This window comes from Neobacillus muris, assembly GCF_943193175.1.
GTDB lineage: Bacteria > Bacillota > Bacilli > Bacillales > Cytobacillaceae > Neobacillus > Neobacillus muris.
This window is the reverse complement of the sequence record NZ_CALPDF010000006.1, coordinates 115,344-171,728: the sequence shown is the minus strand read 5'-3', so window position 1 is coordinate 171,728 and position 56,385 is coordinate 115,344. Positions and strand designations below refer to the sequence as shown.

The window sequence follows — 56,385 nt, the reverse complement described above, 5'->3', positions numbered from 1 at the left end:
TCGAAGCAGTCCCTCCTGGGCAGCAGCCTACTAAAATAACCCCTACGGCAATTTCTGGTGACAAATGAAATCCTTTTGCAAGTAAATATGCCAAGCCAGGCATAATAATAAATTGGCCGAGGACTCCAATAATGACATCCTTAGGCCGTCTAAATACCTCCTTAAAATCCGCTCCAGATAATGTTAACCCCATCCCGAACATAATAATTCCCAATAAAAGAGAAATATGCGGGGCAATCCAAGTAAAGGCAGATGGTGAAAAAAATGCGAGCAGGGCAAAAACTAGTACCCAGATGGCAAAGGTATTGCCGACAAATTGACTGACTTTTTCTAAGGTCTTCATTAAGCTACACCCTCTAAAATAAATTTTTAATTGCTGAGGAGTATTATAGATTATTATTTCAATAAACACAATAGTTTGAAAATTAATTATTTTAAAAAATGAAAGAAATCTCGTTTTTAATATAAAATAATAGAAAAGAGTGTGGGGCAGAATGAAAAAACATCTGATCTTTGTCTATGGAACACTTAGAAAAAATCAGCCAGACCACTACTTGCTGGATGATGCACTTCTTGTGGCAGAGTATGCATGGACGTCTGGCAGGCTATTTGATACCGGTCTTGGATATCCCGCTGTTGGAGAGTAAATGAAGGATACTGTATTTGGGGGAATTTATCAGGTAGACGAAGAGGAATTATCTCAACTAGATGATTATGTAGAAGGCCGAGAGACCAACTTATATGACAGGAAAAGCCAGATCATTATTCATGAACAGGGAAAAACAAAAGCATATATCTATGTCATGGCAAAACAAAATAAGAGTATGCTAAAAACGGCCATACCATCAGGAGACTGGGTGTGTTTTCAAAACGATAAAACGTAAAACATGAAATGGAAAAGGCATTGTCTCTATAGGACGGCTAAATTGGGACGGCTATCCTTGCCTTTTTCGTCAATATGTAGATCACATCTGCTTAAAAATTCAGACGTTGCTTCATCTCCTGTCAATGGAACTTTAGAGTAGTGTTCTTGCAAGGCTCTCACGATGCGTTTGCCTAATCCTTGATTTCGGTGGGAAGGATTCACACATATATGGGTAACCTGTATTTGATTTTCTCCGATCCTCACCCCAATCAGTCCTATGAAGCCCTCCTGTTCCTTCCAAAGGAATAACTGCCGATTTGATTCTGTTATATATTCCTTCATTGTCACAAGGAGCCTTTCTAAATCTCTGTGTTCTGGAAAGAAAGATAACAGTCCCATGGCAATTTTCTGATAGGCAGATTTATACTTCATTAACATATATTGACCTCACTTGTTTTGAACTATTTATAAGAGCTATCATCTTCTCTTCAAAAATAAGGTGATGATTAAATGCGGACAACAGTCCCGGAAAATTTATTTTTCCAATACCCAGCCGTCATATCGGCAATCGCCACCCCTGTTGAACTTTGCGAACCGATAAATTTTCCATCTCCCAAATAGATTCCAACATGGCCATCTTTTTTATAGGTATCAAAGAAAACAAGATCTCCCGGTTTCATCTCGCTTGCGGAAATTTTTTGGCCGGCATTTTTTATATCTGAAGTGCTGTTTCCTACATCAATGCCCGCCTGGGAAAATGCCCATCGGACAAAACCAGAGCAATCAAATCTCCCGTTGGCGATGTCTTCTGTTGTTCTGCCGCCGCCAAAGGCATACCTGGACTGGCCAATATATTTTTGTCCCACAGTAGTTACGATATGTATATAGTCCTGAGTTTCAATTTTCTCCTGTTTCTTCGTTTCCTGTTTTTCCACTTCTTTTTCCAAATGCTGAGTTAAAGATACGTAATGGTTTTGCTGATCGGTCAATTGAATCTGTAAGTTTTGCCATTCAGCCGCTTTTGCAGCCGCTTCGCCTTGTTTGAATGCCAAGACAGCTTTTTTATTCTCCAAATCCTTCAGGTCAGCATCCTGTTGGGACAAAAGGTCTTGATCGGCCTTAATGATCTTTGCAACCGCATCGACACGGTTAACGAGGTCGCTGATGCTGTCAGCTAAAAGCAAAGCATTTAAATAAGAAACATTTGCGCCGCTTTGTTGATAGGTTAGTGCCCGTTCTTTTACTAGAGACTTTCTTTTATCAATCTTCGCCTGCAAACCAGCAATTTCATTTTGCAGCTGCAGCATTTCCGAATGAAGTGTTTCAACCTCAAGGCTTGCGGCCGCAATTTTTTTATTTTGTTCTTCAATTGCCTGATTTAACAAAGCCAATTGGCTGTTAATTGCATCAAGGGTGTTTACGGTTTGGTTCTTATGTATATCAGCTGGTGAGTTTAAATACTTCTGTTCCTGACTCGTTTCAATTTCTTCTGCGTGTGCAAGCGATGATAAAAATGGCAATTCACTGGTGACTAGGATGAAAGCGCACAGCAAAACTACTAGTTTCCTGATCACATTTATCACTACTTTCTCAATATATTAAAACGTATTTACTAAATTTTCTAACTTTTTAATATAAGAGCTAGTATAACATGCTAATTTAACAGGAATGTAATAGCTGGTTTACAGTTTGATATCAGAGTATGAAAATATTGAAAATATGAATGTAAGAAAATTTGGTTTTTTGAAAAAATAGAAGGAAAACAAGGTTCCCAACTCGTATAAGGTAAATGTACAAATTCGTCAAATCCGCTGTGGCTAGAACAATCATGAACATTGGGGGAATGGGAATGAAAGTTGAAAACAGTGAAGGAAAGCTGTTATGGGAGCCTTCCAAAGAGCAGCAGGACAAATCAAGGCTAAAGCAATTTATGAAGTGGCTGGAGGAAACAAGGGGACTGTCTTTCGCCACATACGATGAACTTTGGAATTGGTCCGTTACGAGTATTGAAGGATTTTGGTCGGCTATCTGGCATTTCTTTGAAGTTCAGGCAAAAACTCCTTATGATGAAGTTTTGCCAGTGCGAACCATGCCGGGAGCCAAATGGTTTCCGGGAGCCACCTTAAATTACGCCGAGCATATTTTTCGTAATGAGGTTTCTGAAAAAACAGCAATCATCTACCAGTCTGAAATTCGGCCACAAGGGGAAGTGACGTGGTCCCAATTAAAAAAGAATACCGCTTCCGTTGCCGCTTATTTAAAAGCCTTAGGGGTAAAACCGGGAGACCGTGTGGCCGCTTATGTTTCTAACATACACGAAACAATTACCGCTTTCTTGGCCTGCGCCAGCATTGGGGCGGTTTGGTCGAGCTGTGCCCCGGAATTTGGCATTATGAGTGTCATAGACCGGTTTAAACAAATCGAGCCAAAGGTGTTATTTACAGTGGATGGGTATCGGTATGGGGGAAAGGATTTTAACAGGCTTGATGTAGTCAAAAAGATTCAAGCAGAATTGCCGACACTCCAACAAACGGTGGTCATCCCGCATTTGTCTAAAGAGCCTGAAATCGGACAGTTGACCAATGCCGTAATGTGGGAGGATGTTTTGGCTAAAAATCAGGAGGCACCGTTCATATTTGAACCAATGCCATTTGATCATCCGCTATGGATTTTATATTCATCTGGCACAACTGGAAAACCAAAAGCCATTGTCCAAAGTCAAGGAGGCATCCTGCTGGAGCACTTAAAACTCAGCTGTCTGCAAAAAGGATTGACAAGCGAGGACAGGTTCTTTTGGTATACCACGACTGGATGGATGATGTGGAATGTTGTTGTAAGCGGTTTATTGGCTGGGGCTGCGATTCTGTTATTTGACGGGAACCCTGGCTATCCTAATTACGAGACGATTTGGAAATTCGCTGAAACAACAAATATGACGGTTTTCGGTACTAGTGCCAGCTTCATCACCGCCTGTATGAAGGATGGAGTGAAGCCGAAAGAGAATTTTGATCTGTCCCATTTAAAAAGCATTGGTTCGACCGGTTCGCCGCTTCCAGTGAGTGGGTTTGAGTGGATCTATGAGCATGTGAAACCAGATATTTGGCTGTTTTCCACCAGCGGGGGTACGGACCTATGTACAGCATTTGTCGGCGGCGTTCCGCTTTTGCCGGTTCACGCTGGGGAACTGCAGGCACGGGCGCTTGGGGCAGCAGTAAGGTCCTTTAATGAACAGGGCGAGGAACTAATTGACGAGATTGGCGAGCTTGTCATCACAGAACCGATGCCGTCGATGCCGATTTATTTTTGGAATGACAAGGATGGTGAACGGTACAGGAACAGCTATTTTAATGTTTATCCTGGCATTTGGCGCCACGGTGATTTTATTAAAATTACATCGAGGGGAAGCAGTATCATATATGGCCGATCAGATGCGACGATTAACAGGGGGGGCATTCGGATGGGAACGAGCGAGATATACAGCGCCCTGGAAAGCATCCCGGAGGTCGTCGAAAGCCTGGTAGTGGACATACCGGTTACGAGTGAACGATCCTATATGCCTTTATTCGTGGTGGTCAAGCGAGAGGAACAGTTAACTGAAGAGGTCAAACATCAGATTAACCAAGTGATCCGCCAAAGCTGTTCGCCGCGGCATGTTCCTGATGAAATAATTCCTGTTAAGGAGCTGCCGAAGACATTAAACGGCAAAAAGCTCGAGGTGCCCATAAAAAAAATATTGATGGGCACACCTATAGAAAAAGCTGCTAATCCTGGCTCCTTATCGAATCCACATATATTGAAATTTTTCAAGGAATTTAAAACACAATTAGATGCAAAATTTCAGAATTAAATCCAAATCCTTGATTATCAAATGCGTGCACTGAGTCACGCTTTTTTTTATTTTTTGTATGCTTGGCAAACGTTGATTTGGCAATGCTAAAAAGGAAGTTAGCCATTGCTGACTGCATCCGATTGAACACTAAACCTAAAAGGACGGTGAAACATGGAAAGGGAACAAAAGAGTTTGCCGCAAGAGCTTGGCCAACAAGTGAAAGGGAAAATGAGATATACAAATAATAATCATGGTAAGGCCGACACAGAAGATAATGATATTCAGACAGACAGTGCAGTTATTATCGGGCAGGGGGATCCCAATTTATCCCCTGATGCAGGAAAGCCCATGATATAAACCTTTAGGAGGGTAAAATAAATGTACTTTTACCGTGAGGATTTAATTAACATGATTGTTCCGGATAAACCGGATCCTGAAGCAGCCAAAGTCCTTCAAGAAACTTTAGGCGGACGCTTTGGCGAAATGAGGACCATGATGCAATTTTTCTTTCAGAGTTCTAATTTTCGTGGTAGTGCTAAACCCTACCGCGACTTGATTCGAGGCGTGTTCTTGGAAGAAATCAGTCATGTTGAATTAGTGCAGACCACCATCAATCAGCTTCTGAACGGTTCAGGGGAAGAAGCAGTCGGGGCAAGGGGACCAGAAGGAGCACCCTTGGCGGATGCTATTAAACATGCCAACCCGCATCATTATATTATGGGCGCCCAAGCGTCTCTTCCAGTGGATGCGTATGGAAATCCTTGGAACGGAAACTATGTTTACAGCCATGGGAATCTTATCAGTGATTTACTAGATAATGTTGTCCTAGAATCAACAGGGGTACTGCAGAAATCACGCATTTATGAAATGAGTACAAATAAAACCTTTAGAGAAACGCTGGCATTTCTTATTGTCCGGGATAATGCACATCAAAACGCCTTTGCCAAAGCGCTGGAGACTCTTGGTGTAAATTGGGGGGGAATTTTTCCTGTTCCAAACTATGACATTAATAAATATCCAGAATGCCGAAAATATGTTGAATTGGGCTTTCACAATGCTCAATTTAATTTCCGTTTGGATGATACACTTATCGGGCAAATTTTTCAAGGAGAGTCGCCAAGCAGAAATAGCGGAACTCTACAAGTCGTACCTCCGCCGCAAGGCTACCCAGTGCCTGAACTTCCAGAAATGCCAAATGAACATAGCCCAGGAATACATGATCTAAATGCTTAAATTTATCTGACTGCCATATTTAGAAAGGGCTGGCCAAAAGCAAAGGGGTCAGACACCACACTGCAATATAGAGGGATTTAAAAATACGTTCTATATATTGATCTTGGCGTGGAGTCAGACCCCTTAATGGACAGCCCCCAAATTTTTAACGCAATGTTTTTAAAGCTCCGCTCCATGCGATGACTTCATCAAGCATGGCGTTTATATTTGCTTTATGCAATTCAGCTGGTTTGAACACAGAGAAGTTTTCAAAATCTGTAAACAAGGATAAAGTTGGATGTGTACGTACATCGGCAATTTTTAGTTCGCCGCAAATGCCTCGCAAGTGTTCAGCAGCACGTGCACCTCCAGTTGAACCATAGCTTACGATCCCAGCAGCTTTGTTGTTCCAAGCCTCACGGGCAAAATCAATAGCATTCTTTAATGCGCCAGTGATGCTGTGATTGTATTCCTGTACGATAAATACAAAGCCATCCAAGCTGGCAAGCTTTTCATTCCACTTCGCAATTCCTGGTTCTGTACCGTCTGTTGTACCTAAGAGTGGAAGATTGTAATCAGCGATATCCACGATTTCATATTCCGCATCGTTTCTGCTATCCGCGATTCCTTTAACCCATCCGCCTACTTGGGGACTTAGCCGGCCTTGGCGTGTGCTTCCTAAGATAATACCGATTTTTAATTTTGGATTTGTCATTATTTCTTCCTCCTTTGTTGTTTGGGTAAATAATTTAGTGAATAAACCCATTTGAAGTACCCCCTGATGGACCTATAAAGATATTTGCTTTTAGGATTTATTGAAATAAGATATTCTCAATTCAAGATTAATAATCAACATATCTCGAAGAGAAATATTTTTAATTCGAGATAAATAGTAATATAATGAAAGCAGGATGTCAAGTGACTGAAATGTGATTTCATGAGCCATAAAAAAATATCGTCTTAAAGAAGGGATGAGAAATATGGAGAATTTCCATCAAAGTCCCAATATATTTATTGGGGAAGTAAATATCAAGGTGAAAGATATCGACTACTCTACGTCGTTTTATCAGAATGTTATTGGTTTAAAAGTATTAAAAAAAACAGATCGGAAAACGGTATTAACAACTGATGGCAAATCGGCTCTGTTAACCCTAGAACAGCCTGATGATGTCATCAGCAAGCCCCAGCGGACAGCTGGATTGTACCATTTTGCGATATTACTGCCCTCCCGTGACGATTTATCCGTCTTTTTACGGCATATTGTAGAAATGGGATATCCACTGGGCGCAGGTGATCATTATGTAAGTGAAGCATTGTATTTAAATGACCCAGATGGAAATGGAATAGAGGTATATAGGGACCGCCCATCATCTGAATGGACTTGGAAAAGCGGTTTAGTGGAAATGGCTACCTTGCAAATAGATGCTAAAGGGATTCTGGCAGAAAGCAATGCGGAATGGAATGGATTGCCGAAAGGAACAGTAATGGGACATATTCATCTTCATGTCTCTGATTTAGCAAAATCTCAAGAATTTTATACAAAAGGACTGGGCTTTCAAATTGTCAGCTACTATCCACAAGCCGTATTTTTATCAACGGGTGGATACCATCACCATATTGCCATTAACACCTGGCAGGGGGAAGGTGCAACGGCTCCTCCTAAAAACAGTGTGGGTCTCAACTGGTATACAGTTGTTTTTCCGGATGAAGCCAAAAGAGAGAAGGTCTTGCAGCAGTTAAGCAGATTGAATTGGCCGGTTGAAAAAGCGGACGATTATTTTTTAACAAATGATCCAGCTGGGAATCAAATCCGTTTGGTTGTATAAACCAAACATAATAAAAATAACGCAGGCCGCTGATTTATCAAGGTCTGCGTTATTTTCATAGAATTTAGGAAAAAAAAATCCGGAAGCTTGTCCGGATTCAAAAAAATTAAGGGGGGTGTTCGGTAACAGTACCTATAGTAAATGATAAGTATGAACAAACTATGACGAAAATTTTAAACATCTTGGTATAAAGGGATATTTTTTAATCATCGTATTATTTTAGGGAAGCTGGTTTTCGATAATAGCCTTTATCCCGATGGTACAAAAGGACAGCAATACCCAAAATTCCAGAAGCAATCCAAATGGATGTGTTTCCTATGTAGGTGGTGGAAAAAGTACCGGACAAAGCGCCGAATATAAAGGCAAGGATAATAATGAAAAAGTCTTTAAATTGTTTCTTCGCATCAGGGTTTTGCTCTTTTAAGGCTAAATAGGCAGCTTGTGTTGCAGTTCGCAGGTTCCCTGTGGTCATTGTGGAATTGTAGCCCCATTTATCTATTTTATTAAAGGTCGAAATTTGTAAAGAGGAAACAAAGGCTATACAGACTGTGATCACTATATTGGGGACACTGCTTGGCAAAAAACCCACCACAATAGAAACAAGGCATTCCAAAATCAAAATCGAACGCCGGTAACTATAGACAATTTCCCTTACATGAGGAATCTTAACAATTTCTGATACCAATACACCTAAAACAAATGCCACAATGGGTGGAATGTACTGCAATGAACCCTTCCATTCCCCATTTGCTGCCCTAACGGCAAACAGGACCATATTGCCGGTTTGGGCATTGGCAAAGACTCCGTCCCGGCTGATAAAAGTATAGGCATCTAGAAAGCCTCCAACGATGGCCAATAAGCCGCCCAAATAAATCGAATTGGAATGTAAAGAGGGAATGGCAATCCGTTTTTCTTTCATTGTAATTTCTCCTTAAAGCCCATAGGTACAATTAATATTTGATAAAATGGGAATTTTATGTCAATTATGCTGGTTTTTTAATATAAGCTTTTTAAGGATAAAATGAAATGATATTTTTTTCAAGAGGGAGAATAAAGGTCTCAACCATTCCCGAGAATATGATTATTAGATTGGTTGAATTGCTGCCTTTTTACCAACATGGACAAAAATGAAAGGAAGGTGAGGTGCACCTTCCTTTGCGAATTAGGAGCGTTGGATTGTAGAGGTATTGAAGTTTTTGATCATTTTTTGCAGGTTCCGATGTCCCTCTCTTAATTTGATTGTCTCATCGATGATTTTTTGAAATCCTTCAAGATCACGGTCCGAGGCATTTAACAAGGTTTTAGGAAGACCTTCTACAATTTGTTGGAGGGATAATTCCATGCTTATTGCATACCGCCTTTCACATTTAGTTTAGACATCTGTAAGCGTCTACCTTACTATTTTTCGAAATATCGGAAATTTCCTGCTGAATTGCTGCAAATATTTATCTTCAATTCTCAACAGCTTTTTTCATTTCGTCAAACAATTTGTCAAGATACTACTAAATATGTAGGAGAAACTAGAATCTGGCACTCATACATGCGATTGAGTAAAAATGTAAAGGGGAACATACAAAGTGCACGCAGAAATTGCGTGCACTTTGTTTATAGGATAAAAGCAGTTACAATGACCCCAGCTGTGACAAGGACTATTCCCATTTTAGCCCAGAGGGGAAGTGAGTCCTTCCCCTTTTGGTTGATTCTTTCTTCTTCTTCTTTTACAACCTTTCGATATTCAGGACTGCAGCAGCCCATTATGCCACCCGATTCCAGCCGGTAATGTCTTCGTCAAGCGGCAGGTTATTCGCCCTGGCTTTATTGCCAGCCCTAAAGAATAACCAAAGCAGCACAGCAGTTCCGACAAATCCGCCAATCCATGAAGTGTTCATCGATAAACCAAACCCGATTTGTGCATTTAGAATGTAAGTAATAACCATTACTAGCATAAAGGAACCTGGAATCAAGGAAATCCAATAGTTCTTCTTAGCAATATATAAATACATTGCCCCGACAAACAAGGCAATCACAGCAGTTGCTTGATTGGCCCAACTAAAATATCTCCATAAAATATTAAAGTCAATCTGAGTTAGAGCAACTGAAATAATGAATAACGGTAAGGAAATCCACAACCGGTTTGATAATTTCTTTTGAGCAATATTTAGATATTCAGCAATAATCATCCGTGCACTCCGAAACGCTGTATCTCCGGATGTAATCGGTAATACAACCACGCCAAGAACAGCAAGTGTTCCGCCAATGGCACCCATCATTTGGGTAGAAACTTCACTTACAACAGCTCCAGGTCCTCCGGCAGCCAATATTTCATTTAATCCTGTGTATCCATGGAATAAACTCATTGAAGCAGCGGCCCAAATCATGGCAATAATCCCTTCTGCTATCATCATGCCGTAAAAAATTCTGCGGCCTTGCTGCTCGTTCTGTGTGGTTCGTGAGATCATCGGCGTTTGTGTAGCATGGAATCCAGAAAGTGCCCCACAGGTAATCGTAAAGAAAATTAATGGAAAAATAGGGGCGTTATCTGGGTGGAAATTATGAAATGAAAGCTCAGGAATTGGTGCGCCATTCACCATTAAACCAATTCCAACACCTAATGCACTGATAATTAGCAAGGCGCCAAAGTAAGGGTAAAGCCGTCCAATAATTTTATCAACCGGAAGCACCGTAGCTAAAATATAATAAATAAAAATGGCAGCAATGATAATTCCTAATGCTACTTTACCATCCATTAATACATGCAAAAGGCTCGCTGGTGTAGAAACAAAAACGGTTCCTACTAACAATAGCAGGAGTACAGCAAACGCATTTACAACGTGGCGCATAATTTTTCCCAAGAATTTGCTGGCCAGTTCCGGCAGATGAGCGCCTTTGTTACGGATTGAGATCATCCCTGTTAAATAGTCATGCACCGCTCCAGCGAAAATACAGCCAACGACAATCCAAATAAAAGCGGCCGGACCGTAAAGGGCACCCATAATTGGACCAAAAACAGGTCCTGTGCCGGCAATGTTAAGCAACTGAATCAAGGAGTTCTTAAATGTGCTCATTGGCACATAGTCCACGCCATCGTTATTCACATAAGCAGGTGTAGGGCGTTCTTCCTTCACGCCAAATATTTTTTCCACAAACTTCCCATAAGTAAAGTAAGCAACGATTAATAGGACAATTCCACCTAAAAAAGTATACAATTTCTCTCCCCCTTTTATTAAGAATATGAATGCGGTTACATCAAATAGTATAAATAACATCGATGGCTGCATGGAGAGTTTGAGAATAAAAGGTAGAAAATAAGGATTATCATGTGTTTTTTCTATATTAACATGCATAAAGGATTATTATATCTCCAGACGCGTTCTCAATGCTTTGACATAATTTCGGCTGACAGAAAGCATTTCTTTTCTTCCCTGAATCTGCAGCTGGTATGCACCATTGAACCATGGTGTCAGCCGCGTAACATATTCCAAGTTTACGAGAAAGCTTTTATGGATGCGAAAAAACCCGTAGCCTGTCAATCTGCTTTCTAAATCCTTTAGTGGTGTTTTGGTTTCATATTCACCTGTTTTTGTGATTAGTTTTGTGAGCTTATCATCTCTTACGATATAGAAGATATCTTTAGGCTCTAGATAATAGATTTCCCGATCTGATTCCACTGCCAATTTTCCTGCAGGCCTTTCGTTTTCAGGATCAAATAAGGAAGAGAATTTTTTTTCAATCCGATGAATGGTATCTTGCAGCTGCTCTTCATCATAGGGCTTCAATAGGTAATCAATTGCATTAAAGCGGAAGGCCTCCACCGCAAATTGAGGATAGGCAGTGGTAAAAACGACTAAGGGAACTTTCTTTAATTCCGAGAAAGCTTTCGCTGCTTCCATACCATTTATTCTCGGCATTTCTATATCCAGAAAGACTACATCAGGTTGGAGATGCAGCGCTTTCACAATTGCAGCCTCTCCTGTTTCTGCTTCATCGACAATCTGGATAAATGGGAAAGCTCTTAGTAAATGCTTTAACTCATCCCTGCTGTACGGTTCATCATCGACGATGAGTGTTCGGATGTTTGGCTCCATTTTTGTTCAACCTCCGCGTAAGGGATGGAAAAGGAAATTTCCGTTCCAACCCCCAGTTCACTTTTTATTTTAAGCGAAGCTTCCTCACCATACACGCCTGTCAGCCTGCGGTTTACATTATAGAGGGCCAACCCTGTTCCACTCGGGGAATCGAGAGGCACTTTACAAACCTGCTTCATCCGCTCCGGGCTCATTCCGTTGCCATTGTCGCGCACTGTTACGCTGGTGGAACCGTTATGGGCAGAAATGATGATTTTGACGATGCAGAAACTTTGTTTGTCCTTGATGCCGTGTTTAATCGAATTCTCGACAATCGGCTGAAGCGTGAGCGGAGGGATACTTTGCAGCAGAGTAGGCTCTTCAATCTCATAAATCACTTTAAGTTTATTTTCAAACCTGGCTTCTTCTATTGCTAGATACGCCTTCACATGGTTAAGCTCCTGCTCCAGTGTTGTTAGGTTTTGAGTCGTGACAGAAAGATTTTGCCGAAGAAAATGCGAAAGATAGACTAGCAATTTTCTGGCTTTAGCCGGATTAAGGCGAATAAGTGAAAGTATGGTATTTAGTGTATTGAAAAGGAAATGAGGGCTAATTTGGGCTTGAAGCGCTTTGATCTCCGCTTCTTTTGCCAGCTGATAAGCCTGGTCCGACTGTGCAATTTCAAGCTGATTGCTCAGAAGGGAGCTAAGTCCTGAAATCAGTTCTATGATGACAGGGGTAATTTCCTTTTCTGTTTGAAAATAAAATTTTAACGTCCCAATGGTTTTTCCTCGTTGCTTTAAAGGGGCAATGACTGCAGCAGCCAGTTGGCAGCCATTCACCTGGCAATGAATCGAATCGTGATTGGCAGTTACAAGTCCCCCTTTTTGAATAGCTTCCCAAGTGGCATGGGTCTGAATTGGACTGTTGGCACGATGATGGTCATCACCGAGCCCGACATGTGCCAATATTTCGGTCAAGTTTGTTATGGCAACTGCGCTTGTATTAATTTCTTTATGGATGATATCGCTGACGGCATGTGCCGATTCGGCATTTAAACCGTTTCTTAGGTGAGGAAGTGTTTTTTTTATAATTAATAGTATCTTTTGGGCCTGGATGGCCCCGGCTTTTTCCTCTTCGTTAATGACGTTTCGTATGATTAGCAAAAATAAAGCACTTCCTAGACCGTTGGCCAATATCATCGGGAGTCCGATGATTTCAACTAATGATAATGCTTTTTCAAAAGGGCGGGATAGAAGCAAAATAATCATCATCTGGATGGTTTCGGCAAGGGCCCCGATTAGAAAGGCAGACTCGAGTTTAACATGCTTATTTTTTCGATAAAAAAGAGCGGACAGGATTCCTGAGAGGATAGTGGCCAGACCGCATGATAGTGAAGTAAAACCACCAAGTGTAAATCGATGCAGGCCGGCTATCAATCCAGCGCCTAAGCCAACTTTGTAACCTCCTAGGAGCCCAGCTAACACTACACCGATTACACGGGAATTGGCAATTGCTTCATCAGATGTCAGCCCAGAGGTCCAGCGATTGATTTGCAAAGTGTCAGGGTTAAGGGTTAATCCACTGTATGTGCCGATTATTCCAAAAAAGCCAAAAAACATAATTGCAGTAAATTGCTGTTTACGCCTTAATTGCTCCTGATAGATCATATCTCGGAAAAATTTCAGGCGTGTCAAGATGAATGCAATCGTCACCAAGATCCCCAAGCGCTCAATCATCGTGACCAAAAGTTCAAACATTGGCTCATTTCTCCCTCGCCGCATGATTTTTGATAGTTTAATTGTATCAATATTTTTAAAATTGGTAAATTATTGGAGCCTTGCAAATAAATTGTATAAGGTTCCAGGCACAATGAGAGAATATTGGCGATGATGGCCAATATGCAGGAAAAAGAAGTCAAAAGAATCAATGATTACATAGCTATAGGGGGATGTTATGGAACTATCTTTGTTAATGGAATACGGATGGGTTCTAATTATTTTGATTTTTTTAGAAGGGTTATTACCCGCGGATAATGCTCTAGTACTGGCGATCATGGCGAAACATTTGCCGGAAGGCCAACAAACCAAAGCGATCAATATGGGGCTCTTATTTGCGTTTCCTTTTCGGGTTGGTGCCATCTTTATCATTTCGTATCTATTCGATGTATGGGTGGGGATCAAACTTTTAATGCATACTCTTGCACTTACTGCTTTACATTTCATGCCTCATGGTTTTATTGAAGGACTTATTTGGAATAGTGTTTTTTGGACAGTCATGCTTCTTATCGCAATAGGAGGCTGGTTTTTATCAAAGAATAAAGCAGGTTGGGGTGGGAACCGCTAGGCTGCTGCTGATTCCAGCATTAGCTTTTAATTCATTGAAAATTTATTATTATTTTGCTATTCCGTCCATTTTGCAAACGCTTTCATTATGCTTAGTTAAGAGTATAATAAAGGTATCAGGAACCCAATAACTCAAAAGTGGGAGGAAGCATCCATGCTTACTGAATTTTTATTTGAATTAAAAAATTGGCTGTTTGCTGAGTCAATCGATGAGACTCTGGAATTTGAAAGGCTAGAATCCAAGCATACACGAGTCCACCATGATGATGATGTTTTTGAAAGAATTCGAGTTCATTAAAATTATTGTAAGCCTTCTTCTTTGAGAGGGCTTCTTTTTTATTTTAGTGGAAAGCAGCCCATTATGAAGTTGAACAATACCCGAGGGTATTCTTTGAAAAAAAAAAGGAAGGGGGAGGCTTTAATTGGTGTTTTTAAAAAAGAGGGAATAGTCGCTATTGGGGGTATTAATAGAGATCCGTATTCAAACGACCCCCTAATTGGAAGGTTAAGAAGGTTTTATGCAGCAGAAGCTTTTCGAAGAAGCGCAGTAGGAACAGTTTTGTTAAATTTACTCATTTTAAAGGCAAAATCTTATTATAAAGTTCTAGTATTGCATACCGTTACATTGATTGCAGATAAATTTTATTATTCATTTGGCTTCCAAAGGCAATCGACCTATCCAAACTCTACACACTATTTAAAACTTTAACAGAAAAATGCAATGGTTTTTCTAATGTGTCACTGCCAGGGACATCATTTTTATATAGTTCAGAATATTAATTCAAATTTGACTGTCAATAAAAAGGATGGATCTCAAAGATTCATCCTTTTATTGACCCCATTAGAGGATCGTATTTCAATTATCGTATTAACGGATTGCTCCGTGTGGCAAGAAAGCGTGGACCCCTTTGACCTGATTGACCACTTGTGTGACACGTAAGTCAACTGCGGCGCTTGCCAATGCCATAGCTTCTGCTTTCTCAATGCTATAAAACTCTTGCATGAGTTCGACCATGGCATTCAGGGCTGCGGCAGCAGCGGCATTTAAGTCTTCATTAAAGCCGAAAGTGATCCAGCCTGATGGAGTTTTGGCTCTAGGCATGGTTAATTGCTGGCCTTCATGGACAATTAATGTAAAATCGACTAAGTCCATTGGGCATTCAATTGCTGTCCCAGAGACTTCGCCATCACCCTGAAGAGCATGCCCGTCTCCAATGGAAAAGAGGGCGCCTTCAACAGCTACCGGTAAAAACAGACTGCTTCCTTTAACCAATTCCTTGCAATCAATATTACCGCCGCAATAACGTGGCGGTGTTGTAGTATGGACTCCCGATTCTGCAGGGGCAACTCCCATTAGCCCAATAAACGGGCTAAGACCAACATGGAACGATTTTTGGCCAATTTGGCATGTGCCGGTCATAGTAGTGGGATTTAGCTCCCAATCTACCTGAACTCGTTCAATATCGGAAATTCCTACACTGTCATTTTGCCAGTTTTTGATCCCGCCAGCCCAATTGCGTCCATACCATCCAGGGACAATATCATTTAACTTGATTTCTAGCACCGTACCTGGCTTTGCGCCGCGTACCGCAATCGGCCCAAGCATCGGATGGCCTGGTTTTGCTTCCTTCTCCCGAGACTGGTAAACGGCTCTTTCCTCTCCTTTAGAACTGGAATAGCCCCACTGAATATCCAGCGTAGTCAACTGAACCGTATCCCCTGAATCAACCGTCAAAACAGGCTGGTAATCCTTACAGAATGATCCATGCAAATTTCTTTCATCAACCGCTAACCTATGTAACACTGATGCTCACTCCTGTAGAAAATATAGTATATTTAAAAAATTTACAATATTAATATAACACTTCTTGGACGAGAAGCAAAGCTGGGGACAGTCCCCCGTCTAATTAACGCGGCAGCTCAGTAAAGGCGAGGGGGTCGTCCGCGATGGATATGATTTCTATTAACATGGTAAAATAGTGTAATAGGCTGGAAACGGCTGGATGTACCTTTAGAGGGGGGAATGGATAATGAAGACTTATCAATCGAGAATGGAAATTCCTGAGCATGAAAAGTGGAATTTTCAGGATATTTATTGTTCATTAGAAAAGTGGGAAGAGGATTATCAGGCCATTGAAGGCATGATTAGTAAGATTAAGAAATACGATGGTGCTATTCATGATGGGACATCGCTATATCTATATTTATCAGCAAAGGAACAATTATCGGCTAAATTTAATCTTGTATATGTATATGGAATGCTGCAGGCAGATGTGGATACAAGGGATACGGCAGCACAGTCATTGGTCGACCGAGCGAAGCAGCTTGCTGTCAAAATCAGTGCGGCGTCTTCGTTTTTTATGCCATTTCTCTTAGGGCTAGAGGAAAGCACATTAAAGGAATATATAGAACGGGAACCCCGTTTGAAGTATTATGAAGAAGATTTGCTCGATACCTATCGTTATAAAAAACATGTCCTTACCAAGGAACAGGAAGAAGTACTATCCAATCTGGGAGAAGCCCTTTCGGCACCAAGCCAAACCTACAATATGCTTAATAACGCCGACATCCAATTTGGTGAAGTCACATTGGAGGATGGCAGTAAAGTCGAATTAACGAGGGGGATGTACTCCAAGTGGATTGAGGACGAGGACCGCAGGAAACGTCAAGAAGCCTATAAAGCCTATTACAAACCGTATTTACAGTTAAAGAATGCGATTGCCTCAACCCTCGCAGCAAATATCAAAACCAATGTTAGCTTATCACGGCTGAGAAAATATCCGTCAGCACTGGAAAAAGGTTTATTTGGTGACATGGTGCCAAAGCAAGTCTATGAAAATTTAATAGAGGCAGCCAAAGCGAATATTGGTCCGTTGCATCAGTATAGTGAGCTTCGAAAAACTAAATTGGGTGTAGAGGAATTACGTCAATACGACCTCAATGTTCCATTGACTGAAGGTGTGAAGTGGGAGATTTCTTATGATGAAGCCTTTGATATTATCCTAGAGGCATTAGCACCGCTTGGGGAGGATTATGTCAATACCCTTAAAACTTTTAAAGAAGCTCGTTATATAGATGTCCGGGAAACGCCGGGGAAACGCTCAGGTGCCTATAATTTAGGCGTTTACGGAGTCCATCCATTTGTCTTATTGAACCAAAACGATGATTTAGACAGCATGTTTACCATGGCTCACGAGCTTGGTCATGCCATGCACTCTTATTATTCAAGCAAGCATCAGCCTAGAATTTCCGCGGGGTACAGTATCTTTGTGGCGGAGGTGGCTTCAACCGTCAACGAGGTTTTGTTAATTCATTACTTGCTAGAAAAGCAAACAGACAATCAGAAGCGGAAACATTTGTTGAATCATTTTATTGATCAATTTAAAGGGACCTTCTTTACCCAGGTTATGTTTGCCGAGTTTGAAAAAATCACTCATGAATTGGCGGAAGCAGGCAAGCCGCTGAATGTGGAAGCATTCAATCAGGTTTACGAATCCTTGTTCCGGGAATACCAAGGAGATGTTGTGGTATTTGATGAGGAAGTCAAATATGGATGGTCAAGAATTCCGCATTTCTACCGGCCGTTCTATGTGTATAAATATGCTACCGGTTACGCTTCAGCAATTCACATTGCAGAAAGGCTCCTAGCTGGCGAAAAAGGTATAAAAGCTTCATATTTAGACTTCCTGAAAAGCGGAAGCTCAGACTATCCGCTAGAACTTCTAAAGAAAACAGGGGTAGACCTCACCACCCCAGAACCAATTGCCAACGCATTAAACCGATTCAAACAACTAGTAACAGAATTCGCAGAAATTCTCTAAACAAATTGGCAACATCCGAGCAATACAGTAACTCTTTAATATCGAAGGGGACAGTCCCCCATTGTATTAATGCTTTACCACAGCGAAGGACTGTCCCTTTCTTTCCTTTATTTCATTATTGTTTCACCGTGCAGCAGGATTTTTAGTTGTTGTTTAGGGAGCTGCTGCTGGTCCCATGCTTTTAGCAGGCGTTCGAGTGCTTCGGGTCCGGTGTCGTCGGCGAGGCGGTAAGTACCGTAATGCATTGGGACGAAGCGGCTGGCTCCCAGTTCCATAAATGCCTTGACGCTGTCTTCGGGCGAGATATGGGAGACGGCCATAAACCATTCGGGCTCATAGGCGCCGATTGGCATAAATACAGTATCAATTTGATTGAACCGTTCCGCGATTAGTTTAAACCCTCTAAAGTAACCTGTATCTCCAACAAAATAATAGGTTTCTTGCTGAGATTCAAAAATCCAGCCGCCCCAGTGGGAGGTATTGATATCCCAAAGCGATCGCCGTGTCCAGTGCTGGGCAGGTACAAAATGAACGGTTAAACCTCCAAACTCTGCACTTTCCCACCAATTGAATTCTTTCACTTTATGATAGCCCTTCCTGACAAAAAGGGACTTTAATCCAACCGGTACAAAATATTGCGGATTACCTTTCAGCTTCTTTAATGTAGGAAAATCAAGATGATCATAATGCCCATGTGAGATGACGACTAGATCGATATCTGGAATGTCAGCCAGGGCAATCCCCGGTTCTGTTAACCGTTTCTCAAACCCCATCCGCTTGGCCCACACGGGATCCGTTAAAATGTTCAGTCCGTTCATTTGAATCAAAAATGTTGAATGCCCAATCCAAGTGTAAGCCGTCCGGCTTCTGTTTTGTTGTACCTCTTGGATCCTTTTGTCAGGGTATTGCCCAATATTCACCGATAAATCCTTAACCTTGCTCTTTCTTTCCCTTTGCCACTTTCTCATATCATTAAAAGATTTATCGTTCGTTATATGATCCAAATTCTCATATCGCTTCATACGGTCCACCCTAGTCACAGGAATAATAGTTTGATAAAAGTATAGCAAATAAACCATTTTAACCGCAAAAATAATCAATTCCTGCATCGAAAAGCGGCATTAGTTGATCCATATAGAATATTTGCCTTCGTTTTAGCAAATAATTCCTAATGTAACCATTGGGGAAACAAACTGAATGCTCCAAATGACAAATAAACCGCGGAATCATTGGCTAACTATGAGGAAAATACCACTTTTGTTAACAAATCTTAAAAATTCGCCCGCCGTTTCACCCAGTTTATTGCGTTCATTAAAGCTGCCTTACAAAACAATGATAACAGTAAGTTCGACAATATTTGGAAAAAGGACAGTTTATAATATATTTTGCAACGGTTAAAAAGTCTGTGAATGGAGGTTTCATAAAGTGAACGAGTTACTTCACGAAGCTGTCCAGGAAAGAAGACAAACCTTGATTGACCAGCTCATCCAAATGGGGGTGTTTAAAATCAATAATAAGCACCTTTATGAGATGTCTTTGAGTGAACTAGAAGAGGAATATCAAGTTATTAATTCTCCTGACAAATGTCAGCCGGCAGCGCCATAATATACTTAGAATAAAGGAAGCGTCATGCTTCATCCTTAAATCCTAACATATAACCAGCTTGCAAAAGCCGCCCGATTCACTCCGGGCGGCTTTACATATAAGGAATTGTTATTTATTTTCTGAATTAAAACTCAGGGAAGAAATATATTCCTTAGAAAAACGAATCAACCGATTATAAATCGGCACCCAAACCTTTTCAGTCATTTTGACGGCATAGGAAATCACATTTCCAAGAATGGCGCTGCCCAATATATCGAATGGATAATGCTGACCCATCCAGATTCGGGAAAAACCTACTAAAAATGATAGCAAAGAAAGACCTATTCCTGCCATTCGGTGATACACATAGACCACTGCTGATAGAGCAAATGCCAGTACCGTATGCTTACTTGGGAAAGAGGAATTGTTTTTAGAGGGAACTGGAGGCAATAAATAAACTCCGTGTTTTAAAAACGGTCGTTTCCGGTTGAACATTAGTTTAAGTAGAACACTGACCAAATAGGCGACCACAAAAGATACACTGGCAGAACGCAGCAACTTTTTATTGGCCTTTCTTGGGCTGACAAGGTATACAAATACCAATAAGTAAACAAACCGGGAACGTCTTGAAATCATTACCATCAGCCAATCAGTGATGTGAGAGTGCCCAGCCATTTGATTTATTGCCTTAAATAGTAAGTAGTTCATGCTATATCATCCTATTCTCTAACATAACAAAAATATCGTGTCCTAAAAAAGGTGAAAATATGCATATCGGATAAAACAGAGTGCAGGCAGCAGCTAGATGGCTGTATAGAATTAGAAAAGCATAAGGATCCTCCTAGTTATTATAGGTACTTATTTGTAGTCCGCGGTCCTCCTGCCATTCTGCATAAAAGATTTCTTTATAGTTTTTTATATTTTTTTTCGATAACTGATCTTTAAGCCATTCCTCATTGTGACCTGTCTCTTTAAGGTTCTGTTCCACCAGGTTTCCATCCAAGATCACAGCAATAGGGAGGTTGACAGGCTTGGCGGGGATGCTTAGATCCTGCTTGGTAGGGGCGCCGTACTTATGCTTCGGCACTACACTGATTTCGCCATCTCGCTCCAAAATGACATATTCTGCCTCATAAATGGAAAAATATCCTTTTTTTCTCATGAGCTGCTGGAACTCATTTAGATCCATTTTGTTTTTCTTAATGTTCTTATAAACAATCCGTCCTTTATAAACTAAGAAGGAGGGTGTGCCTTCTAAAAATGATCTGAGGAAGGCAGACTTTTGTGTTAATAGTTCCACACAATAAATGAGCAAACCCCAAATGGCAATACTAAAAAGAATTTCCCCTAATCCGGTCTTTTCATCAAAGGCAGCATCACCCACGAGATTGCCCATTACCATTCCCGTGATAAAGTCAAAGGGAGTTATCTGTGAAAACTGAAGTCTGCCCAGCAGTTTTAAAACAAGAAGAAGGGCCACAAATCCTACAATTAATTCCAAGGCTAAATCTTTATACAAATGAATCTCCTCCGCACACCGTATTTTGTTATATTTTTTGTATTATTGTTGCCAGGATTTCATTTACATAACAGACTGATTCCATTCTTTTTGATATGGATAAGGGGAACTCTAAACGAGGGAATGCATAGTCTGCAAAAAGGAAAGCAAACTATAATTGATAGTGGTTCAAAATTACATATTTGGTGGTGTAATGATGGCAAAAAATAAGAATAATCAGCCAAAAAAGAGTAAGCGGGCTTTGCCAAAAACAGATGTTGAATTTGCTCAAACTGGATTGGAAAGTGTAGCATTGAAGGCGCAAGAAAGACCCGGAAAATAAAACTGCCCAAAAAGAAAGGCCGCAAATTTTGCGGCCTTTCTTTTTGATAAAATGTCCAAACATTGCTGCTTAAGGATATCCTTTTAGCAGCCTTCATGATGGGAATAAGAACGATCCTATCGTTCAAAAAACTAGAATAGTTTGCTGAATCAAATTGATTTCATTTTTAAGTAATACCATACCATATTCGTAAATTTATGTACCTGTGATTCTAATGGCGTTTCGTGAAATAATTGGTTGAACGGTTTCAATAAAGGTTGAAGGACAACCTTTCGTACCCGGTCTCTTTGTAATTCTTCCATAATGACATCAAATAAATCCTGCTGCTCTTCATTGAATTTATACTGGTTCTGAAGCTGATTGGCTAATTCCTTTAATTCCTCGGTGGTTACCATTTTTTTATCAACATTGGTGCGCAATAAATCAATGGCCGAATAATTTAACATTGTTCTATTATTCTCGATCATATTAGGCAGGATCAATTCAATATACGAAAGAATCGCATCGACTAATTGATGTAAGGAATATGGACTATTTGTAATTTTGATTGTAAAAAGCATATGCTGAAGCATGCCATAAAACAATACGGTTGCTTCAAACGCGTAATCCCGAATCTCTTCTCCGAAAACCTCAATTAAACGATTAGCCAGCCATTCCATTTCATAAACCCGATGCTGCAGGACTAATTTTTTCAGTTCTGATTCATTGGAATGCAATATGGCCTCAAACAAGGCACTTAAGTTCCGTTCCTCATTTAGACGAATCAAAATCGTTATTTGCTCGATAAAGACTTGGCGGTCCTTCTTATCTTTTCCGACTTGTACCGCAATTCTCTGCTGGCTGGCATCATAGCGGAGGATTTCCAATATGTCGGCGATGCAGTCATTTTTTGAAGTGAAATAATTGTAGAATGTTCCTTTTGAAATATTGGCTTTATCAATAATTTCCTGTATAGAGGTTTGCTGAATTCCTTTTTCAACAAAAAGCTTTAAGGCGATGTCCGCTACTTTTCTTTTTCGATTATTCATGCCATCCTCCTGTCGAACCCTATATATCCAGTATAGAGCGCAATGGAATGAAAAACAATCTTTTTATACATTAGGTATAAAGTTATTGATTGTTTTATACTTTGAGTATAAAATAAGTCAGGTGGAAATCAATTATGGAAAACAAGAGGGGAAGAGAAATATGGATTCAGCTTTACAACCAAAAAAATCACCCTATTTAATGATTGTGATTTTATTTGTGGGTGCATTTGTCTCGTTTTTAAATAACTCATTATTAAATGTAGCATTGCCATCGATTATGAAAGATTTGGAGATTGCGGATTACTCTACTGTGCAATGGCTGTCTACAGGCTATATGCTTGTCGGTGGTGTATTAGTTCCGGCATCTGCCTTTTTAATCACACGGTTTACTAATCGTGGTTTGTTTATTACCTCCATGGCAATTTTTACTTTAGGAACCGCCTTAGCCGCTTTTGCGCCTAACTTTGGTGTATTGCTTGCAGGGAGGATGATTCAGGCGGCCGGTTCTTCGGTTATGGGACCTCTGCTAATGAACATTATGTTAGTCAGCTTCCCACGAGAAAAGCGCGGTGCCGCAATGGGGATCTTTGGTCTTGTCATGATTACGGCGCCAGCCATTGGCCCGACCCTATCAGGTTATATCGTAGAATACTACGACTGGCGTGTCCTTTTTGAAATGATACTGCCATTAGCAGTAATAAGTTTAATCTTGGCAGTTTGGAAACTTGACAATGTGATGGAGCAAAATAAGAAGGCAACAGTCGATTACTTGTCAGTTATTTTATCTTGTATTGGTTTTGGCGGCCTATTATATGGCTGCAGTACAGCCAGTTCAGACGGCTGGACAGATGGAGTAGTTTTAACTACCTTAATTGTTGGCGGTCTGGCATTAATCACCTTCATTATCCGTCAATTAAAATTGGATAAACCATTATTAGATTTACGCGCTTACAAATACCCAATGTTCGCTCTTGCATCCGTTATTGCCATTGTTAACGCAGTGGCTATGTTCTCAGGCATGATTTTAACGCCAGCCTATGTACAAAGTGTCCGCGGTATTTCTCCGCTGGATTCAGGATTGATGATGCTGCCTGGTGCGGTCGTGATGGGAATTATGTCGCCAATTACTGGAAAATTGTTTGACAAATTTGGTCCGAGGCTTTTAGCAGTAGTCGGACTCGTGATTACGGCGATTTCCACTTATATGCTCGCACACCTGCAAATCGATTCTAGTTATGCTTATATTATCCTTATCTATTCATTGCGTATGTTTGGTATGTCGATGGTTATGATGCCAATTATGACAAATGGTTTGAACCAGTTGCCAACCCGGTTAAACCCGCACGGCACAGCCATTAATAATACTGCACAACAAGTAGCTGGTTCTATCGGGACCGCTGTTCTGGTTACAATCATGAACACTGTAACCAAATCAGAAGCTAAAGATTTGATGAGCACTATTGATCCAGCAACATTAACTGCCGCGTCTACTGCTGCTTTAACTCAAAAGGCTTTATTAGCGGGCATCCAATATTCGTTCTACGTCACGTTCTTTATTAACATTATTGTCCTAATCATGGCGTTATTCGTGAAACGTGTCGATACAAATGAAGAAGCTGTTAGTAAATTAGAAGAACAAAATAAGACAGCTTCAGAGCCGGCCATTAACTAATTAAATAAATAACGATCGAAAAAAGCTTGATAATGCATCCAAAGTATTTTCAAGCTTTTTTTTTGCCTCATATGGCAAAATTTAAATTCAATACGCATGATTATCCTTTGGAAATTTTGTAACAATAACTTAAAAAAGAAAAAGGAGTGGTTAATTTTGTTTGGGTTTTTAGCTTTTATAGGATTTATTGGTTTTTTAGTTTTTATTGTATTAGGTATTGTCTCCATTTTTAAAAAGAACGGAAAAACAAAAAAACGATTCGGCATCGCACTAATTTTATTCGTCTTATTTATTATTGGAGCGGTTAATTCTGGTTCAACAGATACAACGGAAACAAAAGATGAGGTCAAAGAAGACAGTGCAAAGAAGCAAGAAACGAGGAAGGACCCTTCTACTCTCGCTGAGGTCCAAGCAGCTATTACGAAAGGCATGTCCGATCAGGATTTTAAAAAAGCTAGAAATAACCTGGAGGTCGAACAGCCTAAAAGCATATCTGTTGGTAATGGAAATGTGGGCTATGTCTTGCAGGCGAAAGATGGAATACTCGTTGCATCAACTGATGGCAACACCATTTTTGATGTAGCCACTTTCACGACTATGGAGGAAGTGGACCAGTATGAGAAAGACAAGCTGGCTCAAGCTGAAGCTTCCAAAAAGGAACAAGCTCAGAAGGAATATGAAGCATCCAAAATCCAATTAAATGGCAGTGGTGATGCTTCAACGGATCTGTTCAAATTAGAGAAGGGATTTGCAGTTTTTGAGGGCTCGCATAATGGAAGTGACAATTTTATCGTAAAGCTCCAGAATGAAAATGGGAGCAATATTGATCTGCTTGTCAATGAAATCGGAAATTACAAAGGTAAAACATTTGCCCAAATTCCATCTGATGGAAATTATTACTTAAATATCAATGCGGGTGGAGCCTGGAACTTCAGCATATCACAGCAGCCTCCAGTTGACATCCCGAAGGTGCCTTCGACTCTGCAAGGATCTGGTGACGACGTTGTTTTCTTTAATGCCGAGAGCGGAAATTATAAATTCAGCTTTACTCATCAAGGGGAGGGCAATTTTATTGTAAAATTAAATGGCTCCGGTTTAATGGTAAATGAAATTGGCGCGTACACTGGTTCCATGCGGCAAAGACTTAACACCGATGGTTATTACTTGCTGCAAATTGCAGCGGATGGGCCTTGGACAGTAACAATTGAAAAATAATACAATGGAATGGGGAGGAATACATCCCTTTTTCAGCGTAATCAAAAGTAATACGTAACGAACAAAGACCTAATCAATCATCTAGGTCTTTGTTTTATGTCGATAAAGCTCTAAGAATAACCCATTTTTGAGAAAGAGAAAAACCAATTTTACTTGTAGGTCGTCTAATGGGTGAAGGGAGCACGAGCAGGTGGAAGAAAAATTACTGGAATACATAATGATCAATGACCGGGAAGCGGTTATTGAACAGCTGATGGAAGTACATGGACAAAATTTATTGCATCTTGTTTATTCCTATGTAAGGAATAAAGAATTAGCTCAAGATCTAACGCAGGAAATTTTTGTAAAATGCTACCAAAAATTAGATCAATACAATCAAAAGTCATCATTAAAAACATGGCTGTGGAGAATCGCCATTAACCATTGCAAAGATTATTTGAAAAGCTGGCACTACAGACACATCGTCGTATCTGAAGCGAAAGCGATGGAGGGAAGGAGCCAAAAGGAAGCTGTCGAAAACCAGGTTATTCAAAAATATGAGGACGAACAGCTCTCCTATGCAGTCATGCAACTGCCCGACACTTATAGGGAAGTTATCTATTTGTATTATTTTGAGGATCTGTCCATCAAAGAAATATCATATTTGACCAAAAACAATCAAAATACGATCAAAACAAGACTTAAGCGGGCAAAGCAATTATTAAAAGAAAGCTTGGAGGCTAAATCACATGGATAAGCGGTTAAAGAACTTAAAAAACGCTTTGAAAAATACGGTTCTTAATGATTTGGATTTTACCGAGGGCATGAAAAATAACATTAGAAATCAGATAATGGGACGGGAGAAGTCCTCTGATGATGCGATCCTTTTTGCGGTCCTGCAATTGCTTGTGCAACAGAAAACGGGGTTTGAGTTAAGCAGATTGATTCGGGCGCGGGGAATCGAGCGGTTTGAACAAGAGGAAGGTTTCTTGTATATGCTCTTGCATCGGCTTGAACAAAAAGGCTATATCCAATCGTCATGGGCAGATGAGGAGGTCAAATATTATCAGCTAAACAGCAAAGGAAGAAAGCTTTTAGGAAAAGGGGAGGAGAATGAATACCAAGGCAGGACCGTCTTGCATGAACTGCTTGAGGGGGGATGGGGATGAATAAATTATCACAAAGTTTTTTGCAGGAAGTATTGCTCAACATCAAGTCTAAAGAGGCGAAGGAGTTGGTGCGCAAAGAACTGACGTATCATTTAGAGCAAGCAAAGCTGGAAATGTTGTCCAAGGGTATATCAGAAGAGGAGGCCGAGGAAAAGGCAGTCCATAACATGGGTAATCCCAATAAACTTGGCCATCACTTCAATAAGCTGTATCGCCCAAAAATGGATTGGATTTTACTTTCTCTTTTCTTGATTGCAATTTTGATGGGGTTACTTCCTCAACTGCACGTGCAGGACCAATACACTGGAAATTTTTTATTGAAACAATCCATTTATATTTTACTGGGAGTTGTGGTGGCGTTAGTTGTCATGGTTATAGATTACCGCAAAACTGAAAGATTGGGGTGGTATTTTCTTGCCCTTGGTTCATTCATTTTGCTGGCATTAATCTTTACACCCAATGTCATCATTAATGGAGAGCGATTTATTGAATTTGCGGGGTTTGCCATTAGCGGCACGACCGTTTTACCCATCTTATTAATGTTCTGGGCTTCTTACTCGTCAAAGAAAAAGGCAAATATAGTTGTCATCTTTAGTGTATATATAGTTACGGTTTTCATGTTTACGCTATTGCCAAGCCTTACTGATGCAGCAATTTATAGTGTGTTCTTACTGATTCTATTTATTTTTAGTGGAAATAAACGAATGGTAATTTATTCAACGGTTGGCATAAGTCTTGGCTTGCTTGCCGCCTTTACAGCGCTGCTTTGGTTTACAGCAAAAGATTATCAACTCGTGCGGATATTCGCCTTTTTACATCCTGAAGACTATGCAGATAATGCAGGATACACCTACATAAAGGTAAGGGAATTAATTACAGAAGGAGGATGGTTCGGCCAACAAAAGCCAAAGTATGTGCCGGAGATAATGACAGATCTAGCTTTTGCTAATATTACATATTATTATGGATGGCTTGTGGCTGGATTTTTGTTGATTGTATTTGTATCACTGTTAACAAGAATGCTGATTGTCTCTAGACAGATAAGGGATCGGTATGGTAAACAGCTTATGGTTGCGGTGTGTTCGTTATTCTCCATTCAATTTTTGTATAATGTTGGAATGGTATTTGGATTCCTTCCTATTATCTCCATCTCGCTGCCCTTTATTAGCTATGGAATGACCCCGACGATATTAAACTCGCTCCTAATCGGGATCGCATTAGGTGTATATCGTCGAAAGAATATTGTTAGGATTGATGTTTAAACGTGTGGTAACCGTCTATTGGATGTTTCAATAGACGGTTTTTATCATATCATTCAAATGGATAAAATAAACGATCCTACTACTTTTTCTTTTTTTTCGTTGGGGCAGCGGCTTGATTCTTTTTGGCAGCCTTATCAAGAACCACCTGAATGTTATAGTGATCTTCCTCATTGGTTACACTCGATACCTTACCTTTACGGCCTTTAATTTTTACATCCTCTCCAACAGAGGGAACCTGTTTAACAAGCTGGCATAATAATAGATTTTTATTTTCATAAAAATAAACAGCGTACATCGAATAACACCTACTTTTTAAGGTTTTGGCCAATAGTATCATTTCTACAAAATATTGGAGGTAACAGGAATTTAGAACAATAGAAAAAGAAAACTTTTCCAATTTTGAATAAACAATAAAAAAGACACTGACAAAATATCAGAGCCCTTGTCCAATTGTTTTGAAAAAGTCCATCATCCCTAGCGCTTTCAATATTATTTTTTTCAAAAATTCATTTGCGCTTTTTGATAACGTGAATGCATCCGTCAATCGCATACGCAAGAAAAATTCCGGCAGTATATCGGAAAAGATCGGCAAAAAGAAATCCTTGTCCAAGGATTAGCGCTCCAAGACGAGTGCTCCGAACATGATTAATCCAATTGTCTTGGTACAACTGAGAAAATTCGATACTAAAGCTGAACAGGAAACTAAACAGGAGGGACAAAGGCAGGCTCTTATTGGCCAACAAAAATCGGAATCCGAAATAGACCATCATGGCCCAAATGGCATCCCCAGCATTCTCTGCAATAAATGGTGTCAGCAGGCTGCTATATATTCTTGAAGCCAGCCCTATCCAAATCGAAAGGAAAATGGCAATTAAATAGGTACTTCTTTTTTTGGCAGTGTTTGATTTTAATAAACTGAAAGATGGCAAGGGAATCCCTCTCTTAACAGAAATGATTTTTACAAAAAGGGTAATGATCGAATGATAATAAGAAACAATAGGTTATTAGAGGATACTTATTGTGGGCGGCACTGTTTCTAATAACTAACGAGAAAAAAGCTAATTAAGAGCCGCTGCAGAAGCGGCTCCAATTTTTTATGGAGTGGGATAGGTTTCATTTAAGAATTGGATGGTGTGTTTTATGAATGCCTTTAATACCTCTATATCAACGTCAGCTAATTTGTTGATATATACACAGCCTTTTCCAGTAGTGTGTTTGCCGAATTCTTTTAAAAGCTTGTCACGTTGTGGCTCTTCTGCTGCAAAATATAAGCTGATTTTTGCTTTGCGTGGGGAAAATCCTACTAGAGGGGCATCGCCTTCGTGACCAGTTTTATATTTATAATGGTAGGAACCGAATCCAATTATACTAGGTCCCCACATCTTTGCAGGGAATCCAGTGGTTTCTGTGAAAATGTCGAGTAATTGATAAGCATCTTCGCGCTTTTTTGGATGATCTACGTTTTCTATAAACTCAATGACACTATTATCGGTTACTTTCGTTTTTGGCTGGTACATACAAGCCTCCTAAATAACTAATTTCTCTATATATTACTACAACATGGTATCCCTTTTTCCTTTATTTTATCGCTAACTTAGGTAAAAAAATACGAAATTTTTTACTATTTGATTCAGGACGAAATAACGTCTGGTCTGGTGAATCCTAATTCTTAAGTTTCACCGTCCTTTTTTGCTGTAAAAACAGTAAATGGCAAAAATTATATAAAAAAAGGAATTTCAATGTAAATCACGAAGTTAATAGATGGTGACAACATTATAATTGTTCTAAAGGGAGTAAATAGCGAATGATTCTTTCCAATTCTTTCAAACAAAAGATAGTCGGCGCCTTTGGTGAGGGAGGAAAAGCATGGCTGGAAACTTTAGAAGAAAGGGTCCAAGCATGCGCAAAAAAATGGGGGCTGACGGTTTACGGAACAATTAACAATCTGTCCTATAATTACGTAACAAAGGCAGTAGATTCCAAAAAACAGCCAGTCATTTTAAAGATTGGCATTCCGAATTTTGATTTCGAAAATGAAATCCGGACTCTTCAGGCATATAATGGAGATGGCTGCGTCCGCCTTATTGATTCAGATCCTGAATTAGGCGGCATGGTTTTGGAACAGCTTATTCCGGGGACCATGCTTACCGAGATAGTGGATGAACAACAAGCGATTTTCCACTTCATAAACGTTTGGAAAGCGATCCGCTGGACTGCGTCAAGTACATCAAACTATCCAACCATTTTGGACTGGGCTGAAGGATTAAATCGATATCTACACCAATTTCCCAATAGTGACGGTCCAATTCCCAGCAAATATATAAGCTTAGCCAAAGATTGTTTTGACTATATCTCGGATACATCTGCAGTACAAGAACTTCTGCATGGAGATTTGCATCACGAAAATATTCTTTATTCGGAAAAACATGGCTGGATAGCTATTGATCCAAAAGGAGTGGCAGGCGATCGATATTTTGATTTAATCTCCTTTTTGACTAACCAATTGCATCATAAGCCGGACCCGAGGGAAGTATTGAGAAGGCGGATTGATACTTTAGTAAAGGAATTAGGACTTGAACAAGAGAGATTACTGAAGGCAGCCTTCGCTATGTCCGTCCTATATGCTTGCTGGGGGCTTGAGGACAAGTCAGAGTGGGAAAACGTTTATCAGTGTGCTCAATGGTTTCATGAGTTTTATAATGAAGGCCGCTGAGTGTTTTATTGATTTTGTAGGAGGATTTTCTGATTGAAACAAGAACACTTAATATAAGGAAATCGATAGAGGTGAACAAATGAGTTCGAGAGCGAAAAAGGAAATATTTAGCTGGGGTAAATCACTGTTAGCTGCTTTAGGAATCGCCTTCATTGTAAGGACATTCGTATTTGCACCCTATATCGTAGAAGGAGCTTCAATGGAGCCGACATTGCATAACCATGAGAAGATTTTCGTCGCGAGATTAACTATTACAGGCGATATTAAGCGAGGCGAAATCATTATTATTAAAGGGAAAGAAGAAAATTATGTGAAAAGGGTAATCGGACTTCCTGGGGATACAGTCGAAATGAAAAATGACCAATTATTGATCAATGGGGAAGTAGTAAAGGAAAACTATCTTTCAGAAAATCGTGAATTAGCCAAACAAATGGGCAGTCTATTAACCGGTGATTTTGGACCGATAACTGTTCCCAAGAATAAATTATTTGTCATGGGGGATAACCGTCTGTTCAGCAAGGATAGCCGCAATGGATTAGGATTAATTGAGGAAAACGCGATTATTGGAAAAAGTGAGTTTGTTTTCTTTCCTTTTTCTAATATTAGAGGAACAAATTGATTTATCATGGATCGCATCTTTGCAATCTTTTTTTATAATGATCATTCATTTTTAAAAACAAATAAACGAAAATTATTAGCAGGTGAAAATAGAATTAATTTTAAAAGATGTAAGAGAAAGAACAAAGTTGAAGGAAGAGTGCAATTCTATAAATATAGAAACGCACTTTTCCTATTTATGTGGAGTGGAATAAATGATCAAATGCTTTTTTTCATTCCGCATTGGCGGCATTCTCTAATGAACTTACCTTCCATTACAGAAGATTTAAATAAAGTGTTTCCGCAATTATCACAGCGTCCGTCCTTTACATCAGGATATTCTTTAAAGTCATATATTTTGTTAAGATCAAAATTTTTGTATTCCATTTTTATCACCTATGAATTATTTTTACCATAAACAATCATAGCAAGTTTATGCCTGCATTAAAAGGGCAATTAAAAAAACAACCGCACTTATAATGCGGTTTTCGCTAAGCCAGTCTTAATTTAGGAATCATTGTTTGTCGTTTCGTCCGTTTTTTCGTTCTCTGGGAACCCGTATTGCTGGTTAATTTCTTTCACTATTTTATTAAAAAAATCATCTGAAAATATAGGTATATTTTCTTCGGGCATATAGAATTCCCCCTAATCTTATTGTCATAGTTAATATTCCCTTTTTTTGAATCAAACATTAAAAATCCTTGGTATATTAATTGGAGGTGTTGGAAAAATATAACCATATTAATGTGAAGGGGTGATTGATTTGGAACCCACCCGAATTCAATTAACTGCTCCCGAAATTTCTAGCCTGTGGACCCAATACATGTTTGATTCAATGTCCATTTGCTTCATTAAATATGCACTGCAGCATCTAGAAGATCAGGATATCACTAAAATATATCAAACCTCATTGAAACTATCAGAAGGACATGTCCAGAGAATAAAGGAATTTTTTAATGGGGAAGGTTTCCCTATTCCACAAGGATTTACGGAGAAGGATGTCAATATATATGCTCCACGTTTATTCCAAGACCCATTTTATTTGTATTATATGTATATCATGACTCTTCAAGGTCTTACTGGATATGCCTTTTCATTAAGCACATCGATTCGTTCTGACCTCCGTCAATATTATATGAAAACTAATACGGAAACCATGATGCTTTTTGAAAAAACAATTGATACTATGCTAAATAAAGGGATTTATGCACGTCCTCCGGTGATTACTCCGGCGGAAACAATTGATTTTGTGAAACATGATAGCTTTTTAAGCGGCTGGTTTGGAGAACGCCGGCCGTTAACCAGTATGGAGATTGGTGATATAACATTTAATATGAATAAAATGCACTTACATGTTGCATTAAAGTTGGGTTACAGCCAGGTCGCTTCCTCAAAAGAGGTAAGGCAATATATTCAAAGAGGTATGGAAATCTCCAATAAACATATTGCCACTTTTGAAAAAATATTTCGGGAAGAAAAGCTGAATTCTCCCATGTCATGGCAATCCCATGTCACAAGCTCAAGTCAATCTCCATTTTCTGATAAACTGATTATGTATCAAGTTCAATTATCAACGCATGTAGCTGTTGCTTTTTATGGAACAGCACTAAGTGTTACATCGAGAAACGACCTTGCCGAAAAATACTTGGGTCTTGATGCTGAACTAGTAAAATATGCGAAAGACGGTGCGGATCTGATGATCAAAAATGGCTGGCTGGAAGAACCGCCAAAAGCAAGTGACCGAAGAGCATTGACTAAAGGAAAAAGAGAAGGACTAATCAGCAAAGAATAAGATTGTGATGCAAAAGAGAGAAGGCTTGCCTTCTCTCTTTTGACTTGCGATATTTTTAAGAAAAAGAGTAGAAATCTTCGTTCCTATAACAATTTAGCGGGCTTTTATGGTATGGTTGATAAAAATAATTGGCACAAAACGTACATAAAAAGGTGATGAAAAAAATGCCCAATAAAACCAAAATAGATAAACCAAGGATTCCAAAGCAGATGGACACTGCCCGTTTTCAAGAAATCTATGAAAAGGACGAACCTTATTTAACTAATTGTACCATCTCAAATTGCTCCATTGATGAAGAAGACATTAGCAAAATAGGATTATCCCAAGTTGTTTTTCAGAATGTTACATTTAACAATGTCAGATTTAGAAATATTGAGTTGATCGATGTTGTGTTTGACCATTGTGATTTATCCAACGCCGACTTTATGGAGGCTGTCATTCACAGAGCCGAATTGAAGGAATCAAAGATATTAGGGATTAATCTCTCTGAAGCGACTATGGGAAATGTCTTGTTTGAAAATTGTAATTTAAACTTGAGCTCTTTTGGATACAGCAGTTTAAAGCAGGTAAAGTTCGAGAATTGTTCACTGAGAAACGCTGACTTTTATGAGTGCAAGTTTCATCATGTCGATATACAAGAATGTGATTTAAATGAAGCAAATTTTTCCCGGACACCATTGAAAGGTATAGATTTAAGCCGTTCCTTCTTCCAAAGGCTTCAGGTGGAACCGGGGGATTTAGCGGGTTGCCAGGTAACTTCTGAACAAGCTATTGGCTTCGCTTCCTTGCTGGGTTTGATCATTAAATAGTAAATTTCGGCAAGTTCATTCAAGTATCCGCTTGAATATATTTTTAACGATCAGGTATACTTTAATCAAGTAGATACTTGAATGAAAATGGAGTGAGTGGATGGCCAAAAAAGATACTTGTGAAATTTACTGTTTTGATGAAGAAAAGGTAATCCGAATACAAGGTGATTTACAATACGTAGACATATCGAGCATTGCTCAGCTTTTTAAAGCGATCGCTGATGAAAATCGCGCTAAAATTACCTTTGCACTGTGTAAGGAAAAAGAGTTATGTGTTTGTGATCTGGCCAATATTATCGGCATTACGGTTGCCAATGCTTCCCACCACTTGCGCACCCTTCACAAACAAGGAGTTGTCAAATTTAGAAAAGAAGGGAAAATGGCATTTTATTCACTGGACGATGACCACATCAAGCAGATTATGGATATCGCTTTGGTGCATAAAAAGGAGGCTGAACTGAATGTCTGAACAAGCCATGAAGGTGCAAAATCAAGAAACGAAATCCTATCGTGTTCAAGGCTTGTCATGAGCAAATTGTGCTAAAACGTTCGAAACGAACGTGAAACACCTGGAGGGTGTTTTGGATGCAAAAGTTAATTTTGGCGCTTCGAAAATAATGGTTACTGGAAAAACGACGATTGAAGCACTTGAAAAGGCTGGAGCCTTTGAAAATTTAAAGGTAAGGAATGAATACGACAAAAAAGCAGCACGTACCCCGTATTGGCAGCAAAAAGAGAACCTGAAGGTATATATATCTGCCATTTAACTTTTTTTGAGCTGGCTGATAGGAACCCAATTATGGATTGCTATATTTGCTGATATGGGGGCTACTCTCATTGTCACTTTAAATAGTCTGCGAATTTTAAAAATAAATGAATAACAGATCTTTTATAATCATAAAACTAAGGAAGAAGGAGCGTGCTGGCTCCTTCATTTGCTTTACTAGATTAGTATCAAAAAATTATAACCATTCATCGTCTATCGTACGATTATCTGCGAGTGCGTAGGCGGCATTGGTAATCGCTTCAGCCAATGTAGTGCCAGTAGAGCAGACGTCATTAAAGCAAACTTGATAATTTCCGTTTACAGAATAGCGAAATCCTAAACTTTCAAGTCTTTCAACAATCATCATGGAATGTTCAAGATCGTGCTCTGGTTGATAATCTTGGATGAAGTTGTTTTTTTCAAAATCATACCATTTATTCCAGCTGTTTAATTTCCATCCTAGTACCCTTCGTGCAATGACTTCAACTTTGTTCATTTCCCATTTGGCTCCTTTAAGAAGTTTGCTTTTTATATTTTATCATGTGAACTATATTAGAGGGACAAAAAAGCACATAAATTTACGGGACTTTTTCAGTGTCCCCCATTATGTTTGGCCGCTTTTTTTCTATTTATGAATAAGAAAGTGGAAATATCGGGAAAGTGCCTCTATTAATGAATGAACCAAAAATAATTCTCTGTAATCCTTCCTTTTTATCTTCAAAATCTTTATTTTGATTAACACAATATCAATTGCCGTTGGAATTAACAACCGCAATAGCCATAAAACCTTCCCAGACTTTGCAGCAAAAACAGAAATAAAGGTAAGCCCTAAGCTATATAACGGGGAAATCAAAAAGTGTTCTTTTAACGGGTGAAACCGACCAAGCCCAAAACGGATTTTTTTTCTGACTGCCAATTGAAACATTAAAATGATATGAAAAACTTCAACAGAAAAAAAGCAGGCTACTTTCAGCACCCAGCTTTTCCTGGTTTTTAATCTTGTTAAAAACCCATCGCTGAGAAAAAAATAACCATTGATAAAAATAAAGGTGAAAATGGGTCTCCACCAGTTCTCCTTATATACCTTTAACCGTAGAAACAGTTTTTCGATAAAATAATAAAAAAATGAAACCAGGACTTTCCATTTCCAGTCTTTTTGGAAAACAGATATAAATGTGGCTGCCAAAGGGATGAATAAGCCCTGTGAAAAAAAGGTTCCAAACATATTATCAATGGCCCGTTTTTTGAAAATTCTTGGTTTGTACGTGTAGGCTCCTAAAATATTTAACACAAAATACTCAAAAAAGTAGGCAAATCCCATGTTTGATAACAGCAAAATCCACGTTTCCTTGCCCCTTTTCCTTTTCATTAATGGAAAAAGCAGAAGAAGATGAATAAGTGCTAACAAAAGAAATGGGATTGAATTTTTATTAATTGGATTTCTTCTCTTCATACTACCACCAGCATTGGTTAGACTTTACTGCTTATTATTTGAAAAACGATGAAAATAATAACATCGCCATTAATCATGCGAATTTAATTAATATACGAATAAAATGAATTGATAATAGAAATAAAGTTCGTAATACGATATAATTATTCTTGAAATGGGGTATATTTTTACGTATATTTACAAAAAAACACAAACGATAAGGAGAGGGATCATGTCTTGTGACTTAAATGGTTTTCAGACAAAAAAAATCATGCTGCTTGGATCAGGAGAATTAGGGAAAGAAGTGATTATTGAGGCTCAGCGCTTTGGCGCAATGACTGTCGCAGTGGACCGTTATGCCAATGCACCTGCAATGCAAGTGGCTGACCGCTCTCATGTTATAGACATGTTAAATGGGGATGAACTTAGAAGAGTCATCGAGTTAGAAGCTCCTGACCTGGTCATCCCAGAAATTGAAGCCATTGCAACCGAAACATTAATTGAGCTCGAACAGGAAGGCTTACATATCGTCCCAACTGCCAAGGCTGTTCATTTGACAATGGATAGGGAGGGAATCCGCCGTTTAGCAAGCGAAGAATTAGGGCTGCCTACGGCCAGATATGAATTTGCCAATACACTTGATGAATTGAAGGCTGCTGTTGGAGAGATTGGACTGCCATGCGTCATCAAACCAATCATGAGTTCTTCAGGAAAAGGGCAGACTATTTGCCGTTCTTTGGAAGATATTGAGAGCTGCTGGGATGAGGCCATTTCTGGAGGACGCGGAAAAAAATTGCGAGTGATTGTGGAGGAATTCATTCACTTTACCTCAGAGGTTACATTATTAACCATTCGCTCCATATCAGGAACAAGCTATTGCCCGCCAATTGGCCATATTCAACAAGAGGGTGACTATATTGAATCGTGGCAGCCGCACCATATTTCACCATCGCAGCTTGTGGAAGCTCAGGCAATCGCCAAAAAAATTACGGATTCATTAGGAGGCCATGGACTTTTCGGCGTTGAACTATTTCTTACAGCAAATGGCGTTTACTTCAGCGAGGTATCTCCACGCCCGCATGATACAGGAATGGTGACAATGGTTTCACAGGACCTTTCCGAGTTTGCCTTACATATTCGTGCTGTATTAGGGTATCCTGTTCATGAAGTTCAATTAATGGCTCGAGGAGCAAGCCGGACTGTCAAGGCTCAGCAAGAAGGTAAATCATATCATTTAACAGGGATCGAAGAAGCGCTGGCTGTACCCGCCACTCAAGTGCGGATTTTCGGAAAACCTGAAACAAAAATTGGCCGTCGGATGGCGGTTGCATTAAGTACAGGGGAATCCATCGATATCGCACGAGAACGGGCAACTACCGCCGTTTCAAAAATAAACATCGTCCATGAGTAATAGGAAGCTAAGGGGCCTGACTTCACGCTTAGACCAATATATGGAGCGTTTTTTAAAATACGTCTATATATTGCGGTGTGGTGTTTGACCCCTTTGTTTTTTGGACAGCCCCCTGCTTTTGTGGCGTCCTTTTATATAGCATCAGTTTCAGTGGCAGTTCATTCAGTGAAAATTGTCTAATCCAATTATGCATTGTAAAATACTCATAGATTCAAAGTTTGCAAGACACGATAGGAAGGGAGTACATAATATGTATGAAGAAGGCTTAGTCGAAGTAACAGGCGGCAGGGTCTGGTACCAAAAATATGATGAAGGAACAGGCCGAACCCCATTAATCATCCTCCATGGGGGACCAGGGTCTTCTTCTTATTCGCTTAAGGATTTAAAAGCTTTTAAAGAAGAACGTCCAGTCATCCTATATGATCAATTAGGCTGTGGAAGATCCGATCGGCCCAAGGATACTTCTTTATGGCGAATTGATCGATTTGTAGAGGAACTTGGCCAATTGAGGGAAGCGCTGAATCTTGAGGAAGTCCATATTTTGGGGCATTCTTGGGGGACCACGCTCGCTGCTGCTTATTGCCTAAAGCAGCAAAAAGGTGTGAAAAGTGTGATTTTTTCAAGTCCTTGCCTGAGCGCTCCATTATGGGAGCAAGACCAAAAACGGAATCTGCAAAAGCTTCCAATTAAAGTCCAAGAAACCATTAAACGCTGTGAGGAAAACGGAATGACAGATTCCGAAGAATTTAATGAGGCTATAGAAATTTTTAGCCAGCATTTTGTCCGTAGAATACCAAGGCCAGAGCACCTGCAGAATGGGGAACAGTACCGAAACTCAGAGATATATAATATCATGTGGGGCCCGTCTGAATTCACGGTCAAAGGGAATTTAAAGACTTTTGACTGCACCCCGAAACTAAAAGAAATAAATTGTCCCACACTTTTTACATGCGGCTTCTACGATGAAGCAACGCCGGAAACCACCCAGTATTACAGCAGTTTGACTCCAGGTTCTAAGTTCCATGTGTTTAAGAATAGTGCGCATATGGCGTATGTGGAAGAACAGCAGGAATTTTTGCGTGTGATTGGTGAATTTTTGAAGAATGCAGAGGCAAATAAAGAATATTAGGGAGAGAAGCATTGGCTAAAGGACTAATTCATCATATTGAAATCAATGTTTCAGATTTATCTAAGTCGACGGAATTTTGGGGCTGGCTGCTTGAGGACATGGGATACAAACTATTTCAGAAATGGGATCAGGGAGTAAGCTGGAGATTAGGGGAAACCTATCTCGTTTTTGCGCAAGCTGACAAAAAATATCTTGATGGAGCGTACCATCGAAGCCGAGTCGGTTTGAATCATTTAGCATTTTATGCTGAATCCCAGAAGCACGTGGATGACATGACTCAGCTATTAATGAAAAAAGGTGTACCTATTTTATATTTAGACAAACATCCATATGCAGGAGGGCCTGAGCATTACGCGGTTTTCTTCGAGGATCCCGATCGGATAAAAGTAGAAATAGCTGCTCCATAACAAAAGTATATTATTATTTCAATTTGCAATTAAAACACAAAAATAAATAAAGTATTCCTGTCACATAAAAATGTCATACTAAAAGAAATGGGTCATTTTATTGGGAGGGTTCATCGTGGAAAAAAATGCCATAACGAAACAAGATATTCTCGGTGCATTTCAATTCCGTCATGCTACAAAATCGTTTAATCCGGAGAAGAAGATTGCCGATGATGACTTTCAATTTATTTTAGAAACAGGCAGATTATCGCCAAGTTCATTTGGATTTGAACCATGGAAGTTTCTGGTCATCCAAAATCAAGAACTTCGGGAAAGAATACGCTCAGTCTCTTGGGGCGCACAAGGGCAGCTGCCAACGGCGAGCCATTTCGTTATGTACTTGGCGAAAACCAATCTTCGTTATGATTCGAATTACATGTATTCCCAATTAAAAGATGTAATGAAAATGCCGGAAGAAATTATAGAGGGATACTTAGCAAGAGTGAAAAGTTTTCAGAAATCCGACTTGCCAATGCTGGACAGTGAACGGACCTTGTTTGATTGGGCATGTATGCAAACCTATATCGCATTGGGCAACATGATGACTGCAGCCGCTCTGATTGGCATCGATTCCTGTCCTATCGAAGGGTTTGACCACAAGGCCGTTGATGAAATCCTTGAACAAGAAGGATTGTTGGAAGCTGGACAGTGGAAGTCGATTGTCATGGCGGGATTTGGATACCGCGCTGAAGAGCCGCATCGTCCAAAAACAAGAAGAAGCATGGATGATGTGGTAAAATGGGTCTAATGATGGCATGGCGCTAGCGCAAATAGAGATGGAAGAAACCATCTCTATTTTGCGCACTGGTATCCTATAAGGGCATTATATCAAAATAGCACTCTTCCTCAAATCCTTACGAATGATTTCAGATGCTTAGATCAAACTCAGTTCCCTTATTTTTTCTGTTGAGAACATCCAGAAATTGGTTTATAGTGGAATTGATAAGTGTTTCAGAGGTGAATGTTCTGAAGAGACTCGTTGGATTTTTTATCGCTATTTTCGCATTTATTTACTTGTCCCATCAAGACATGCTTCCATCTACAGCACAGATTCAAAGTTTCCTAGATAGCTTAAAAGATTCGGGAAAACCGGCTCAACAGGAACCAGAGCAATCTGCTGATCATTTGGCTGCTGACAACTTTTCGGAGGAGGCGGTCAGTCCTGAAGAATCAACTAATAAGTATAAACCTGTCAAAATCCAAACGTATACGGTTAAAGTTGACAATGGAAAATTAGTGGTGGAAGGTAAGCCGACCCCTTATGGAAAACTCCATCATGCTGAAGGGGTGGTTTTAGCTATTCAGGAGGGACGTTCTAATAAGAAATCAACGCTCGAGGTGCCCTTCCACAAGGGGGAAATTTATTATGAATTCCCACTAAGCTACACTATAGGGGAAGTAGTGCTGAACCTGGATGAGTTTTATCCCGGAAAGAAGGATGATCCGGAAAAGGTATTAGGCTATGCCGTTTATGAGTTGACTGATGGTGATCCTTATTTAACTCCGAGTTATATGGTACAAAGCAATGACCCCAATATTGTATCGCTTGCCAATAGCATAACTATCGGAAAACAGACCGATTCTGAAAAGTCGAAAGCGATTTTTTATTGGGTCGCCCAAAATGTTGCTTATGATGCTAAACTGGTCGATAGTCCCCAGCCGCCTCTGTATTCGGCGTTGCAAACCTTTCAAACCAGGCTCGTATTATGTACTGGATATGCTGACTTAAGTGCGGCGCTTCACCGCGCAGCGGGGATTCAAGCCAAAGTGGTATACGGAGAAAATCATGCTTGGAACGAAATTTTATTAAATGGAATTTGGCAGACGCAGGACCCAACTTATGCCTCAGGATTTATCGATTTGAACACTAAGGCATTTGTCAGGAGCTACCATCCCGATTATTTTTCTAAATCTGATAAGCATAAAGAAGGGGAGTACCCTTGGTAACCAGGGGTCAGAAGGACGAAAAACTAGTTTTCGTCCTTTGATATCCTATTGGAATAAAAAAGGAGGACCCAAAAACGCATTTTGATTTCTCCTTTTTTATAGTCTGAAAAAGTGTAGGAAATCAGGTATCAACGGCTGATTATTTAGTTTTCTTGTATAGGTTATCAGCCGTTTGAGGGGGTTTCAATGCTTCGGGCTTAATAGTTTGTTAAGAGTAGTTCAGGAACAAGCGGCTTGGCAAAAGCCGCTGTTTTTTATAGAACATCAATTCTTGCAACGATGGCAACGAGAATTTGTAATAAGGCTTGAATATTAACGGCAACTTGGGTATCGGTTGTGGTGACATTAACGTGTTTGGAACCAAGAACTACTGTTTTTTGAGAGTTTCGTTGTTTTAACTGGAAGAACTGTTTCAAGTCTTGGACAACCTGATCAGCTCTTTCAGAATCACCGATCGTAATGGTAATGACAATGGCAATCGCCACTTGCAGCGCTAGTTGTAAAGAAATAGCTACTTGAGTGTCTGTAGTGTGTACTTGAACATCTTCTGAATCTCTAACAACAATCCACTCAAAAGATTGTTGTTTCGTTATGGCAAGTTGATTTGCATCCTGTGCTACATCAGCATTGCTGTTGTTACTGTTGTCGTCACAGTGATCCAATGCTCTCCATTTTTTCTCAGTCATTTTTTTCACCCCTTTATCCAATATCTAATTGAGCTACTAAGGAAAGCAGCACTTCTAATAAGACCTGAATGTTAGCAGAAATATCCGTATCCGTTGTTGTAATTGTGACGTCTTTTGAGTTTTCAATCAGGATTTTTTGCTTATTCTTTTGCTCCGAATCGAAAAACTGGAGGAGATCCTGTACAACAGCATTGTTATCTTCTGAATCAGCGATTGTAATTCTGATCACGAGTGCAATTGCCAGCTGGATTGCAATTTGAAGAGATACAGCTGCTTGAGTGTCAGTGCTTTGAACCTCAATATTGCAGGAATCTTTAATAATGATCATTTCATCAGATTCTTGCTCCATGATATCGACTTGGTCAGCATCTTGAGGCACTTCTGCATCATGGTTGTTATCGTTATATGTTTGTTCAGGACTCTCACAACTTGTTTCCTCTAGATTACGAGAAAATCTGTTATTGCTTTTTCTTCTTGATGCCAATTCTTTTCACTCCCTTGTTCTAGTTTCAATCTATAATATGGGAGTGGGGAAAGAAGAGATATGGACAATTCCCCATTGTCTAAAAATTATTAGAGAAAATGAAAAAAACGCCTACCGAGGCGTTTTGAGAATGATGCGTTATTTTCCTTTGTTGTTTTGATTGTCTTTTGCGGGATAGAGGAATTGGTTGACCTGTTTGGTTAAGTCGCCAACTAACTCTTTAATCTGTTGTTTTTGCTCCTCCGATAATTTCCCTTTGGCACTCTCCAAATTTACCCCGTTTTTTCGCAGGATATCATTGACCAATAAATCAATCATTTTATTTGAAATATTGGAAGAGTCGTTCATTTGCATTCAGCCCTCCTTGAAAAAGTCATTGCAATATAGACTATTCAAGTCTTAATAGTTTTTCCTGTACTCATGACACTAAATGGGCTGAAATAGTTGAAGGATTATGCCTCTAATTTATCAGAAGCGTTAGACAAGGAATACCCGCTGAAATAAAAGGGGTGGTTTTTTCTATTCACTTTTGTTTAACCTAGCAAATACATGTCATAATAGGGCGGCTCTATCATCTGCTTTTTTTCAATCCGTCCTTCTTCGATTAAAGCTTGGAGATTTTTCTCTACCTCGGAGGGTGAGACCCCAAATAAATCCGCCAATTTTACAGTTGACAGAGAAATGTATTTCGGTTCTTTGGTGGACGAAGTTATCATCGTTTTGACCCGTTCGAATAAGAGCTCTTTATCCATTTCAGACCACTTCCTTCTCCCTCTCATTTTTGAGTATATTTTGCTATAGCCATGTTTCTTATGCTTTGCATTCAGTTCCTTATATTACCACTATCTTTTTACAATACATTTTCCAAAAAAGAAAATAATAATCCGTAAAAAGAAATAGGAGGGAAAAAATGTCCTATCGTCCTCCACAGCAAATTGCTGAATTAGCTGTAGAAACAGGAATGAAAAAAGCCGGGATGCCGCTTGTGAATATGTTAATTTTAGGCTTTCTTGGCGGGGCTTTTATTGCATTAGGTTATTTGTTGGATTTAAGGGTTATTGCGGATCTGCCAAAAGAGTGGGGAACCTTTGGGGGATTTTTAGGAGCTTCGGTTTTTCCATTGGGACTAATCCTCATTATTATTGCAGGCGGAGAATTATTAACGGGCAATATGATGGCAGTTTCAATCGCCTGCATGTCACGGAAGGTATCTTTAAGACGGCTTCTTTGGAATTGGCTCTGGATAACGGTCAGTAATTTTATAGGGGCTGTGTTTGTAGCGTATTTTTTTGGCCACATAGTAGGTTTGACAGAAACCGGGCATTATCTAACAAAAACGGTGGGAGCTGCCCAAGCTAAGATAGATTCAGATTTTTGGCAAAGCCTAGTTTCTGGGATTGGCTGCAATTGGTTAGTCGGTTTAGCTGTTTGGCTGTCCTATGGGGCAGAAGAAATTGGCGGAAAAATTTTAGCGATATGGTTTCCGATTATGGGGTTTGTGGCGATTGGTTTTCAACACGTCGTAGCCAATATGTTTGTCATACCAGCAGCTATTTTTGCGGGATATTTTAGCTGGAGCGACTATTTTGGGAACTTTGTACCCGTGTTTTTGGGGAATGCTATTGGCGGTGCCGTGTTTGTAGGCATTATTTATTGGTCTGCCTATTTGAGGGGGGCTAAACCCGCCTCTGCTTCAGAAAATAATAAACTATATCCGATCGTTTCTCGAAAGGTAAGGAGGTAAACCATGGAGGATTCATTATTTTCCATCCAAATTAATGGAAAAGAGTATTCGGCCAAGCCCAGTCAGACGATTTTGCAGGTAGCGCAAGAACATAATCTCTTCATTCCCAGTATATGTTATCATCCCAATCTGGGCAGCATCCAGACGTGCGACACTTGTTTTGTCGATGTGGGTGGAGAATTGGCTAGGGCCTGTACCACAAAGGCAGAACCGGGAATGGTTGTGGATTTTCAGTCAGGAAATGTGAAAGACGCACAGTATGAGGCCATGTCCAGAATTTTAAAAAACCATGAACTATATTGTACAGTTTGTGATAACAACAATGGAAACTGTGTGGTTCACAATACGGCTGAATACTTGGAAATTGAGCATCAGAAGTATCAATTTGAAGCAAAACCATATCCTGCAGACAATTCCCATCCATTTTACCGTTACGAACCCGATCAATGCATCCTTTGCGGCAGATGCGTGGAAGCCTGCCAGGACTTACAGGTAAACGAAACGCTGACGATTGATTGGGGCAGGGAAGTCCCCAGGGTCATTTGGGATAATGATGTTCCCATCGATCAATCTTCCTGTGTATCCTGCGGCCATTGTGTAACCGTATGCCCTTGCAATGCTTTAATGGAAAAATCAATGCTGGGCGAGGCGGGATTCTTGACTGGGATTCCACCTAAAATTTTAGAACCGATGATCGATTTGACAAAGGAAGTGGAGCCGGGTTACAAAGAAATTTTTGCTATATCTGAAATGGAAGCGGCGATGCGAAAGAACCGAATTAAACGAACGAAAACGGTTTGTACATATTGCGGTGTCGGGTGCAGCTTTGAAATCTGGACGAAGGGACGTCACATCTTAAAGGTTGAGCCACAAGCAGAGGCACCGGTTAACGGTATTTCAACGTGCGTAAAAGGCAAATGGGGATGGGATTTTGTTAACAGTGAAGAGCGCCTAACCAAGCCGCTGATCCGGAAAGGAAATGAATTCGTTGAGGCATCTTGGGATGAAGCACTCAATCTGATTGCCACAAAATTAAAGGAAATCAAAGAAAAGGACGGTCCGGATGCGATTGGCTATATCGCTTCTTCTAAATGCACAAATGAAGAGAACTTTTTATTTCAAAAATTTGCCCGCGCGGTGATGGGCACAAATAATGTTGATAATTGTTCCCGCTATTGCCAATCTCCTGCAACAATGGGGCTAATGCGGACAGTAGGAATTGGCGGAGACTCTGGAACAATGAAGGATATCGAGCAATCAGACCTCGTGATTATTGTAGGAGCCAATCCAGCTGAATCTCATCCGGTATTGGCCACAAGAATCAAACGGGCCCATAAATTGCATGGCCAAAAGCTGGCAGTTGTTGATATCAGAAAACATGAATTAGCAGAGCGGGCTGATCTCCTCTTGCATCCGAAACCAAGTACCGACCTTATCTTACTATCAGCAATCACCAAATATATTCTCGACCAGGGCTGGGAAGACAAAGAGTTTATAGCCACCCGCGTCAATGGTTTTGAGAAATATGTGCAATTGCTTGAAAAATTTACCATGGATTACGCCGTTGAAGCAACAGGATTAGAGAAAACAGAACTAATCCAACTTGCTGAAATGATTCACGATGCCAAATCTGTTTGTATTTTATGGGCGATGGGTGTTACCCAGCACATGGGGGCAACAGACACCAGCACAGCGATCTCTAATCTATTGCTGATTACCGGTAATTACGGGCGTCCTGGAACAGGTGCCTATCCTTTAAGAGGCCATAATAATGTCCAAGGTGCCTGCGATTTCGGGACAATGCCGGCATGGCTGCCGGGCTATGAACCGGTTCAGGACGAAAAAGTCAGGGGCCGTTACGAAACAGCTTGGGGTGCCAAACTGCCGGAAGAGCCAGGCTTTAACAATCATCAGATGGTAGAAGGAATTCATACTGGAAAAATTAAAGCGATGTATTTATTTGGCGAGGACATGGCAATCGTGGATTCTAACTCAAATTTTGTCGAGAGCCGATTTGAAGAGCTGGAGTTCTTCGTTGTTCAAGATGTATTTTTCACCAGAACGGCTCAATATGCGGATGTGGTTCTGCCGGCAGCGCCAAGTCTTGAAAAAGACGGGACATTTACCAACACAGAACGCCGGATTCAACGTTTATATCAAGTGTTCGAACCGCTTGGGGACAGCAAGCCGGATTGGCAAATCTTCCAAGATTTGGCCAACAGGCTGGGCGCAAATTGGAATTATCAACATCCAAGTGAGATTATGGCTGAAGCAGCCTCTTTGGCACCCATTTTTTCAGGCGTAAGCTATGAAAGGTTAGAAGGGTTTCATTCGCAAATCTGGCCGGTCAATAAGGATGGTTCCAGTACGGAACTGTTATATACTGAGAAATTTGCGTTTCCCGATGGAATGGCCCGGCTGCATCCAGTGGATTGGACCCCGCCGTTTATCGCAGGTGAGGAATTTGATCTTCATTTAAATAATGGGCGGTTATTAGAGCATTTTCATGAAGGGAATATGACCTACAAATCGGAAGGTCTTACACATAAGGTGCCAAATCCATGGGTTGAGATTTCTCTTGAATTGGCTAGAGAACGCGGGATCGAAGATGGTTCTTTAGTGCGGCTGACCTCCCCATATGGTGAAGTAGAGGTGCGTGCAATCGTTACGGAACGGGTACAAGGCAATGAACTGTATTTAAGCATGAATACGAGTGAGGAACGGAAAGCCGTAAATCGTTTGACCAGCAGTTACCACGATAAGTATACTCATACCCCAAACTATAAGGAGGCTGGCGTCAAGATGGAGGTTCTTGAAGTGAAAGGGGAACCGCCGCTGCCAAAGGTGAATTACCGGTTTGGTAACCGCATTCCCCAAATCAGTGTCCGGGTAGAGGATAAATGGAAGCGGGAGGATTTTACACCAATTCCTAAACTATTTGAATCAGGGGGAAATGAATATGGCGAAACCAATCAGGCAAATTAACAAACATGTTCCTAACCCGGTGGAAGAACAGGCCGAGGCCCTGTCTGACATGTTAAAAGCCATTACCGACAACCGCGAAGCAATTATCACTTCACTTGATATCTTAAAACAGCTGCAGGATATGGGGGCCTTAACGGCCATCCAATCCTTGCTGGTGAAGCGTAATGATGTGGGAGCCATTGCCATTGGACAAATCAATCAGCCCACCATGAAACATGCGATTAAAAACGCCATGAACGCTTTTAAGTTTTTTGGATCATTGGAACCCGAACAAGTTCAATCGATGATACAAAGTATTAGCGGCGGCTTGGAGCGCTTTTCGGAAACCATGCAAAACGGGGAGTCCAAGAGCATATGGAAATTAAGTGCCAGTTTATTTAATCCAGAGGTTCGCACTTCGTTAACTACCATGGTGGAATTTCTTCATGGAATGGGAGAATCGATCCATCAGGACCAGCAGCCAACACAATAACAGGAGGAGTGGTTGTGATGCAAAAGGGGAGTTTGAAGGTGGAAGGAATGAATTCCCAAACAGACGCTAATAAAGTCCTTCATGCACTGAACGAGGTGTGGGGAGTGCGGGAAGCGGAGGTTAACCTTAGCAGAAGTGAAGCTGTATTCAGCTTTAATGAGCAGGCAGCATCTTATCAGGATTTTGAACAGGCCATCATAGATTTGGGTTATCAGATTGTTCGCCAGTAAAATGGTTATGGAAATAAAGAGGGGGATAAGATGAGAATTTGTGAAGTTTGCGGGCAGGAAGAGGAAGTAGAAAATCCAGAAATGATCGTTATGAAATCTGCATTGATTCATGTGTGTGAGAACTGCCGTAATGACCGCCAAATTCAAATGATTGATGCAGAAAAGTGATTGGAGCAAATGAACTGTTGAATGTGGGGTATCAGACAGGTGGAATGTGCCATCCGCCAATTAGGAAGGCTGAACGTAAAAAATTCGGCCTCCCTAAATAGGAAGGGAGATTGAGATGAAGCCGATTGAGGTCAAATACAGTACTCTTCGTTTTGAAGACGGTCATTCGGAACAAACCGAGGATGTCATCGTTACAGAATACCCTGTCACCATAAAATTAAATGGACAAGAGCTTGTTACCATGGTGTGTACCCCCGAGTATATTGAGGACATGGTCATTGGCTATCTCGCATCAGAAGGAATCATTCGGTCAATGGAGGATATTTGCGACTTATGGGTGCAGGATAAGGACGGTTATGTCCATGTTAAAACCGTGAAAGCCAATCCCTACTCCCGCCACTTTCAAAGCAAACGGTATATTACCTCCTGCTGCGGGATGAGCAGGCAAGGTTTTGTGTTTGTCAATGATGCGATGACTGCTAAAAAAATAGATGGGATCCGGGTCAGGATAACCGTGGAGGATACCTTTAAATTAATGGAAGAAATGCAAGAGTCCGCAGAGGTTTTCCAAAAAACTGGCGGTGTCCATAATGCTGCTTTATGCGATAAGAACCAAATGATTATAAGCAGGATGGATATTGGCAGGCACAATGCCCTGGATAAAATTTATGGACACTGTTTAAGAAATAATTTGTCTATTCAGGATAAAATCATTGTGTTTAGTGGACGAATTTCGTCTGAAATTTTACTAAAAGTCGCAAAAATAGGCTGTGAAATGGTTGTTTCTAAATCTGCTCCCACAGAGCTTGCTCTCCAGCTTGCCAATCAGTTAGGGATCACTACCATCGGTTTTGTCCGTGGGCGTTCTTTAAATGTGTATACATATCCGGACAGAATTCTTTATAATTTTTAAAATGAAGATCGTTTCTGCATCATATTTTGTTATAATCATGTTTGATGCATATTTATAGAGAGGAAAGTTTAGGGAGAAGATTATGAATAAAAAAACGTATGTGCTCTGGGGGCTGGTGATCACCACCCTTATTTCGGCACTTGATGCCAATATCATGCAAACGGCAAGTCCAACGATTGTCAAACATCTGGGCGGCATGGAATTGTTTGCCTGGATTTTTGTTGTTTATATGCTGGCGAGCACTGTGACAGTGCCGCTTTTCGGGAAACTATCCGACATGTATGGACGAAAAAAATGGTTAATCATTGCTGTTGGTTTATTTACGATTGGCTCCATTCTTTGCGGTCTTGCAAACAGCATGACGGCTTTGGTTATTTTTCGGGGAGTGCAAGGACTAGGAGCAGGCGGGATGCTGCCGCTTTCGATGATTATTGTAGGAGATTTGTACACCATTGAAAAACGCGGGAAAATTCAAGCTGTTTTCAGCAGTATCTGGGCTATTTCGTCTATCGTTGGGCCTGTGTTAGGTTCTTTTTTTGTGGAAGCATTAACTTGGAGATGGATCTTTTTTATCAATATCCCCATTGGAATTGCCACCATACTTTGCTTACTGCCGTATAAGGAACGGACAGAATTTAAAAAGGCCTATATTGACTATAAAGGATTTTTGTTGTTCAGTCTGTCGATTTCCGCACTATTGCTCGCCACAAACGTGAGCCATCCTCTATGGTATATAGTAACTGGAGCTATAGGATTAGTAGTGTTTGCATTGGTAGAGAGGAAGGAAGCATCGCCATTTTTGCCAGTTTCTTTATTTAAAAATAAAGGAATCTTTAGAACGAATCTATTTATGTTAATTTACTGTTTGTCATTTTATGGGACTTCCAATTTTATTCCCTTGTACCTTCAAGAAGGGAGCCATATGAGTATATATAAAAGCGGCCTGATTTTGTTAAGCATTGCGCTAGGATGGATGTTTGGCAGTACACCTGCGGGCAGATGGATTATCCGTTTTGGGTATAAAAGGTTATTTATCATTGGAAGCTTTGTCACAGCCATATCTGGATTAGCCTTATTTTTATTTATTAAGGACTTATCTTATATGAATTTGTTTGCCATTTTGACCGTTCAGGGTTTTTCGTTTGGTTTATTATTCGCTGTCGGAACCATTGCCGCCCAAGAGTTTGCTGATACGGAAATCAAAGGGATTTCTACCTCTTTGCAGATGTTCTTAAGAAACATCGGTGCATCAGTTGGCGTAGCGGTTATGGGAGTAATAATAAACAAGGGCCCCACTATCGCGGCGGGTATGCAAAATGTATTCTTGTTTGCTTTGATTTTCAGTGTGGCGACGGTTTTATTGAGTTTCTTCATACCAGCCCAATCATCTTCGGTTAAAGAAGCGTAAGACAAAAAGGCAGCCTATCCCGTGCTGTTTACGCCTGCTAAAAAGAGTTTATTTTTCTCTGGATTGCAGATACTTTTCATAGAGGTGGTTAAAATGGAAAAATATCAGGCAAATGAAAGGAATCGCCAGGGAGAGACACTAGAAATAAGCTCAACCGGCTATGGGCTTGAATCGGTAAAAAAGGAAAACAAAGAAGAAGCGGAACAAAAAGAACACAAACCAAATTGTGGCGGTTTATAAAATGAAAAATCCTCACCTTGCAGATAAGGATGAGGATTTTTTCTCGATATACACCTTTGTTTAATAGTGCAGCGGTATTCTAGAAAAAATCATGAAATGTAAGCGCTTTAATTATTATCTAAATATAAAAAATAGTCAAAAAATATTGACATGTAACCGTTTCGGTGGTAATCTTATTAGCAATTAATCATGAAAATCTATGAAGAGAAGAGTAGGATTTGTTCATGTCCTAAGAGAGTCGGCGGCAGGTGGGAGCCGATGGCAGGGCTTTTCTGAAGATCATCTCTGAGATGTATGGCTGAAACTTGACAGTAAGCTATACCGGAAGGTCCCCCGTTATGAAGGAACATGTATCGAAGCTGGTACATCGATCGAGAGCTGCAGCTTTCTTCTTTTGCTGCAGAAGTAGGGTGGTAACGCGAGCCAACTCGTCCCTATATTTTAGGGGCGGGTTTTTTTATGGTTTTAAACGATTTTTCCCCTGTTGGGGAAAGGAACAGAATAAGGAGGGTACTAAAAGCGATGAGTCAACAGGTTGATAAACAAGTGTTAAATGTGGAGGATATCATTATTGCCAGTCACACGATTAAGGATGTTATTTCCCCTACACCTCTGCAATACAATCATTTATTATCGGAACGCTATGACTGTCATGTGTATTTGAAGCGGGAGGATATGCAAAGTGTCCGGTCCTTCAAAATTCGCGGAGCATATAATCGGATTAAGAAGCTGAGTCCGGAAGAGGTTCAAAGCGGGATTATTTGTGCGAGCGCCGGAAACCATGCACAAGGGGTTGCTTATTCCTGTCATCTGTTGAACATTCACGGGAAAATTTTCATGCCAAGTACGACACCAAAACAAAAGGTGAATCAGGTTAAATTTTGGGGAAAGGAAAATGTCGAGATTGTTTTAACGGGTGATACGTTTGATGATGCTTACGAAAAGGCGATGGAGTGCAGCCGTGAGGAACAGCGGACCTTCATTCATCCTTTTGATGATTTCGATGTTATTGCCGGTCAAGGGACAGTAGGAGTCGAATTGCTGAATGATTGTAACGAAATCGATTATTTATTTGGTGCAATTGGCGGCGGAGGATTAATGGCGGGTGTTGGGACCTATTTGAAGCATTATTCGCCAAACACCCAATTAATTGGTGTTGAGCCGGAGGGAGCTCCCGGAATGAAGGAATCCATTTCAAAAGGGGAGGTTACTACACTTACAACAATTGATCCCTTTGTAGACGGAGCAGCAGTGAAAACGGTTGGAAATAGGACGTTTGAGATCTGCAAGGAGATTATTGATGATATCGTGGTCGTGCCAGAAGGAAAAGTCTGCACGACGCTGTTGTCGTTATACAATGAAAATGCAATTGTGGTTGAGCCAACTGGAGCATTATCGATTGCAGCGCTCGATACATATGCTGAGCAAATCAAAGGGAAAACGGTTGTTTGTATCGTCAGCGGCGGGAACAATGATATTGGCAGAATGCAGGAAATCAAAGAACGGTCTAAGCTTTATGAAGGCCTGCAGCATTATTTTATTATCCAGTTCCCACAGCGTCCAGGGGCATTGCGGGAATTTTTGATGGAAGTGCTTGGCCCAAATGATGACATCAGCCATTTTGAATACACGAAAAAAAATAACCGTGAATCCGGACCGGCATTGGTCGGCATTGAATTAAAGGGTAAAGAAGATTATTTTCCATTGATGGAGCGGATTAAAACAAAAGGTTTCCCATACCGGGAAGTCAATAAAGACAGTACATTATTTCAAATGCTGGTCTAAAAGTACGGTGATGAAGACTTTTCCTTTTGGGGAGAGGTCTTTTTGTTTTCGCATTTTTTAGGACAGGAGAAAAGTGACCAAAAAGTATTTGAAAATCCTCCTAATTGTGAAAAATGCGGTATAATATTTTCTGTCCGCAAATTTTGTGATAAGATAGTTTTGCTTAATACCTTTAAATTTAGTATGTAATTTTAGATTCAATTCAGAAAGAGAGTGTTTATATGGGTCGTAAGTGGAATAATATTAAGGATAAAAAAGCGGAAAAAGATAAAAATACGAGCCGCATTTATGCGAAATTTGGCCGGGAAATTTATGTTGCTGCCAGACGCGGCGAGCCGGATCCAGAGACAAACCAAGCATTAAAGTTTGTTCTTGAACGGGCTAAAACATACAGTGTTCCAAGACATATCATTGACCGTGCAATTGAAAAAGCAAAAGGCGGGGCTGATGAAAACTTCGATGAACTTCGTTATGAAGGTTTCGGCCCGAATGGTTCCATGATTATCGTAGATGCCTTGACTAACAATGTCAATCGTACCGCATCTGAAGTTCGTGCCGCATTTGGCAAAAATGGCGGAAACATGGGTGTCAGCGGTTCTGTAGCATACATGTTTGATTCCACTGCAGTTATTGGTGTGGAAGGGAAAACAGAAGAAGCGGTACTTGAACTATTAATGGAAGCTGACGTGGATGTGCGTGATGTTGTCGAAGAAGACGATCAAGTTATCGTTTATGCTGAACCAGATCAGTTCCATGCGGTTCAAGAAGCCTTTAAAAATGCCGGCATTACCGAATTTACAGTTGCCGAATTAACAATGCTTGCACAAAATGAAATCGATCTGCCTGAAGACGTTGTTCCGAAATTTGAGAAGTTAATTGATGCGCTTGAAGAATTAGAAGATGTTCAACAAGTTTATCACAACGTTAATTTGGGAGAATAAGCAACTTTTAGAGGATGGATTCAATCAGAATTCATCCTTTGTTTTTATTTCCGTATAAACGATCCGTAATGTATGCGAATAATGAGGGAGGGATGGAAAATGATGGCTGTTCTAGAAAAAATGGCGTCTGGGTACATAGCTATATATGAAAGACCATTAAAGCATTCAGTAACTGAGGTATGGGGTGGATTGACACAAAATGATAAGCTGAAAATATGGATGTCCAATCTTGAAGTTGCTGAACTGAAACACGGGGGAACCGTTAAATTCAATTATAATGATGGTTCTGGTACATCGATTGATATGAAGATAACCGATTACGAGGAAAATTCCATTTTGGAATTTGAATGGGGTAAAAACCGTGTCCGTTTTGAATTAACTCCTGCATCAGATGGATGTATAATGGTAATGAAAGAGTTCATCACAGTATTCAATGAACATACGTCAAAAGATTTGGCAGGATGGCATGTTTGCCTGGATTTATTAACGAATTTGCTCAATGGCCAAACACCAGACTTTTCAATGGATGAATGGCAAAAATGGCATAAAAAATATAAAACTCTTTTAACAGAAGTAAGAGGTAGATAAATGGGCTCCATTAAACAGAAAAAGGAAGCGTCCAGTTTAGTTTGTGGGCTTCCTTTTTAATTATGCCCGTTTTCTGTCAGATAGAATAAAAATTGTAGCAATAATCGATAAAGAACCAATCCATTCCGCCAAACCAAATGAGACATGAAGCCAAGCAACCGCTAAAAATGCTGCCGATAATGGCTCAGCGCAAGCAAGCAAGCTTGCCTCTGAAGCTTTGATATAATTCAAACTTTCCATATAGCAGAAGAATGGTATTAACGTTCCAAATATGACAACAAACACAACGGCCAAGAAAGCTGGAATTGACCAGTCCCCTTGGAATTTCCAAGGCGGGTGGATGATGCTAAGTGCCAGACCGCCAATCAACATGCCCCAGCCCACTGTAACCAGTGAACCAAATTTAGATAAAAGGGCAGCGGGATAGAGTGTATAAAAAGCCAAGGCAAAGGCCGAAAGAATCCCCCATGTAAGCGCCGGAGCGGAGATGTTTAGAGTGTGAATATTTCCTTTGGTAACTAGTAAAAAGGTTCCAGCTAAAGCTAGAAAAATGGAAATGGTCTCATGTTTCGTGGGCAGATTTTTCGACTTGAAACTGAAATAACAGGCTATGATGACGGGTGCGAGATACTGGAGAATGGTGGCTGTGGCTGCATTTCCGTGTTCTATGGCAGCAAAATAGGTGTATTGAACACCAAGCATCCCAATCAAACCGAATGTAAGTAACTGTATTACATCATACTTATTTTTCCATACAGCCCCGATGTTTTGCCTTCCGGAAATATGGGCAAAGATAAGCATACCGATCCCAGCAAAAAGCAGCCTGACAGAAACCAGCCAGCCTGAGCTGAAGCCTTGATGGGTGAATAAGTACTGTGCGGCCGTACCGGAAACTCCCCATAAAATAGCTGCAATTAAAACGAAAATAACGCCCTTTGTCCTTTGGTAAGATAAGATTGCACCATGTGAATCCAAGAAAAAAACCTCCCTGAGCTGCCAATCGTTAGAAGTATTTAACCCCCAAATACAACAAAGATTATATCATTAATTATCAGAAAAATCATAAAAATATTTTACTACACTTCCTATTGAAGTTTAATAGGGAATCTCCTTTGTAATTAATTCATAATACGTTATACTGGCATTTTTTCCGTAAACCCAGTAGGATAAGGGAGTATATTTTTAGAAGGGTGAGGGAGAAATGCAAATCACAGATCTAGCTCGTGATGTATTGAAGCAATTGTTCAATAACAGCGAAGCTAAAAACGTTCGTGTCTATTTTGCAGGCTATGGCTGAAGTGAGCCAGAGTTAGGACTGGCTCTGGAAGAGCCGGCTAAAAATGATATAGTAGTAACGATTAATGAGATTCAAGTAGCAATTGAACCTGACATCGAATTTTATGTTGAGGGTCTTGTGCTGGATTTTGACCAGGACGGTCAAGGCCTCGTATTACTGGGAAATGATAGTGATTGCTGCTAAGTGATAGAAGGGGGTTTCGGGAAACCGAAACTCCTTTTTGCTGTATAATTACAATTGATATTATACTTGATAAATATGACAGAGGAAGGATGAGGACTATGTCTTTGAAAAGCGTAAAGGTCCATTTTCAACAATGGGGCCGGGAAAAAGAGATTATGCAATTTGATACTTTAAGTGCAACGGTGGATCAAGCAGCTGAAACAATCGGCGTCATTTCTGCCCGCATTGCTAAAACCTTATCGTTAAGGGGAGAAGATGATAAGGCGATATTAATTGTTGCAGCAGGTGATGCCAAAATTGATAATAAGAAATTTCGGCAGACATTTGGATTTAAGGCACGGATGCTGTCACCAGAAGAAGTCTTCGAACAGACCGGCCATCTAATTGGTGGTGTATGTCCGTTTGGTCTAAAAAACACCCTCGATGTTTATTTGGATGTGTCAATGAAACGGTTTCAGACTCTATTTCCAGCTTGCGGGAGCAATAATTCCGCTATTGAATTAACCTGCCAGGAAATTGAAGAATATTCCTTTGCTAAGCGATGGATTGATGTATGCAAGGACTGGGAAGATGCCGCTCACATGGAAGATGAAATAGCTAGCCATAACTAAATTCATAGAGGCATGGCAGAAGGCAATTATTTTCGATTGCAATTTATTTTTAGGAAAATTCCTGATAGCTCAATTGAATCCTATGGCTAGTATAATCAAAAGTATAAAATTAGTTCCATTAATGGTGCTAACTAAAGTGGGGAAAATGAATGATCGAGATTACTCCAAATTTGGATCCTTCCAGCAGGACTCCATTGTATATGCAACTGACGAATTATTTAAAATCAGAAATACTTCTGGGGAGAATAAAGCCGCAGGAAAAATTGCCATCAAAGCGGCATTTAGCGAATTACCTAAAGTTAAGCTTAAACACCATCCAGGCCGCATACGATCAATTGAATGCCGAGGGTTTTGTTGAAAGCAGGCCCCGCAAAGGACTATTTGTGGCCGCATTAGAAGAATTTTTCCAAATGGAGCCTGGTAACTTCAAAACAGAAAGTGCCAGTATTAAAAAGTGCGATCTAAAAATAGATTTTAATTCTGGCAGGGTAGATTTAACCCAGTTTCCCTATACGGCATGGAGGAAGTTAACCATTCAATCCCTTTATGAGGATCAAGCATCGGTCTTTTATAATGGAGATCCTCAGGGAGAATGGAATCTTCGTGAAGAAATAGCTAACTATCTATTTGCTTCGAGAGGAGTCAGATGCACGGCGGAACAAATTATTATCGGGGCAGGAACGCAGGTTCTCATGAACCTATTAGTTTTATTAATTGGCAAAGAACATGTGTATGGATTAGAAGAGCCAGGGTATCATCGGGTCCGGACCGTATTACACCACCATGGCGTGCCAACTGTCCCCATTCCATTGGATGAAGCAGGGATGGAAATGGGTGCGCTCAAAGAGAGTCCTGCAACAGTTGCCTATGTAACTCCATCCCATCAATTCCCTATG

63 protein-coding genes, 3 pseudogenes and 1 other annotated feature (2 of these 67 running past the window's edge) are annotated in these 56,385 nt (G+C 40.2%); of the genes and pseudogenes, 40 read left to right on the top strand and 26 right to left on the bottom strand.

Annotation, left to right across the window (positions count from 1 at the left end; translation table 11 throughout):
* Positions 1 to 343, bottom strand: partial view of a bile acid:sodium symporter family protein gene (locus NFS43_RS06965; protein ID WP_251550822.1) — the start only. It extends 623 nt beyond the left edge of the window; only the first 343 of its 966 coding nucleotides appear in the window; it begins with the start codon at positions 341 to 343; its stop codon lies off the left edge, out of view.
* A gap of 151 nt (positions 344 to 494) precedes the next feature.
* On the opposite strand from NFS43_RS06965, the pseudogene NFS43_RS06960 reads away from it, so the two are divergent.
* Positions 495 to 884: pseudogene (locus NFS43_RS06960) on the top strand (gamma-glutamylcyclotransferase family protein).
* A 26-nt stretch (positions 885 to 910) separates the two neighbouring features.
* Here the strand turns inward: NFS43_RS06960 and NFS43_RS06955 are convergent.
* Complete coding sequence (locus NFS43_RS06955) at positions 911 to 1,303, bottom strand: GNAT family N-acetyltransferase (protein WP_251550821.1); 393 nt, start codon at positions 1,301 to 1,303, stop codon at positions 911 to 913.
* A gap of 68 nt (positions 1,304 to 1,371) precedes the next feature.
* Positions 1,372 to 2,439: a C40 family peptidase gene (locus tag NFS43_RS06950; RefSeq protein ID WP_277613905.1), complete on the bottom strand. Its 1,068-nt coding sequence runs from the start codon at positions 2,437 to 2,439 to the stop codon at positions 1,372 to 1,374.
* 275 nt (positions 2,440 to 2,714) lie between these two features.
* On the opposite strand from NFS43_RS06950, the gene NFS43_RS06945 reads away from it, so the two are divergent.
* The 3 genes from NFS43_RS06945 to NFS43_RS06935 all read left to right on the top strand — a co-directional run bounded on the left by NFS43_RS06945 (position 2,715) and on the right by NFS43_RS06935 (position 5,927).
* Positions 2,715 to 4,712: an acetoacetate--CoA ligase gene (locus NFS43_RS06945; protein WP_251550820.1), complete on the top strand. Its 1,998-nt coding sequence runs from the start codon at positions 2,715 to 2,717 to the stop codon at positions 4,710 to 4,712.
* Between the two features lie 153 nt (positions 4,713 to 4,865).
* Entirely contained in the window at positions 4,866 to 5,051 is a 186-nt protein-coding gene (locus tag NFS43_RS06940; RefSeq protein ID WP_251550819.1) for a hypothetical protein, read from the top strand.
* 21 nt (positions 5,052 to 5,072) lie between these two features.
* Positions 5,073 to 5,927, top strand: a complete 855-nt coding sequence (locus NFS43_RS06935; protein WP_251550818.1) for a manganese catalase family protein — start codon at positions 5,073 to 5,075, stop codon at positions 5,925 to 5,927.
* 145 nt (positions 5,928 to 6,072) lie between these two features.
* Here the strand turns inward: NFS43_RS06935 and NFS43_RS06930 are convergent, their stop codons facing one another.
* Positions 6,073 to 6,672 carry an NADPH-dependent FMN reductase gene (locus tag NFS43_RS06930; RefSeq protein WP_251550817.1) on the bottom strand — a complete coding sequence of 200 codons (600 nt, stop codon included), beginning with the start codon at positions 6,670 to 6,672 and terminating at the stop codon, positions 6,073 to 6,075.
* A gap of 214 nt (positions 6,673 to 6,886) precedes the next feature.
* Between NFS43_RS06930 and NFS43_RS06925 the strand changes: the two genes are divergently transcribed.
* Complete coding sequence (locus NFS43_RS06925) at positions 6,887 to 7,732, top strand: VOC family protein (RefSeq protein WP_251550816.1); 846 nt, start codon at positions 6,887 to 6,889, stop codon at positions 7,730 to 7,732.
* Between the two features lie 214 nt (positions 7,733 to 7,946).
* Here the strand turns inward: NFS43_RS06925 and NFS43_RS06920 are convergent, their stop codons facing one another.
* The 5 genes from NFS43_RS06920 to NFS43_RS06900 form a co-directional block, all read right to left on the bottom strand.
* Complete coding sequence (locus NFS43_RS06920; protein WP_251550815.1) at positions 7,947 to 8,651, bottom strand: YoaK family protein; 705 nt, start codon at positions 8,649 to 8,651, stop codon at positions 7,947 to 7,949.
* Between the two features lie 243 nt (positions 8,652 to 8,894).
* Positions 8,895 to 9,074: a hypothetical protein gene (locus NFS43_RS06915; RefSeq protein ID WP_251550814.1), complete on the bottom strand. Its 180-nt coding sequence runs from the start codon at positions 9,072 to 9,074 to the stop codon at positions 8,895 to 8,897.
* 412 nt (positions 9,075 to 9,486) lie between these two features.
* On the bottom strand, positions 9,487 to 10,938 hold the full coding sequence (locus NFS43_RS06910) for a carbon starvation CstA family protein (protein ID WP_251550813.1): 1,452 nt from the start codon (positions 10,936 to 10,938) through the stop codon (positions 9,487 to 9,489).
* Positions 10,939 to 11,085: 147 nt separating this feature from the next.
* Positions 11,086 to 11,817 (bottom strand): LytR/AlgR family response regulator transcription factor, encoded by a 732-nt coding sequence (locus tag NFS43_RS06905; RefSeq protein ID WP_251550810.1) that lies wholly within the window; start codon positions 11,815 to 11,817, stop codon positions 11,086 to 11,088.
* Entirely contained in the window at positions 11,757 to 13,556 is a 1,800-nt protein-coding gene (locus tag NFS43_RS06900; RefSeq protein WP_251550808.1) for a sensor histidine kinase, read from the bottom strand. The genes NFS43_RS06905 and NFS43_RS06900 overlap by 61 nt, the downstream gene beginning before the upstream one ends.
* Before the next feature lie 196 nt (positions 13,557 to 13,752).
* On the opposite strand from NFS43_RS06900, the pseudogene NFS43_RS06895 reads away from it, so the two are divergent.
* The 3 genes and pseudogenes from NFS43_RS06895 to NFS43_RS06885 form a co-directional block, all read left to right on the top strand.
* A pseudogene (locus tag NFS43_RS06895) lies at positions 13,753 to 14,076 on the top strand (TerC family protein); the annotation flags it as partial.
* A 219-nt stretch (positions 14,077 to 14,295) separates the two neighbouring features.
* Positions 14,296 to 14,439, top strand: coding sequence for a hypothetical protein (locus tag NFS43_RS06890; protein ID WP_251550805.1), 144 nt, complete (start codon positions 14,296 to 14,298; stop codon positions 14,437 to 14,439).
* A gap of 63 nt (positions 14,440 to 14,502) precedes the next feature.
* Entirely contained in the window at positions 14,503 to 14,850 is a 348-nt protein-coding gene (locus tag NFS43_RS06885) for a GNAT family N-acetyltransferase (RefSeq protein ID WP_251550803.1), read from the top strand.
* 159 nt (positions 14,851 to 15,009) lie between these two features.
* Here the strand turns inward: NFS43_RS06885 and NFS43_RS06880 are convergent, their stop codons facing one another.
* The gene (locus NFS43_RS06880; RefSeq protein WP_251550801.1) at positions 15,010 to 15,945 is read right to left on the bottom strand and encodes an acetamidase/formamidase family protein; all 936 of its coding nucleotides are present in this window, start codon (positions 15,943 to 15,945) and stop codon (positions 15,010 to 15,012) included.
* Positions 15,946 to 16,171: 226 nt separating this feature from the next.
* On the opposite strand from NFS43_RS06880, the gene pepF reads away from it, so the two are divergent.
* Complete coding sequence (gene pepF / locus NFS43_RS06875) at positions 16,172 to 17,962, top strand: oligoendopeptidase F (protein ID WP_251550799.1); 1,791 nt, start codon at positions 16,172 to 16,174, stop codon at positions 17,960 to 17,962.
* Between the two features lie 107 nt (positions 17,963 to 18,069).
* Here the strand turns inward: pepF and NFS43_RS06870 are convergent, their stop codons facing one another.
* Positions 18,070 to 18,984 (bottom strand): MBL fold metallo-hydrolase, encoded by a 915-nt coding sequence (locus NFS43_RS06870; RefSeq protein WP_251550856.1) that lies wholly within the window; start codon positions 18,982 to 18,984, stop codon positions 18,070 to 18,072.
* A 403-nt stretch (positions 18,985 to 19,387) separates the two neighbouring features.
* Between NFS43_RS06870 and NFS43_RS06865 the strand changes: the two genes are divergently transcribed.
* Positions 19,388 to 19,567, top strand: a complete 180-nt coding sequence (locus NFS43_RS06865; RefSeq protein WP_251550797.1) for a Fur-regulated basic protein FbpA — start codon at positions 19,388 to 19,390, stop codon at positions 19,565 to 19,567.
* Positions 19,568 to 19,675: 108 nt separating this feature from the next.
* Here the strand turns inward: NFS43_RS06865 and NFS43_RS06860 are convergent, their stop codons facing one another.
* Both NFS43_RS06860 and NFS43_RS06855 read right to left on the bottom strand, forming a co-directional pair.
* On the bottom strand, positions 19,676 to 20,254 hold the full coding sequence (locus NFS43_RS06860) for a phosphatase PAP2 family protein (protein ID WP_251550795.1): 579 nt from the start codon (positions 20,252 to 20,254) through the stop codon (positions 19,676 to 19,678).
* A gap of 133 nt (positions 20,255 to 20,387) precedes the next feature.
* Positions 20,388 to 21,065, bottom strand: a complete 678-nt coding sequence (locus NFS43_RS06855; RefSeq protein ID WP_251550793.1) for a DUF421 domain-containing protein — start codon at positions 21,063 to 21,065, stop codon at positions 20,388 to 20,390.
* A 196-nt stretch (positions 21,066 to 21,261) separates the two neighbouring features.
* Between NFS43_RS06855 and NFS43_RS24350 the strand changes: the two genes are divergently transcribed.
* A complete protein-coding gene (locus tag NFS43_RS24350; RefSeq protein ID WP_277613904.1) occupies positions 21,262 to 21,387 on the top strand; it encodes a hypothetical protein in 126 nt (41 codons plus the stop codon).
* A 149-nt stretch (positions 21,388 to 21,536) separates the two neighbouring features.
* Here the strand turns inward: NFS43_RS24350 and NFS43_RS06850 are convergent, their stop codons facing one another.
* Entirely contained in the window at positions 21,537 to 22,415 is an 879-nt protein-coding gene (locus NFS43_RS06850) for a TetR/AcrR family transcriptional regulator (RefSeq protein WP_251550791.1), read from the bottom strand.
* 160 nt (positions 22,416 to 22,575) lie between these two features.
* On the opposite strand from NFS43_RS06850, the gene NFS43_RS06845 reads away from it, so the two are divergent.
* The 5 genes from NFS43_RS06845 to NFS43_RS06825 all read left to right on the top strand — a co-directional run bounded on the left by NFS43_RS06845 (position 22,576) and on the right by NFS43_RS06825 (position 27,712).
* Positions 22,576 to 24,087 (top strand): MDR family MFS transporter, encoded by a 1,512-nt coding sequence (locus NFS43_RS06845; RefSeq protein ID WP_251550789.1) that lies wholly within the window; start codon positions 22,576 to 22,578, stop codon positions 24,085 to 24,087.
* Positions 24,088 to 24,243: 156 nt separating this feature from the next.
* Positions 24,244 to 25,302 (top strand): hypothetical protein, encoded by a 1,059-nt coding sequence (locus NFS43_RS06840; RefSeq protein ID WP_251550787.1) that lies wholly within the window; start codon positions 24,244 to 24,246, stop codon positions 25,300 to 25,302.
* Positions 25,303 to 25,492: 190 nt separating this feature from the next.
* On the top strand, positions 25,493 to 26,038 hold the full coding sequence (locus NFS43_RS06835) for a sigma-70 family RNA polymerase sigma factor (protein ID WP_277613903.1): 546 nt from the start codon (positions 25,493 to 25,495) through the stop codon (positions 26,036 to 26,038).
* Positions 26,031 to 26,450: a PadR family transcriptional regulator gene (locus NFS43_RS06830; RefSeq protein ID WP_251550786.1), complete on the top strand. Its 420-nt coding sequence runs from the start codon at positions 26,031 to 26,033 to the stop codon at positions 26,448 to 26,450. Before NFS43_RS06835 ends, NFS43_RS06830 begins: the two co-directional genes overlap by 8 nt.
* Entirely contained in the window at positions 26,447 to 27,712 is a 1,266-nt protein-coding gene (locus NFS43_RS06825) for an FtsW/RodA/SpoVE family cell cycle protein (RefSeq protein ID WP_251550784.1), read from the top strand. The genes NFS43_RS06830 and NFS43_RS06825 overlap by 4 nt, the downstream gene beginning before the upstream one ends.
* A 79-nt stretch (positions 27,713 to 27,791) precedes the next feature.
* On the opposite strand, the gene NFS43_RS06820 is transcribed toward NFS43_RS06825, so the two are convergent.
* The 3 genes from NFS43_RS06820 to NFS43_RS06810 form a co-directional block, all read right to left on the bottom strand.
* Entirely contained in the window at positions 27,792 to 28,007 is a 216-nt protein-coding gene (locus tag NFS43_RS06820) for a hypothetical protein (protein ID WP_251550782.1), read from the bottom strand.
* 211 nt (positions 28,008 to 28,218) lie between these two features.
* Positions 28,219 to 28,641 carry a ribosomal maturation YjgA family protein gene (locus NFS43_RS06815; protein ID WP_251550780.1) on the bottom strand — a complete coding sequence of 141 codons (423 nt, stop codon included), beginning with the start codon at positions 28,639 to 28,641 and terminating at the stop codon, positions 28,219 to 28,221.
* A gap of 165 nt (positions 28,642 to 28,806) precedes the next feature.
* On the bottom strand, positions 28,807 to 29,229 hold the full coding sequence (locus NFS43_RS06810; protein ID WP_251550778.1) for a DUF1801 domain-containing protein: 423 nt from the start codon (positions 29,227 to 29,229) through the stop codon (positions 28,807 to 28,809).
* A 287-nt stretch (positions 29,230 to 29,516) separates the two neighbouring features.
* On the opposite strand from NFS43_RS06810, the gene NFS43_RS06805 reads away from it, so the two are divergent.
* Complete coding sequence (locus NFS43_RS06805) at positions 29,517 to 30,425, top strand: aminoglycoside phosphotransferase family protein (RefSeq protein ID WP_251550776.1); 909 nt, start codon at positions 29,517 to 29,519, stop codon at positions 30,423 to 30,425.
* Positions 30,426 to 30,504: 79 nt separating this feature from the next.
* Positions 30,505 to 31,044 (top strand): signal peptidase I, encoded by a 540-nt coding sequence (gene lepB / locus NFS43_RS06800; RefSeq protein ID WP_251550774.1) that lies wholly within the window; start codon positions 30,505 to 30,507, stop codon positions 31,042 to 31,044.
* A gap of 197 nt (positions 31,045 to 31,241) precedes the next feature.
* On the opposite strand, the gene NFS43_RS06795 is transcribed toward lepB, so the two are convergent.
* On the bottom strand, positions 31,242 to 31,409 hold the full coding sequence (locus NFS43_RS06795) for a DUF8096 family protein (protein WP_251550773.1): 168 nt from the start codon (positions 31,407 to 31,409) through the stop codon (positions 31,242 to 31,244).
* A gap of 120 nt (positions 31,410 to 31,529) precedes the next feature.
* Positions 31,530 to 31,655, bottom strand: coding sequence for a bacitracin ABC transporter ATP-binding protein (locus tag NFS43_RS06790; protein ID WP_251550771.1), 126 nt, complete (start codon positions 31,653 to 31,655; stop codon positions 31,530 to 31,532).
* A 130-nt stretch (positions 31,656 to 31,785) separates the two neighbouring features.
* Here NFS43_RS06790 and NFS43_RS06785 point away from each other — a divergent pair, with 130 nt between their 5' ends.
* The 4 genes and pseudogenes from NFS43_RS06785 to NFS43_RS06770 all read left to right on the top strand — a co-directional run.
* Positions 31,786 to 32,814 carry a DUF3231 family protein gene (locus NFS43_RS06785; protein WP_251550769.1) on the top strand — a complete coding sequence of 343 codons (1,029 nt, stop codon included), beginning with the start codon at positions 31,786 to 31,788 and terminating at the stop codon, positions 32,812 to 32,814.
* 128 nt (positions 32,815 to 32,942) lie between these two features.
* Positions 32,943 to 33,623, top strand: a complete 681-nt coding sequence (locus NFS43_RS06780) for a pentapeptide repeat-containing protein (protein ID WP_251550768.1) — start codon at positions 32,943 to 32,945, stop codon at positions 33,621 to 33,623.
* Positions 33,624 to 33,723: 100 nt separating this feature from the next.
* Complete coding sequence (locus NFS43_RS06775) at positions 33,724 to 34,092, top strand: ArsR/SmtB family transcription factor (protein ID WP_251550766.1); 369 nt, start codon at positions 33,724 to 33,726, stop codon at positions 34,090 to 34,092.
* Positions 34,085 to 34,387: pseudogene (locus tag NFS43_RS06770) on the top strand (cation transporter); the annotation flags it as partial. The gene NFS43_RS06775 and the pseudogene NFS43_RS06770, both read left to right, overlap by 8 nt.
* Before the next feature lie 198 nt (positions 34,388 to 34,585).
* Here the strand turns inward: NFS43_RS06770 and NFS43_RS06765 are convergent.
* Positions 34,586 to 34,885 carry a BC1872 family protein gene (locus NFS43_RS06765; protein ID WP_251550764.1) on the bottom strand — a complete coding sequence of 100 codons (300 nt, stop codon included), beginning with the start codon at positions 34,883 to 34,885 and terminating at the stop codon, positions 34,586 to 34,588.
* A gap of 129 nt (positions 34,886 to 35,014) precedes the next feature.
* Complete coding sequence (locus NFS43_RS06760; protein ID WP_251550762.1) at positions 35,015 to 35,710, bottom strand: hypothetical protein; 696 nt, start codon at positions 35,708 to 35,710, stop codon at positions 35,015 to 35,017.
* Positions 35,711 to 36,053: 343 nt separating this feature from the next.
* On the opposite strand from NFS43_RS06760, the gene purT reads away from it, so the two are divergent.
* The 5 genes from purT (at position 36,054) to NFS43_RS06735 (ending at position 40,754) form a co-directional block, all read left to right on the top strand.
* The gene (gene purT, locus NFS43_RS06755) at positions 36,054 to 37,232 is read left to right on the top strand and encodes a formate-dependent phosphoribosylglycinamide formyltransferase (protein WP_251550760.1); all 1,179 of its coding nucleotides are present in this window, start codon (positions 36,054 to 36,056) and stop codon (positions 37,230 to 37,232) included.
* A 250-nt stretch (positions 37,233 to 37,482) separates the two neighbouring features.
* Positions 37,483 to 38,361: a proline iminopeptidase-family hydrolase gene (locus NFS43_RS06750; RefSeq protein ID WP_251550758.1), complete on the top strand. Its 879-nt coding sequence runs from the start codon at positions 37,483 to 37,485 to the stop codon at positions 38,359 to 38,361.
* 11 nt (positions 38,362 to 38,372) lie between these two features.
* The gene (locus tag NFS43_RS06745; protein ID WP_251550756.1) at positions 38,373 to 38,768 is read left to right on the top strand and encodes a VOC family protein; all 396 of its coding nucleotides are present in this window, start codon (positions 38,373 to 38,375) and stop codon (positions 38,766 to 38,768) included.
* 115 nt (positions 38,769 to 38,883) lie between these two features.
* On the top strand, positions 38,884 to 39,555 hold the full coding sequence (locus NFS43_RS06740; RefSeq protein ID WP_251550754.1) for an NAD(P)H-dependent oxidoreductase: 672 nt from the start codon (positions 38,884 to 38,886) through the stop codon (positions 39,553 to 39,555).
* A 209-nt stretch (positions 39,556 to 39,764) separates the two neighbouring features.
* Positions 39,765 to 40,754 carry a transglutaminase domain-containing protein gene (locus NFS43_RS06735; RefSeq protein WP_251550752.1) on the top strand — a complete coding sequence of 330 codons (990 nt, stop codon included), beginning with the start codon at positions 39,765 to 39,767 and terminating at the stop codon, positions 40,752 to 40,754.
* A gap of 254 nt (positions 40,755 to 41,008) precedes the next feature.
* Here the strand turns inward: NFS43_RS06735 and NFS43_RS06730 are convergent, their stop codons facing one another.
* From NFS43_RS06730 to NFS43_RS06715, 4 genes are all read right to left on the bottom strand, one after another.
* Positions 41,009 to 41,440: a spore coat protein gene (locus NFS43_RS06730; RefSeq protein ID WP_251550750.1), complete on the bottom strand. Its 432-nt coding sequence runs from the start codon at positions 41,438 to 41,440 to the stop codon at positions 41,009 to 41,011.
* A 13-nt stretch (positions 41,441 to 41,453) separates the two neighbouring features.
* On the bottom strand, positions 41,454 to 41,924 hold the full coding sequence (locus NFS43_RS06725) for a spore coat protein (protein WP_251550748.1): 471 nt from the start codon (positions 41,922 to 41,924) through the stop codon (positions 41,454 to 41,456).
* Between the two features lie 138 nt (positions 41,925 to 42,062).
* On the bottom strand, positions 42,063 to 42,278 hold the full coding sequence (locus NFS43_RS06720; protein ID WP_251550746.1) for a spore coat protein: 216 nt from the start codon (positions 42,276 to 42,278) through the stop codon (positions 42,063 to 42,065).
* Positions 42,279 to 42,457: 179 nt separating this feature from the next.
* Complete coding sequence (locus tag NFS43_RS06715; protein ID WP_251550744.1) at positions 42,458 to 42,676, bottom strand: PCI domain-containing protein; 219 nt, start codon at positions 42,674 to 42,676, stop codon at positions 42,458 to 42,460.
* Positions 42,677 to 42,834: 158 nt separating this feature from the next.
* Between NFS43_RS06715 and NFS43_RS06710 the strand changes: the two genes are divergently transcribed.
* The 11 genes from NFS43_RS06710 (at position 42,835) to NFS43_RS06660 (ending at position 53,398) form a co-directional block, all read left to right on the top strand.
* A complete protein-coding gene (locus NFS43_RS06710; protein WP_251550742.1) occupies positions 42,835 to 43,668 on the top strand; it encodes a formate/nitrite transporter family protein in 834 nt (277 codons plus the stop codon).
* Positions 43,669 to 43,671: 3 nt separating this feature from the next.
* Positions 43,672 to 46,653, top strand: a complete 2,982-nt coding sequence (gene fdhF / locus NFS43_RS06705) for a formate dehydrogenase subunit alpha (RefSeq protein WP_251550740.1) — start codon at positions 43,672 to 43,674, stop codon at positions 46,651 to 46,653.
* Positions 46,628 to 47,125 (top strand): helical membrane plugin domain-containing protein, encoded by a 498-nt coding sequence (locus tag NFS43_RS06700; RefSeq protein WP_251550739.1) that lies wholly within the window; start codon positions 46,628 to 46,630, stop codon positions 47,123 to 47,125. The genes fdhF and NFS43_RS06700 overlap by 26 nt, the downstream gene beginning before the upstream one ends.
* Positions 47,126 to 47,142: 17 nt before the next feature.
* Positions 47,143 to 47,355 carry a heavy-metal-associated domain-containing protein gene (locus NFS43_RS06695; protein WP_251550852.1) on the top strand — a complete coding sequence of 71 codons (213 nt, stop codon included), beginning with the start codon at positions 47,143 to 47,145 and terminating at the stop codon, positions 47,353 to 47,355.
* 30 nt (positions 47,356 to 47,385) lie between these two features.
* Positions 47,386 to 47,523 (top strand): hypothetical protein, encoded by a 138-nt coding sequence (locus tag NFS43_RS06690; protein ID WP_251550737.1) that lies wholly within the window; start codon positions 47,386 to 47,388, stop codon positions 47,521 to 47,523.
* A gap of 115 nt (positions 47,524 to 47,638) precedes the next feature.
* Complete coding sequence (gene fdhD / locus NFS43_RS06685) at positions 47,639 to 48,436, top strand: formate dehydrogenase accessory sulfurtransferase FdhD (RefSeq protein ID WP_251550735.1); 798 nt, start codon at positions 47,639 to 47,641, stop codon at positions 48,434 to 48,436.
* A gap of 82 nt (positions 48,437 to 48,518) precedes the next feature.
* Positions 48,519 to 49,844 carry an MDR family MFS transporter gene (locus tag NFS43_RS06680; protein WP_251550733.1) on the top strand — a complete coding sequence of 442 codons (1,326 nt, stop codon included), beginning with the start codon at positions 48,519 to 48,521 and terminating at the stop codon, positions 49,842 to 49,844.
* Between the two features lie 93 nt (positions 49,845 to 49,937).
* On the top strand, positions 49,938 to 50,084 hold the full coding sequence (locus NFS43_RS06675; protein ID WP_251550731.1) for a hypothetical protein: 147 nt from the start codon (positions 49,938 to 49,940) through the stop codon (positions 50,082 to 50,084).
* Positions 50,085 to 50,274: 190 nt separating this feature from the next.
* Positions 50,275 to 50,523, top strand: a binding site (T-box leader).
* An 83-nt stretch (positions 50,524 to 50,606) separates the two neighbouring features.
* Entirely contained in the window at positions 50,607 to 51,869 is a 1,263-nt protein-coding gene (gene ilvA, locus NFS43_RS06670) for a threonine ammonia-lyase IlvA (RefSeq protein WP_251550730.1), read from the top strand.
* 221 nt (positions 51,870 to 52,090) lie between these two features.
* Positions 52,091 to 52,810, top strand: a complete 720-nt coding sequence (locus NFS43_RS06665; RefSeq protein ID WP_251550728.1) for a YebC/PmpR family DNA-binding transcriptional regulator — start codon at positions 52,091 to 52,093, stop codon at positions 52,808 to 52,810.
* Between the two features lie 102 nt (positions 52,811 to 52,912).
* Entirely contained in the window at positions 52,913 to 53,398 is a 486-nt protein-coding gene (locus tag NFS43_RS06660; RefSeq protein ID WP_251550726.1) for an SRPBCC family protein, read from the top strand.
* Positions 53,399 to 53,458: 60 nt separating this feature from the next.
* Here the strand turns inward: NFS43_RS06660 and NFS43_RS06655 are convergent, their stop codons facing one another.
* Positions 53,459 to 54,373 (bottom strand): DMT family transporter, encoded by a 915-nt coding sequence (locus tag NFS43_RS06655; protein WP_251550724.1) that lies wholly within the window; start codon positions 54,371 to 54,373, stop codon positions 53,459 to 53,461.
* Between the two features lie 603 nt (positions 54,374 to 54,976).
* Here NFS43_RS06655 and NFS43_RS06650 point away from each other — a divergent pair.
* Both NFS43_RS06650 and pdxR read left to right on the top strand, forming a co-directional pair.
* Positions 54,977 to 55,489, top strand: coding sequence for a YbaK/EbsC family protein (locus NFS43_RS06650; protein WP_251550722.1), 513 nt, complete (start codon positions 54,977 to 54,979; stop codon positions 55,487 to 55,489).
* A 149-nt stretch (positions 55,490 to 55,638) separates the two neighbouring features.
* Positions 55,639 to 56,385 carry the 5' portion of a MocR-like pyridoxine biosynthesis transcription factor PdxR gene (pdxR, locus tag NFS43_RS06645; protein WP_251550720.1) on the top strand. 651 nt of this gene lie beyond the right edge of the window, so 747 of the gene's 1,398 nt are visible here — the first part of the coding sequence; the start codon lies at positions 55,639 to 55,641; its stop codon lies beyond the right edge, outside the window.

Bases quoted from the DNA above. Each gene is read 5' to 3' on its own strand.
- NFS43_RS06955 (WP_251550821.1), bottom strand. From the start codon at position 1,303: ATGTTAATGAAGTATAAATCTGCCTATCAGAAAATTGCCATGGGACTG.
- NFS43_RS06945 (WP_251550820.1), top strand. From the start codon at position 2,715: ATGAAAGTTGAAAACAGTGAAGGAAAGCTGTTATGGGAGCCTTCCAAA.
- NFS43_RS06940 (WP_251550819.1), top strand. From the start codon at position 4,866: ATGGAAAGGGAACAAAAGAGTTTGCCGCAAGAGCTTGGCCAACAAGTG.
- NFS43_RS06935 (WP_251550818.1), top strand. From the start codon at position 5,073: ATGTACTTTTACCGTGAGGATTTAATTAACATGATTGTTCCGGATAAA.
- NFS43_RS06930 (WP_251550817.1), bottom strand. From the start codon at position 6,672: ATGGGTTTATTCACTAAATTATTTACCCAAACAACAAAGGAGGAAGAA.
- NFS43_RS06925 (WP_251550816.1), top strand. From the start codon at position 6,887: ATGGAGAATTTCCATCAAAGTCCCAATATATTTATTGGGGAAGTAAAT.
- NFS43_RS06920 (WP_251550815.1), bottom strand. From the start codon at position 8,651: ATGAAAGAAAAACGGATTGCCATTCCCTCTTTACATTCCAATTCGATT.
- NFS43_RS06915 (WP_251550814.1), bottom strand. From the start codon at position 9,074: ATGGAATTATCCCTCCAACAAATTGTAGAAGGTCTTCCTAAAACCTTG.
- NFS43_RS06905 (WP_251550810.1), bottom strand. From the start codon at position 11,817: ATGGAGCCAAACATCCGAACACTCATCGTCGATGATGAACCGTACAGC.
- NFS43_RS06900 (WP_251550808.1), bottom strand. From the start codon at position 13,556: ATGTTTGAACTTTTGGTCACGATGATTGAGCGCTTGGGGATCTTGGTG.
- NFS43_RS06890 (WP_251550805.1), top strand. From the start codon at position 14,296: ATGCTTACTGAATTTTTATTTGAATTAAAAAATTGGCTGTTTGCTGAG.
- NFS43_RS06885 (WP_251550803.1), top strand. From the start codon at position 14,503: ATGAAGTTGAACAATACCCGAGGGTATTCTTTGAAAAAAAAAAGGAAG.
- pepF (WP_251550799.1), top strand. From the start codon at position 16,172: ATGAAGACTTATCAATCGAGAATGGAAATTCCTGAGCATGAAAAGTGG.
- NFS43_RS06870 (WP_251550856.1), bottom strand. From the start codon at position 18,984: ATGAAGCGATATGAGAATTTGGATCATATAACGAACGATAAATCTTTT.
- NFS43_RS06860 (WP_251550795.1), bottom strand. From the start codon at position 20,254: ATGAACTACTTACTATTTAAGGCAATAAATCAAATGGCTGGGCACTCT.
- NFS43_RS24350 (WP_277613904.1), top strand. From the start codon at position 21,262: ATGGCAAAAAATAAGAATAATCAGCCAAAAAAGAGTAAGCGGGCTTTG.
- NFS43_RS06850 (WP_251550791.1), bottom strand. From the start codon at position 22,415: ATGAATAATCGAAAAAGAAAAGTAGCGGACATCGCCTTAAAGCTTTTT.
- NFS43_RS06845 (WP_251550789.1), top strand. From the start codon at position 22,576: ATGGATTCAGCTTTACAACCAAAAAAATCACCCTATTTAATGATTGTG.
- NFS43_RS06830 (WP_251550786.1), top strand. From the start codon at position 26,031: ATGGATAAGCGGTTAAAGAACTTAAAAAACGCTTTGAAAAATACGGTT.
- NFS43_RS06825 (WP_251550784.1), top strand. From the start codon at position 26,447: ATGAATAAATTATCACAAAGTTTTTTGCAGGAAGTATTGCTCAACATC.
- NFS43_RS06820 (WP_251550782.1), bottom strand. From the start codon at position 28,007: ATGTACGCTGTTTATTTTTATGAAAATAAAAATCTATTATTATGCCAG.
- NFS43_RS06810 (WP_251550778.1), bottom strand. From the start codon at position 29,229: ATGTACCAGCCAAAAACGAAAGTAACCGATAATAGTGTCATTGAGTTT.
- NFS43_RS06805 (WP_251550776.1), top strand. From the start codon at position 29,517: ATGATTCTTTCCAATTCTTTCAAACAAAAGATAGTCGGCGCCTTTGGT.
- lepB (WP_251550774.1), top strand. From the start codon at position 30,505: ATGAGTTCGAGAGCGAAAAAGGAAATATTTAGCTGGGGTAAATCACTG.
- NFS43_RS06795 (WP_251550773.1), bottom strand. From the start codon at position 31,409: ATGGAATACAAAAATTTTGATCTTAACAAAATATATGACTTTAAAGAA.
- NFS43_RS06790 (WP_251550771.1), bottom strand. From the start codon at position 31,655: ATGCCCGAAGAAAATATACCTATATTTTCAGATGATTTTTTTAATAAA.
- NFS43_RS06775 (WP_251550766.1), top strand. From the start codon at position 33,724: ATGGCCAAAAAAGATACTTGTGAAATTTACTGTTTTGATGAAGAAAAG.
- NFS43_RS06765 (WP_251550764.1), bottom strand. From the start codon at position 34,885: ATGAACAAAGTTGAAGTCATTGCACGAAGGGTACTAGGATGGAAATTA.
- NFS43_RS06760 (WP_251550762.1), bottom strand. From the start codon at position 35,710: ATGGGATTTGCCTACTTTTTTGAGTATTTTGTGTTAAATATTTTAGGA.
- purT (WP_251550760.1), top strand. From the start codon at position 36,054: ATGTCTTGTGACTTAAATGGTTTTCAGACAAAAAAAATCATGCTGCTT.
- NFS43_RS06750 (WP_251550758.1), top strand. From the start codon at position 37,483: ATGTATGAAGAAGGCTTAGTCGAAGTAACAGGCGGCAGGGTCTGGTAC.
- NFS43_RS06730 (WP_251550750.1), bottom strand. From the start codon at position 41,440: ATGACTGAGAAAAAATGGAGAGCATTGGATCACTGTGACGACAACAGT.
- NFS43_RS06720 (WP_251550746.1), bottom strand. From the start codon at position 42,278: ATGCAAATGAACGACTCTTCCAATATTTCAAATAAAATGATTGATTTA.
- NFS43_RS06715 (WP_251550744.1), bottom strand. From the start codon at position 42,676: ATGGATAAAGAGCTCTTATTCGAACGGGTCAAAACGATGATAACTTCG.
- NFS43_RS06710 (WP_251550742.1), top strand. From the start codon at position 42,835: ATGTCCTATCGTCCTCCACAGCAAATTGCTGAATTAGCTGTAGAAACA.
- fdhF (WP_251550740.1), top strand. From the start codon at position 43,672: ATGGAGGATTCATTATTTTCCATCCAAATTAATGGAAAAGAGTATTCG.
- NFS43_RS06700 (WP_251550739.1), top strand. From the start codon at position 46,628: ATGGCGAAACCAATCAGGCAAATTAACAAACATGTTCCTAACCCGGTG.
- NFS43_RS06695 (WP_251550852.1), top strand. From the start codon at position 47,143: ATGCAAAAGGGGAGTTTGAAGGTGGAAGGAATGAATTCCCAAACAGAC.
- NFS43_RS06690 (WP_251550737.1), top strand. From the start codon at position 47,386: ATGAGAATTTGTGAAGTTTGCGGGCAGGAAGAGGAAGTAGAAAATCCA.
- fdhD (WP_251550735.1), top strand. From the start codon at position 47,639: ATGAAGCCGATTGAGGTCAAATACAGTACTCTTCGTTTTGAAGACGGT.
- NFS43_RS06680 (WP_251550733.1), top strand. From the start codon at position 48,519: ATGAATAAAAAAACGTATGTGCTCTGGGGGCTGGTGATCACCACCCTT.
- NFS43_RS06675 (WP_251550731.1), top strand. From the start codon at position 49,938: ATGGAAAAATATCAGGCAAATGAAAGGAATCGCCAGGGAGAGACACTA.
- ilvA (WP_251550730.1), top strand. From the start codon at position 50,607: ATGAGTCAACAGGTTGATAAACAAGTGTTAAATGTGGAGGATATCATT.
- NFS43_RS06665 (WP_251550728.1), top strand. From the start codon at position 52,091: ATGGGTCGTAAGTGGAATAATATTAAGGATAAAAAAGCGGAAAAAGAT.
- NFS43_RS06660 (WP_251550726.1), top strand. From the start codon at position 52,913: ATGGCTGTTCTAGAAAAAATGGCGTCTGGGTACATAGCTATATATGAA.
- NFS43_RS06650 (WP_251550722.1), top strand. From the start codon at position 54,977: ATGTCTTTGAAAAGCGTAAAGGTCCATTTTCAACAATGGGGCCGGGAA.